This window comes from Arthrobacter sp. 01T419 (assembly GCF_056398865.1).
On the sequence record NZ_JBFTQF010000020.1, the window covers coordinates 1 to 57,671 of the forward strand.

General features: G+C 63.2%; 49 protein-coding genes and 3 pseudogenes (1 of these 52 running past the window's edge). 23 read left to right on the plus strand and 29 right to left on the minus strand.

The window, feature by feature from the left end; translation table 11 throughout:
- Window positions 1-339: 339 nt before the first annotated feature.
- The 4 genes from AC1DLO_RS20700 to AC1DLO_RS20715 form a co-directional block, all read right to left on the minus strand.
- Window positions 340-1,293 carry a carbohydrate kinase family protein gene (locus AC1DLO_RS20700; protein WP_476891567.1) on the minus strand — a complete coding sequence of 318 codons (954 nt, stop codon included), beginning with the start codon at window positions 1,291-1,293 and terminating at the stop codon, window positions 340-342.
- A gap of 119 nt (window positions 1,294-1,412) precedes the next feature.
- A complete protein-coding gene (locus AC1DLO_RS20705) occupies window positions 1,413-2,207 on the minus strand; it encodes an ATP-binding cassette domain-containing protein (protein WP_184741156.1) in 795 nt (264 codons plus the stop codon).
- On the minus strand, window positions 2,204-3,250 hold the full coding sequence (locus AC1DLO_RS20710; RefSeq protein ID WP_476891568.1) for an ABC transporter permease: 1,047 nt from the start codon (window positions 3,248-3,250) through the stop codon (window positions 2,204-2,206). Before AC1DLO_RS20710 ends, AC1DLO_RS20705 begins: the two co-directional genes overlap by 4 nt.
- A gap of 95 nt (window positions 3,251-3,345) precedes the next feature.
- On the minus strand, window positions 3,346-4,461 hold the full coding sequence (locus AC1DLO_RS20715) for a substrate-binding domain-containing protein (protein WP_476891569.1): 1,116 nt from the start codon (window positions 4,459-4,461) through the stop codon (window positions 3,346-3,348).
- A 166-nt stretch (window positions 4,462-4,627) separates the two neighbouring features.
- Between AC1DLO_RS20715 and AC1DLO_RS20720 the strand changes: the two genes are divergently transcribed.
- A complete protein-coding gene (locus AC1DLO_RS20720) occupies window positions 4,628-5,626 on the plus strand; it encodes a LacI family DNA-binding transcriptional regulator (RefSeq protein ID WP_476891570.1) in 999 nt (332 codons plus the stop codon).
- 47 nt (window positions 5,627-5,673) lie between these two features.
- Window positions 5,674-5,967, plus strand: coding sequence for a putative quinol monooxygenase (locus AC1DLO_RS20725; RefSeq protein ID WP_476891571.1), 294 nt, complete (start codon window positions 5,674-5,676; stop codon window positions 5,965-5,967).
- Window positions 5,968-6,211: 244 nt separating this feature from the next.
- Here AC1DLO_RS20725 and AC1DLO_RS20730 read toward each other — a convergent pair whose 3' ends face one another.
- Window positions 6,212-8,731: a GH32 C-terminal domain-containing protein gene (locus AC1DLO_RS20730; protein WP_476914589.1), complete on the minus strand. Its 2,520-nt coding sequence runs from the start codon at window positions 8,729-8,731 to the stop codon at window positions 6,212-6,214.
- Between the two features lie 549 nt (window positions 8,732-9,280).
- Between AC1DLO_RS20730 and AC1DLO_RS20735 the strand changes: the two are divergent.
- The 9 genes and pseudogenes from AC1DLO_RS20735 to AC1DLO_RS20775 form a co-directional block, all read left to right on the plus strand.
- Window positions 9,281-9,403, plus strand: a pseudogene (locus tag AC1DLO_RS20735) (ATP-binding protein); the annotation flags it as partial.
- Between the two features lie 250 nt (window positions 9,404-9,653).
- On the plus strand, window positions 9,654-10,667 hold the full coding sequence (locus tag AC1DLO_RS20740) for a LacI family DNA-binding transcriptional regulator (protein ID WP_476914590.1): 1,014 nt from the start codon (window positions 9,654-9,656) through the stop codon (window positions 10,665-10,667).
- Window positions 10,668-10,746: 79 nt separating this feature from the next.
- A complete protein-coding gene (locus tag AC1DLO_RS20745) occupies window positions 10,747-12,423 on the plus strand; it encodes an ABC transporter substrate-binding protein (protein WP_476891574.1) in 1,677 nt (558 codons plus the stop codon).
- A gap of 127 nt (window positions 12,424-12,550) precedes the next feature.
- The gene (locus AC1DLO_RS20750; protein ID WP_476914591.1) at window positions 12,551-13,528 is read left to right on the plus strand and encodes an ABC transporter permease; all 978 of its coding nucleotides are present in this window, start codon (window positions 12,551-12,553) and stop codon (window positions 13,526-13,528) included.
- A 10-nt stretch (window positions 13,529-13,538) separates the two neighbouring features.
- Window positions 13,539-14,474, plus strand: a complete 936-nt coding sequence (locus AC1DLO_RS20755; protein ID WP_476891575.1) for an ABC transporter permease — start codon at window positions 13,539-13,541, stop codon at window positions 14,472-14,474.
- A complete protein-coding gene (locus AC1DLO_RS20760) occupies window positions 14,471-15,436 on the plus strand; it encodes an ABC transporter ATP-binding protein (RefSeq protein ID WP_476891576.1) in 966 nt (321 codons plus the stop codon). The genes AC1DLO_RS20755 and AC1DLO_RS20760 overlap by 4 nt, the downstream gene beginning before the upstream one ends.
- On the plus strand, window positions 15,433-16,503 hold the full coding sequence (locus AC1DLO_RS20765) for an ATP-binding cassette domain-containing protein (RefSeq protein ID WP_476891577.1): 1,071 nt from the start codon (window positions 15,433-15,435) through the stop codon (window positions 16,501-16,503). Before AC1DLO_RS20760 ends, AC1DLO_RS20765 begins: the two co-directional genes overlap by 4 nt.
- Window positions 16,500-18,056: a glycoside hydrolase family 32 protein gene (locus AC1DLO_RS20770; protein ID WP_476891578.1), complete on the plus strand. Its 1,557-nt coding sequence runs from the start codon at window positions 16,500-16,502 to the stop codon at window positions 18,054-18,056. Before AC1DLO_RS20765 ends, AC1DLO_RS20770 begins: the two co-directional genes overlap by 4 nt.
- A 235-nt stretch (window positions 18,057-18,291) precedes the next feature.
- Window positions 18,292-18,633: pseudogene (locus AC1DLO_RS20775) on the plus strand (glycoside hydrolase family 32 protein); the annotation flags it as partial.
- Between the two features lie 806 nt (window positions 18,634-19,439).
- Here AC1DLO_RS20775 and AC1DLO_RS20780 read toward each other — a convergent pair.
- The 6 genes from AC1DLO_RS20780 to AC1DLO_RS20805 all read right to left on the minus strand — a co-directional run bounded on the left by AC1DLO_RS20780 (window position 19,440) and on the right by AC1DLO_RS20805 (window position 26,194).
- Window positions 19,440-19,724, minus strand: coding sequence for a hypothetical protein (locus AC1DLO_RS20780; RefSeq protein WP_476891579.1), 285 nt, complete (start codon window positions 19,722-19,724; stop codon window positions 19,440-19,442).
- Between the two features lie 76 nt (window positions 19,725-19,800).
- Window positions 19,801-21,105: an MFS transporter gene (locus AC1DLO_RS20785; protein WP_476914592.1), complete on the minus strand. Its 1,305-nt coding sequence runs from the start codon at window positions 21,103-21,105 to the stop codon at window positions 19,801-19,803.
- A 209-nt stretch (window positions 21,106-21,314) separates the two neighbouring features.
- Complete coding sequence (locus AC1DLO_RS20790; protein ID WP_476914593.1) at window positions 21,315-21,710, minus strand: Zn-ribbon domain-containing OB-fold protein; 396 nt, start codon at window positions 21,708-21,710, stop codon at window positions 21,315-21,317.
- A 9-nt stretch (window positions 21,711-21,719) separates the two neighbouring features.
- Window positions 21,720-22,889, minus strand: coding sequence for a thiolase family protein (locus AC1DLO_RS20795; RefSeq protein ID WP_476891582.1), 1,170 nt, complete (start codon window positions 22,887-22,889; stop codon window positions 21,720-21,722).
- 19 nt (window positions 22,890-22,908) lie between these two features.
- The gene (locus AC1DLO_RS20800; RefSeq protein WP_476891583.1) at window positions 22,909-23,736 is read right to left on the minus strand and encodes a crotonase/enoyl-CoA hydratase family protein; all 828 of its coding nucleotides are present in this window, start codon (window positions 23,734-23,736) and stop codon (window positions 22,909-22,911) included.
- A gap of 37 nt (window positions 23,737-23,773) precedes the next feature.
- Window positions 23,774-26,194 (minus strand): CaiB/BaiF CoA-transferase family protein, encoded by a 2,421-nt coding sequence (locus tag AC1DLO_RS20805; protein WP_476914594.1) that lies wholly within the window; start codon window positions 26,192-26,194, stop codon window positions 23,774-23,776.
- Window positions 26,195-26,445: 251 nt separating this feature from the next.
- On the opposite strand from AC1DLO_RS20805, the gene AC1DLO_RS20810 reads away from it, so the two are divergent.
- Complete coding sequence (locus AC1DLO_RS20810) at window positions 26,446-27,357, plus strand: LysR family transcriptional regulator (RefSeq protein WP_476891585.1); 912 nt, start codon at window positions 26,446-26,448, stop codon at window positions 27,355-27,357.
- A gap of 552 nt (window positions 27,358-27,909) precedes the next feature.
- On the opposite strand, the gene AC1DLO_RS20815 is transcribed toward AC1DLO_RS20810, so the two are convergent.
- The 3 genes from AC1DLO_RS20815 to AC1DLO_RS20825 are packed head-to-tail and all read right to left on the minus strand — an operon-like array spanning window position 27,910 to window position 29,080.
- The gene (locus AC1DLO_RS20815) at window positions 27,910-28,374 is read right to left on the minus strand and encodes a hypothetical protein (protein ID WP_476891586.1); all 465 of its coding nucleotides are present in this window, start codon (window positions 28,372-28,374) and stop codon (window positions 27,910-27,912) included.
- Window positions 28,375-28,587 (minus strand): hypothetical protein, encoded by a 213-nt coding sequence (locus AC1DLO_RS20820; RefSeq protein ID WP_476891587.1) that lies wholly within the window; start codon window positions 28,585-28,587, stop codon window positions 28,375-28,377.
- Entirely contained in the window at window positions 28,571-29,080 is a 510-nt protein-coding gene (locus AC1DLO_RS20825) for a hypothetical protein (RefSeq protein ID WP_476891588.1), read from the minus strand. Before AC1DLO_RS20825 ends, AC1DLO_RS20820 begins: the two co-directional genes overlap by 17 nt.
- Window positions 29,081-29,533: 453 nt before the next feature.
- Between AC1DLO_RS20825 and AC1DLO_RS20830 the strand changes: the two genes are divergently transcribed.
- Both AC1DLO_RS20830 and AC1DLO_RS20835 read left to right on the plus strand, forming a co-directional pair.
- Window positions 29,534-29,827, plus strand: a complete 294-nt coding sequence (locus AC1DLO_RS20830; RefSeq protein WP_476891589.1) for a GH32 C-terminal domain-containing protein — start codon at window positions 29,534-29,536, stop codon at window positions 29,825-29,827.
- A gap of 451 nt (window positions 29,828-30,278) precedes the next feature.
- Window positions 30,279-31,307, plus strand: a complete 1,029-nt coding sequence (locus AC1DLO_RS20835; protein ID WP_476891590.1) for an NADPH:quinone reductase — start codon at window positions 30,279-30,281, stop codon at window positions 31,305-31,307.
- A 204-nt stretch (window positions 31,308-31,511) separates the two neighbouring features.
- Here the strand turns inward: AC1DLO_RS20835 and AC1DLO_RS20840 are convergent, their stop codons facing one another.
- The 7 genes from AC1DLO_RS20840 to AC1DLO_RS20870 all read right to left on the minus strand — a co-directional run bounded on the left by AC1DLO_RS20840 (window position 31,512) and on the right by AC1DLO_RS20870 (window position 37,944).
- Window positions 31,512-32,324, minus strand: a complete 813-nt coding sequence (locus AC1DLO_RS20840; RefSeq protein WP_476891591.1) for a DeoR/GlpR family DNA-binding transcription regulator — start codon at window positions 32,322-32,324, stop codon at window positions 31,512-31,514.
- Window positions 32,325-32,566: 242 nt separating this feature from the next.
- Window positions 32,567-33,316 (minus strand): SDR family NAD(P)-dependent oxidoreductase, encoded by a 750-nt coding sequence (locus AC1DLO_RS20845; protein WP_476891592.1) that lies wholly within the window; start codon window positions 33,314-33,316, stop codon window positions 32,567-32,569.
- A gap of 198 nt (window positions 33,317-33,514) precedes the next feature.
- Window positions 33,515-34,513, minus strand: coding sequence for a Gfo/Idh/MocA family protein (locus AC1DLO_RS20850; protein ID WP_476891593.1), 999 nt, complete (start codon window positions 34,511-34,513; stop codon window positions 33,515-33,517).
- Entirely contained in the window at window positions 34,510-35,412 is a 903-nt protein-coding gene (locus AC1DLO_RS20855) for a sugar phosphate isomerase/epimerase family protein (protein WP_476891594.1), read from the minus strand. The genes AC1DLO_RS20850 and AC1DLO_RS20855 overlap by 4 nt, the downstream gene beginning before the upstream one ends.
- A complete protein-coding gene (locus AC1DLO_RS20860) occupies window positions 35,413-35,982 on the minus strand; it encodes a VOC family protein (protein ID WP_476891595.1) in 570 nt (189 codons plus the stop codon).
- Window positions 35,979-36,974 (minus strand): LacI family DNA-binding transcriptional regulator, encoded by a 996-nt coding sequence (locus AC1DLO_RS20865; RefSeq protein ID WP_476891596.1) that lies wholly within the window; start codon window positions 36,972-36,974, stop codon window positions 35,979-35,981. The genes AC1DLO_RS20860 and AC1DLO_RS20865 overlap by 4 nt, the downstream gene beginning before the upstream one ends.
- A complete protein-coding gene (locus tag AC1DLO_RS20870; RefSeq protein WP_476891597.1) occupies window positions 36,961-37,944 on the minus strand; it encodes a Gfo/Idh/MocA family protein in 984 nt (327 codons plus the stop codon). Before AC1DLO_RS20870 ends, AC1DLO_RS20865 begins: the two co-directional genes overlap by 14 nt.
- Window positions 37,945-38,094: 150 nt before the next feature.
- On the opposite strand from AC1DLO_RS20870, the gene AC1DLO_RS20875 reads away from it, so the two are divergent.
- From AC1DLO_RS20875 to AC1DLO_RS20900, 6 genes and pseudogenes are all read left to right on the plus strand, one after another.
- Window positions 38,095-38,742, plus strand: a complete 648-nt coding sequence (locus AC1DLO_RS20875; RefSeq protein ID WP_476891598.1) for a bifunctional 4-hydroxy-2-oxoglutarate aldolase/2-dehydro-3-deoxy-phosphogluconate aldolase — start codon at window positions 38,095-38,097, stop codon at window positions 38,740-38,742.
- Complete coding sequence (locus tag AC1DLO_RS20880) at window positions 38,739-39,287, plus strand: P-loop nucleotide/nucleoside kinase family protein (RefSeq protein ID WP_476891599.1); 549 nt, start codon at window positions 38,739-38,741, stop codon at window positions 39,285-39,287. The genes AC1DLO_RS20875 and AC1DLO_RS20880 overlap by 4 nt, the downstream gene beginning before the upstream one ends.
- A gap of 379 nt (window positions 39,288-39,666) precedes the next feature.
- Window positions 39,667-41,085 carry an MFS transporter gene (locus AC1DLO_RS20885; protein ID WP_476891600.1) on the plus strand — a complete coding sequence of 473 codons (1,419 nt, stop codon included), beginning with the start codon at window positions 39,667-39,669 and terminating at the stop codon, window positions 41,083-41,085.
- 182 nt (window positions 41,086-41,267) lie between these two features.
- Window positions 41,268-42,083 carry a sugar phosphate isomerase/epimerase family protein gene (locus AC1DLO_RS20890; RefSeq protein WP_476891601.1) on the plus strand — a complete coding sequence of 272 codons (816 nt, stop codon included), beginning with the start codon at window positions 41,268-41,270 and terminating at the stop codon, window positions 42,081-42,083.
- A 102-nt stretch (window positions 42,084-42,185) separates the two neighbouring features.
- A complete protein-coding gene (locus AC1DLO_RS20895; RefSeq protein ID WP_476891602.1) occupies window positions 42,186-42,977 on the plus strand; it encodes an SDR family NAD(P)-dependent oxidoreductase in 792 nt (263 codons plus the stop codon).
- Window positions 42,978-43,433: 456 nt separating this feature from the next.
- Window positions 43,434-43,613: pseudogene (locus tag AC1DLO_RS20900) on the plus strand (ABC transporter permease); the annotation flags it as partial.
- A gap of 480 nt (window positions 43,614-44,093) precedes the next feature.
- On the opposite strand, the gene AC1DLO_RS20905 reads toward AC1DLO_RS20900, so the two are convergent.
- On the minus strand, window positions 44,094-44,576 hold the full coding sequence (locus tag AC1DLO_RS20905; RefSeq protein ID WP_476891603.1) for a winged helix-turn-helix transcriptional regulator: 483 nt from the start codon (window positions 44,574-44,576) through the stop codon (window positions 44,094-44,096).
- A 127-nt stretch (window positions 44,577-44,703) separates the two neighbouring features.
- Here AC1DLO_RS20905 and AC1DLO_RS20910 point away from each other — a divergent pair, with 127 nt between their 5' ends.
- The 3 genes from AC1DLO_RS20910 to AC1DLO_RS20920 are packed head-to-tail and all read left to right on the plus strand — an operon-like array spanning window position 44,704 to window position 47,021.
- Window positions 44,704-45,420 (plus strand): SDR family oxidoreductase, encoded by a 717-nt coding sequence (locus tag AC1DLO_RS20910; RefSeq protein ID WP_476891604.1) that lies wholly within the window; start codon window positions 44,704-44,706, stop codon window positions 45,418-45,420.
- A gap of 48 nt (window positions 45,421-45,468) precedes the next feature.
- On the plus strand, window positions 45,469-45,993 hold the full coding sequence (locus AC1DLO_RS20915) for a PaaI family thioesterase (RefSeq protein WP_476891605.1): 525 nt from the start codon (window positions 45,469-45,471) through the stop codon (window positions 45,991-45,993).
- Window positions 45,990-47,021, plus strand: a complete 1,032-nt coding sequence (locus AC1DLO_RS20920) for an SLAC1 family transporter (protein ID WP_476891606.1) — start codon at window positions 45,990-45,992, stop codon at window positions 47,019-47,021. The genes AC1DLO_RS20915 and AC1DLO_RS20920 overlap by 4 nt, the downstream gene beginning before the upstream one ends.
- Window positions 47,022-47,727: 706 nt before the next feature.
- Here the strand turns inward: AC1DLO_RS20920 and AC1DLO_RS20925 are convergent.
- The 7 genes from AC1DLO_RS20925 to AC1DLO_RS20955 all read right to left on the minus strand — a co-directional run.
- Window positions 47,728-50,214: a glycoside hydrolase family 3 protein gene (locus tag AC1DLO_RS20925; protein ID WP_476891607.1), complete on the minus strand. Its 2,487-nt coding sequence runs from the start codon at window positions 50,212-50,214 to the stop codon at window positions 47,728-47,730.
- 60 nt (window positions 50,215-50,274) lie between these two features.
- Window positions 50,275-51,933 carry a sulfatase family protein gene (locus AC1DLO_RS20930; protein WP_476891608.1) on the minus strand — a complete coding sequence of 553 codons (1,659 nt, stop codon included), beginning with the start codon at window positions 51,931-51,933 and terminating at the stop codon, window positions 50,275-50,277.
- Window positions 51,930-53,306 (minus strand): sulfatase family protein, encoded by a 1,377-nt coding sequence (locus tag AC1DLO_RS20935; RefSeq protein WP_476891609.1) that lies wholly within the window; start codon window positions 53,304-53,306, stop codon window positions 51,930-51,932. The genes AC1DLO_RS20930 and AC1DLO_RS20935 overlap by 4 nt, the downstream gene beginning before the upstream one ends.
- 9 nt (window positions 53,307-53,315) lie before the next feature.
- Entirely contained in the window at window positions 53,316-54,152 is an 837-nt protein-coding gene (locus AC1DLO_RS20940; RefSeq protein WP_476891610.1) for an ATP-binding cassette domain-containing protein, read from the minus strand.
- Complete coding sequence (locus AC1DLO_RS20945) at window positions 54,149-55,987, minus strand: dipeptide/oligopeptide/nickel ABC transporter permease/ATP-binding protein (protein WP_476914595.1); 1,839 nt, start codon at window positions 55,985-55,987, stop codon at window positions 54,149-54,151. The genes AC1DLO_RS20940 and AC1DLO_RS20945 overlap by 4 nt, the downstream gene beginning before the upstream one ends.
- Window positions 55,984-56,925 (minus strand): ABC transporter permease, encoded by a 942-nt coding sequence (locus AC1DLO_RS20950; protein ID WP_476891612.1) that lies wholly within the window; start codon window positions 56,923-56,925, stop codon window positions 55,984-55,986. Before AC1DLO_RS20950 ends, AC1DLO_RS20945 begins: the two co-directional genes overlap by 4 nt.
- Before the next feature lie 68 nt (window positions 56,926-56,993).
- Window positions 56,994-57,671, minus strand: partial view of an ABC transporter substrate-binding protein gene (locus AC1DLO_RS20955; protein ID WP_476891613.1) — the 3' portion only. It continues 846 nt past the right edge of the window; 678 of the gene's 1,524 nt are visible here — the last part of the coding sequence; the start codon falls outside the window, past its right edge; it ends in the stop codon at window positions 56,994-56,996.

Genomic DNA, 57,671 nt, shown 5'->3' on the forward strand with positions numbered 1-57,671 from the left:
CTTGACTTGATCCGACCGGCGGCGGTCGGGCACGCTGGATGATGAGGTGGAAGCCTGCGCTGAACGCGTTCGCGATCACCTTCGCCGGCCGGTTCGAAAGAACCACTCACTAATGAAACCGGCCGGATCCACACACCGTTTATCGGACAGTCCCTCGTCCGAACCAGCGGCCCCGGTCGCCTCAATATTGGAACATCGAGCCGGTGGACTGCGTACGTCTCGTCGTCCCGTGGATCGGCCTCAGATCGGGGTCTTGGAGCCTTCCAGCAGGAAGAGGTGGTCTGCAACTCTTCCTAAGTTCGCCCAGCGGGAGTGGTTTGGCGGAGACGGCTACCCGGACTAGATGGTGGCATAGGGTCGTTGAGGCTCGGCCAGCCGTGTAAGAAGCTCTTTGGAGGTCGGCGGGTTGGCTCCGGGCCGACTGACCGTGATTGCGGCGGCCATTGACGCAGTTTGTCCGATGTTTTGGAGTGCGGCCGGTCCGAATGCTTCGTCGCCCCGGGTCAGCAGTCCGAAGATGAGTGCGGCCATATAGGAGTCGCCTGCCCCGATGGTGTCGGCAACTTCGGTTTTCACGGACGGAATGCTGAACCGGGCGCCGGGTGTGGCGAGCAGGGCACCGTCTGCGCCCTTGGTGATGACGGCCAGGCGCGCGCCATGTTGCAGCAAGTGGGCGGCCACGTCGTCCGGGGACCATCCGGGGTACAGCCAGTGTGCATCTTCGTCGCTGAGTTTGACGACGTCCGTGAGCGGAAGCAGGTCCTCGAAGATCGTCGTCGCCTCGGTGTGGCTGCCAAGGAGAGCAGGGCGGACATTGGGGTCGTAAGTGACCAGGCAGGACTGGTGGCACTGCTCGAGAAGAGTGCGGACGGTGCCGGCTCCCGGGGCCAGGAACGTTGCGATCGAGCCCGTGTGCAGAATTTTCGGGATCATGGCCGGCGCCGCAGGTGCCAGCTGCCAGGCGATGTCGAACTCGTAGCTGGCTGAGCCGTCGGCAGCCAATGTCGCGGTGGCGGTTGCCGTCCGTTCAAGAGAAGTGGATCCGGGAAGAAGCTCGACGCCTGCGCTGTGGAGGTGGTTGGTGATGGCGGTGCCGTGTTCGTCGTCGCCGATTGCCGTGAGCAGCCCGGTCCGGACGCCGAGCCGGCCGAGGCCATAGGCGACGTTGGCCGGGGACCCGCCCGGATAGCTGATGGATCCTTCGGGGCCGTTGACGATGTCGATCAGGGCTTCGCCGATGACGACAACGTCTATCAGCTCGTGGTTGGAGCCGTCCGGTTGGGGCTTGTGCATCGGGTTTCTTTCTTCGGGTTGAGTGGTGGGAGCCCGGTATGGATCCGTCCGCGGACCTGTTAGCAGGTCCGCGGACGGAGAAGGGGGCTCCGGCGGAGCGGGAGGTGCCGGTGCGCCTGTCAGGCCTTTGCGGCTCCTGTCATGATGGCAACGGCGTCGGTCATGCTGTGGGACTGCGGGGTGATGGTGGCCGCGCACTTGCCCAGCCGCTGGATGTGGATCCGGTCGGCCACATCGAACACGTGCGGCATGTTGTGGCTGATCAGGATGACCGGCAGGCCGCGGTCGCGCAGGTCGCGGACCAGCTGGAGGACCTGGTTCGATTCGCGCACGCCCAGGGCCGCCGTCGGCTCGTCCAGAACGACGACCTTGGACCCGAAAGCCGCCGCGCGGGCCACGGCGACGGCCTGGCGCTGGCCGCCGGAAAGGTTCTCGACCGGAACTGTGACGTCCTGCAGGGTGGAGATGCCCAGGCGGGTCAGCTCTTCCTTTGCCTTCCGGCGCATGCCTTTGGTGTCGAGCATCCGGAACAGGCTCCCCAGGGGGCCCGGGAGTCGTTCTTCACGGCCGAGGAACAGGTTGGAGGCGACATCGAGGGCCGGGGAGACGGCCAGGTTCTGGTAGACCGTTTCGATGCCGTGGACCCGCGCGTCCTGCGGGCGTTTGAAGTGCACCTGCTGCCCCGATACGTAGAGCTCTCCGGTGTCGGGGATTTCGGCGCCGGTGAGGCACTTGATGAGCGTGGACTTGCCGGCGCCGTTGTCGCCGATGACGGCCAAGACTTCGCCCGGGTACAGGTCCAGGCTCACGCCGTCGAGCCCGACGACGCGGCCGAAGGTCTTGACGAGGTTCCTGGCCTTGAGGATGGGTTCGCGGGTGGCGGTGTGGGAGGCTGCAAATTCTGTCATGGTCATGACTTGACCTTTCGGATCCACTGGTCGATAGACACGGCAACGATGATCAGGATGCCGACGGCGAGAGTCTGGTACAGGACGTCCAGGCCTGCGAGTGAGAGGCCGTTGCGGAAGATGCCAACGATCAATGCGCCAAGCAGGGAACCCCAGATGGAGCCGCGGCCGCCGAAGAGGCTGGTTCCGCCGATCACGACGGCGGTGATGGAGTCCAGGTTCAGGTCGACCCCAGCGTTCGGGCTGGCGGCGTTCGTCCGGCCGATCTGGATCCAGGCACCGACTGCCAGCACCGCCCCGGCGGCAAGGTAGACGCTCATCAGCACGCGGCTCACAGGAATGCCGGCCAACCGCGCGGCTTCCTTGTCATCGCCCACGGCGTAGACGTGCCGTCCCCAGGCGGTCTTGCCCAGGATGAAAGCGACCACGATGTAGAGCAGGAGCATCATGACGACGCCGGTGGAGATGCGTACAGGTCCGATCGGGAACGTGCTTCCCAGCCAGGTGAGCACCGGCGGCATCGCGGATCCGCGGACCGTGCTGCCGCCGGAGTAGAGCAGCGTCAATGCGACGAAAATGTTCAGCGTTCCGAGGGTGACGATGAACGGCGGGAGCCGGAATCTGGTCACCAGAAAGCCGTTGAGTGCCCCGGCAGCCAGACCGACGGCGAGACCTGCAATGAGGGCGAGCGGCCCGGGGATGCCGTTGCTGACGGCGAGCTGGGCGATCACCATCGAGGACAGGATCATGACCGCCCCGACCGAGAGGTCGATGCCGGCGGTCAGGATGATCAGGGTCTGGGCGATCGCCAGGGTGCCCACCACCGCGACCTGCTGCGTGATGAGAGACAGGTTCTCCACCCGCAGGAAGCGCTCATTGAGGATCCCGAAGACCACCACCGCGATCAGCAGGACAATGGCGGGGCTGAGGGCCGGGTAGCGGTGGAGAATGTTGCGGATTCTGCTGAGAGGGGTCTGGCGGTCGAGGAATTCCTCGGCCAGGTCAGCATGCCCGGCGCTCGGCGGGCCGGCGGTCTGTTGCTGGGTCACTTGAATAGCTCCTGAACTTCAATGTTCTAACTGTTGTCGTGCTGGGTATGCTGCGGGGAGACGCCTTTAGCGCGGCCCCCCGCAGAGGGGAGGCGTTACTTGCCCCAGCAGATCTGGGAAGCAGCCGTCGTGTCGATGCTCTGCAGTCCGGAGACTGCCTTGTCCGTGACGAGTGCAGAGCCGGTGTTGAAGAAGTCCAGGCCCGCGGAGACCGTGGGCTTCTTGCCTGAGGTGGCCAGGTCCTGGATGGCCTGGACGCCCAGCTGGGCCATCTTCACCGGGTACTGCTGGGCAGTGGCGCCGATGATGCCGGACTTGACGTTATTCACGCCGGTGCAGCCGCCGTCGATGGAGACGACCAGTACGCCCTTGTCCTTGCCCGCGGCCTTCAGGGCCTCATAAGCGCCTGCCGCGGCAGGTTCGTTGATCGTGTAGACGACGTTGATGTTCGGGTTCTTCGACAGCAGGGTTTCCATCGCCGTGCGGCCGCCGTCTTCGGCGCCCTGGGACGCCTGGTTGCCGACGATCTCGTAGTCCCCGCCCTTGCCGCCGGTGTACTTGCCGGTCTTGGCCTCGTCACCGTTCTTCGCCTTGTCGGCGGTGTCGATGCCCAGGCCGGTCAGGAACCCCTGGTCGCGGTTGTAGTCAACCGAGACGACCTTGTCGCTGAACAGGTCCACCAACGCAATGGTGGCCTTCTTGCCGTCCAGCTGCGCCGCGGTCCACTGGCCGATCTGCTTGCCCGCGGCGAAGTTGTCCGTCGCGAAGGTGATGTCCACGGCACTGGCCGGGTCCGGCGGGGTGTCAAGGGCGATCACGTACAGCCCCGCGTCGCGGGCCTTCTTGATCGCGTCGACGACGGCCGGCCCGTTCGGGGTGATGAGGATGCCTTTGTCGCCCTTGGAGATGGCGTTCTCGATGGCCTGGATCTGGGTGTCCTCGTCGCCGTCGGACTTGCCTGCAGCGAGCTTCAGGTCAATATTGCCGCCTTCGGCTGCTTTCTTCGCGCCGTCTTCCATCGCTACGAAGTACGGGTTGGAGGTGGTCTTCACGATCAGCGAAACGCCGATCTTTCCGGCGGCACCTCCGCTGGAGGAAGAGCTGGAGGAACTGCCTCCGCAGGCGGTCAAGCTAAGTGCGCCGAGGGTCAGGACTGCGCCGGCGGCAAGAAGGCGGGTCGCGGCCGGCCTCGGGGCTTTGGAACTCAACATTGAAACTCCTGTGTTTGTGGCGCCTTTCCGGTGCCAGACAACGATGTCATGTATCATGTAACCAAGCTCACACTGTGGAGTCAAGCGTTAATCGAAGATGAGGAGCAGTTCGTTGACAACGGTGTCTAATCGTTACCAATCCGACTCCGGGCGGAGACCCCCGACGATGAAAAACGTCGCGGATCTCGCCGGAGTCGGCATCAAGACGGTCTCGCGAGTCGTGAACAACGAATCCGGCGTTTCGGAGGAAACACGCCAGCGAGTCCTCAGGGCCACGGAACAGCTCCAGTATCACCTCGATATGACCGCGGGCAGCTTGAAACGGTCCGGTCGCAAGACCCAGTCCATCGGGTTGTTGCTTCCCAGTGTGTCCAATCCCTTCAGCGGAGAGATTCACCGGGCGCTGGAAGACGCGTTGACCGAGCGCGGGATTGCGGTTTTCGCCTCGAGTCTGGATGACGACCCGCAACGGGAGAAGAAGCTGATTTCCGCTTTCCTGGGGCGCCGGGTCGACGGACTTGTCCTGACCCCGATCGCCAGGAGCCAGGCATACGTCATCCCGGAGCACTCGCGGTCCCTGCCCATGGTGTTCATCGACCGCGAGCCGGTGGGCATCGAAGCCGACGCGGTGGTCACGGACAATGAGGTGGGCGCCTCAAAGGCGGCCGCGCACCTCATCCGCCACGGCCACACCAGACTCGCCTACCTCGGAGACCGGACGGACATCCAGACGGCAACGAAACGCCGCACGGGGTTCCTGGAGGAAATCGGCAGGGCCGGCATTGCGACCTCGACCATCCCGGTCCGCAACGGACTCCACGACGAAGAGACCGCCTTCCGGGCGGCGATCGAGTTGCTCACCTCGGAGAACCCTCCCACCGCGATCTTCTCCAGCCAGAACCTGATCACCTTCGGTGCCATGCGCGCGCTGAGATCCCTCGGGTTGCACCACAGGGTTGCCTTGATCGGATTTGACGACTTCACCCTGGCCGACATGATGGAACCGGGGATCACCGTGATCGCCCAGCACCCCGAGCGCATCGGCAAACTCGCCGCCGAACGGATCCTCGCCAGAATCGACGGAGACGACGGCGCCCCGAAAACCTACATCGTCCCGTCAGAACTGATCCCCAGGGGATCCGGCGAGATCCCGCCACTGAACTAACAACCAACTCTGCAAGACATCCGAACCCACCAAGCAAAGGACCGGACATGACCAAAACACTGTACGCGGAATTCACCGTCAGGGAAGGCAGCGAAGCGAGGGTGGCCGAAATGATGGCAGAGCTCACCGGCCACGTCCGCCAGGAACCAGGGAACGTCATGTTCCTGCCCTACACCCGCGAAACCAACCCGCGGGAATACTTCGTGTTCGAGGTCTACCGCGATGAAGCGGCATTCGAGGAACACATCGGGGCGGAATACGGCCGGAAATTCAACGCCGAACTCGCCGGGCACATCGAAGGCGACGGCTCCGTCCTGACCTGGCTCCATCCACTGGACTAGGTCCCGGCCAAGGCCGGAGGCCACGCACCGGCCGAAACGAACAGTGCCTGGCTCCTAGCGGTCGTTGCACCACCCGGATTTCCTCGGGGCGGCAACGGCCGTTGAGCATTTAACATCGAGACCAATTGCCGGTTGCGGGCCTCCAGGGAGCTGTCGGCGATGAGCGACCCCGGGATGGGTGCTGCGCCCGCAGCGGGTACGTTGCGGGCGCAGCGGTCTGGTAGGTCTGTGCCGGGATTCGCTGTTATTGCTGGGGGCTAGCTGATGGCAAGGCTGACTTCATCTGCTTGACGTCCAGGGAGGTGAGGGTAGCGTTTCCTCCGTTGGAGAAAGCTTCGATTCCTTGGCTGGACGGGTCGGGGAAGATCTGGTCTGTCAGGACGATCTTTCCGTCGTCGGCGAAGACTTCGACCGAGGACCAGTCGACCAGGATGTGAAGTTTGACCGCTCCTCCAGTTGTGGTTAGCGGCGCGGTCTGGACTCCGGGGAAGCTGGAGCTGAATCCTACGGCGCCGGACTTGGTCCGGTCGATGTAGACCTGTCCGGACTTATTGTCATAACCGATGAGAGTTTCCTGGCCGGACCCGGTGCGGACCTTCAGTCCATAGGAGCTGGCGGTACCGGCAGCGAAGGACGCGGTGATGTCGACCGCTTTCCCTGTGGCCGGCAGGACGGTGCTTCCGGCGGGCACGGACATTTTCTCCTCGTGGACGGACGGCCCTGTGGTGAGTTCGTTGAGCTGATTGACTGGTGTCTGCGCCAGACGGGTTACCCCGTCAACGTTTCGAAGTGACAGCTCCCGGGGGACCGTCATCGCGCTGCGCCAGGGTGAGGTGGGGATGGATCCTCCGTAGTCCCAGTTGTTCATCCAGCCGATCATGATCCGTTTGCCGCCGGGGGCGTCGTTGAAAGTGACTCCGGCGTAGTTGTCCTTGCCGTAATCGACCCAGTGTGCGCGCTGGATTGCCGGTTGTGCAGCGGTGTCGGAGAGAGTGAACTGGTCGGCGAGGATATGCCCCCAGCCCCCTGTGTTGTTGTCGCTGATTTCGATGTGCCCGGTTTTTCCTTGAAGGTCGCTGAGGTCCCAGCTGTTCCAGTCCAGGCTTTCGCTGTCCTGTCCAGTGGAGCTTCGCACGACTTTTCCGTCCACCACGAGGTTGACGGAGGTCTGCGTGTCCCAGGGCTTGGCGGCGGCGTCGGCGAAGACGATGTCGCCCACCATGAGGTGGCCCCATCCGCCCGTGGACCCGTCGTTCTGGTCCACGACCTGGATCTGTGCCTGCTGGCCCTGGTACTTGCTCACGTCCCAGTTCGTCCACGTCAGGTCAGGGCTGTTGGGGCCGGTGGTGGTCGCGACGACCTGTCCGCCGATGATCAGGTTGACCGCGGTCGGGTTCGCCTGGCCCCAGGGGTGGTTCCCGCCGGCGACCTGGAGATCGATGTACGGGCTGTTGACCGTGAACGTCGGCGAGGTGATGGTGCCCGTGCCGGGATCTCCAGCGGGCGCATAGGTGTCCAGCACCTTCGGGCCGAGCTGGTTGGGCAGGCTCTCTGTCGACGGGCCGGAGTTGACGAAGGATCCGGTGGCGGTCCACCCGGCACCGTAGGTGGTCCCTGAGAAGTCGTTGAAGACCTGACCGGTCGGCAGGGTGCCGAACGGTACCGTGTTGGGTACGTAGGGGTGGTTGCCGCCGCCGAGGAGGAAGTTCAGGCGGGGCTTGCTGATCGTGAATGTCTGCGAGCTCAGCGTCCCGGTCGACCCGTCGCCGCCGTTGAAGCTGTTGACCAGGTAGTTGCCCTGGAATCCGGAGACGGTCTGCTGGCTGGGCAGCGTGCCGGCGGCGGGCGCGGTGCCGAACGCGGTGCTGGTGGCTGTCCAGCTCCCGAAGCTGCCGGTCTCGAAGCTGTCCAGCGGGGTTCCCGCCGGGGCGACGTAGGGTTTGTCATCGGAGGTGAACGTCGTACCGTCGAAACTTCCCGTGAAATACTGCACGCCCGAACCCCCGGCGATCCCGCCGGGGTTGAGGTTGACCGTCAATACCCACTTCTGTTTCCCGGGATTGGCCGGGTCCGGCAACGGGAACAAGTCCGGGCACTCCCAGACGCCGCCGGTGGCGCCGGCAGATCCGAAATCACTCAGATGCTTCCACGTTTTCAGGTCAGGAGAACTGTAGAAAGTCACCTTGTGCTGGTCAGACAGCACGGCTGACATCAGCCACTCATGCCCGGCCTCGTACCAGAATACTTTCGGGTCCCTGAAATTGTTCGAGCCGATATCCAGGACAGGGTTCCCGGCGTACTTGGTGAAGGTCCGTCCTTTGTCCGTGCTGTAGGCGAGAGCCTGGGACTGCTTGCCTGTGGCTTTATCGGCCGCCGTGTAGATGGCCACCATGGCAGGGTTGCCCGGTTGTCCGAAGCCTGTGGTGTTGTTCTTGTCGATGACCGCGCTGCCGGAGAAGATCATGTCTTTCCCATCCTGCGGAATGGCCAGCGGTAGCTGGGTCCAGTGCACCAGGTCGGTGCTGACGGCGTGCCCCCAAGACATGTTGCCCCAGGTATCCCCGGAAGGGTTGTACTGGAAGAACATGTGGTATTCGCCCTGGTAATAGAGCAGACCGTTCGGATCGTTCATCCAGTTCGTTGCCGGGCTGAAGTGGAACTGGGGCCGGTATGTCTCGGAATAGAGCGGGGAAGTCCCGGCCGCCCCGGAGGTGTCCGCGGCCAGAGCCGGGGCGGACAGTGGAAGGGCGCTGCCAGCAGTCATTACGACTGCGAGGATCAGGGCGTTGAGACGCTTTTTTGAGTTTGGTCCGGGTGTCAGCCCGGGAGCGGAATGTGTGCGGCGCACGTATTCACCTTTCGTGTCGACAGTGACAGGCAGGTAGTGCCGGTTGTCGCCCGGGCTGGTTCTGGTAGGGACTTGGTTGAATCAAATCCTGCGCGCGTTTTGCGCCAGAGTCGCCGGAACGTAGACAACGTTGTCGAAAGGGGAATCTACGACCTGTCCACCGGACAAGTCAACGGTTTCAAAGATAACCTCGGGGCCGGATATGCGATGCAGACACATCAACCCGGGGCCCTTACCGCAGGGTGGATGGATCAATCCCAGCACACTGATCGCAGCAATCGCGGCAATTTCCCTAGCCCAATCCAACCAGTCATCTCCCGGTCGGATGCTCTGACCTCGGATCTGCCGGTCGGTCGGCGTGTGCCCCTACCGGGCCTACTAGGGAGCGGGGAGAACCTAACTAATTCGCCGGGCGGTGAGGAGTCGACTAGGAGGAGCCAACGGTGTCGACCTCGGAGATTGGCCTTCACCGACCCGCACCTCTGCGCGGCCATGATGGACCGGCTCACCTTCAACGGAACCGTCATCGAAACCGGGACCGACTCCTACCGCCTCGCCCACACACTGGCCCAACAAGCGGCCAGCTAAGCCCCCACGAGGAAGTTCAAGGTGTGCTCGTGCGGGGTGGCATGCCGGTGGAAGCCGTTGACAGCACCGAGGTAACGCGTGTAACCTCGCTCACAATGTTGTAGGTAACTCGCGTTACTTACCGGCAGACGCGACACCTCAGTCCGAACCCTGGCACAACACCCGGGACCAACGAAGACCACCGGAGCATTCAATGGCGAAAACCACGACCCCCCAGAAAGCCGCGGCTGTGCGGCAGCGGGSTGTCACCATGAGTGATGTCGCCCGGCGCGCCGGTGTCTCCCGTACAGCGGTCTCGTTCGTGCTGAGCAACCGCGAAAACGCCAGCATTTCTGAGGAAACGCGCACGCGCATCAACGACGCCGTGCAGGCTTTGGGTTACCGCCCGAACGCCGGAGCACGCGCACTGGCTTCCCAGCGCAGTGATTGGTACGGAATCGTCACCGAGATCGTGACGGCCCCGTTTGCGGTGGACATCATCAAGGGCGCCCAGGACCAGGCCTGGCTTGACCACCGGTTCCTGCTCATCGCGCCTTCCGACCAGGCCGATGCCGTAGGACCCAACCAAGGCCTCGAAGATGCAGCAACGGAAAAGCTGCTGGAACAACGAGTGGAAGGACTTTTGTACGCGGCAACATACCACCGCGGCGTGCATGTTCCGGAAAGCGCCCACGAGGTTCCCACTGTCCTGATCAATTGTTTCGACGCGGACGGGAAGCTGCCCTCGATCGTCCCGGACGAGCGCGCCGGCGGCAGGGTTGCCGTCGATCGTTTGCTCCGGGCCGGGCACAGCAGGATCGGAGTCATCAACCTGGACCCGGACATCCCCGCTGCCGTCGGGCGTTTGGAGGGTGCACGCGAAGCACTCGCGGGCGCCGGGCTGGAACTGGACCAGGAACTCGTCGTCTCAGGGCATGCGACGGCGGATGGGGGCTACGATGCGGCCTGCGAAATTCTGGACCGTTATCCAAAAGATCAAAGGCCAACCGCCCTGTTCTGCCTCAATGACCGCATGGCGATGGGCGCTTATGACGCCATCAAGGAACGGGGACTGACCATCCCCGGTGACATCGCCGTGATCGGATTCGACAACCAGGAACTGATTGCGGCCTACCTCAGGCCCAAGCTGACCACGGTTGCGTTGCCCTTCGAAAAAATGGGCGCACTGGGAGTCCAGACGCTCGCAGCTCTCACAGCAGGACAGCCGATCACTGCCGACCAGCAACTGGTCGACTGTCCGCTGCTAGAACGCTCTTCGGTCTGACCGCGAAATCAAGTTTCGAAGAGCAAACCCTTACCCACCCCTTCACCTTGCTGATGAAGATAGGAAAGAGATACCCATCATGACACAACCCCGATACTTGAGGTCTGCCCGCATTGCGGCGGCCGGACTGGCTGTGGGTGCAATGCTGCTGACCGGCTGCGCTGCCACCGTCAACAAGTCCGCAGGCACCGACGCCGTAGCCAACGCGAACGCCTTCCTGACCATCCCGCGTGAGGACATGAGCACCTTCGACCGTAACTTCAACCCCTTCGCCCCCACTGTGAACCCCATGGTCCAGCAGGCCATCTACGAACCCCTGCTGGTCTTCAACCCGGCCAAAGGCAACACCGCCCCCTGGCTGGGCGCCTCCTGGAACGCTGCCAAGGACGGCAAGTCCGTCACCTTCACCCTGCGTGACGGCGTGAAGTGGTCCGACGGGCAGCCTTTCATCGCCGATGACGTGGCCTACACGTTCCAGCTGCAGAAGAAGCTCAAGGGCGGCTTCGAGTACCTGGATTCCGTCACTCCAGTGGGCACCGACAAGGTGACATTCACCTTCAACAAGCCCTGGTCCCCCGCGCTCTATGAGATCGGGCAGCTCCCCATCCTCCCCAAGCACATCTGGTCATCCATCGCCGATCCGGCGAAGGACACCAACGCCAACCCCGTGGGAACCGGCCCCTACACCCAGGTGGACAGCTTCCAGTCCCAGTCCTTCGTGCTGAAGAAGAACCCGAACTACTGGCAGCCTGACAAGCAGAAGATCGCCGGCATCAAGATGCTGGCGATGTCCGGAAACGATGCCGCCAACCTGGCCAGCGTCAACGGCGATGTGGACTGGTCCACCCAGTTCATCCCAAACATCGAGAAGACCTTCATCGCAAAGGACAAGGACCACCGCCACTTCTGGTTCCCGCCGACGGGCGCCATGATCAACTGGCAGTTGAACACCAGCAAGGCGCCGTTCAATGACGCGACAGTGCGCAAGGCCCTGAGCATGGCGGTTGACCGTGACCAGGTCACCAAGATCGGCATGAGCGGGTACGCCACTCCGGCCGACTGCACAGGCCTCTCCGGCAACTACGCGAGCTGGAAAAACGCCGATGTGGCGAACAACTGCACTTGGACCAAGCTGAACGTCGACGAAGCGAACAAGATGCTCGACGCCGCCGGTTACCCCAAGGGCGCGGACGGCAAGCGCACCCTCAAGGACGGCAAGCCTTTCGAGTTCAAGATCTCCGTGGGCGCCAGCTCCTCCGACTGGCTCTCCGTGGCCAACGTGATCTCCCAGAACCTCCAGGCCATCGGCGTGACTGCCAAGGTGGACTCCCCTGACTGGGCCTCCGTCGTCTCCGGCTACGAGCAGGGAACGTTCGACACCGGCATCGTCTGGAGCGCGAACGACCCCAGCCCGTTCAAGTACTTCAGCTCCACCATGGGCACCTCCACCGTCAAGCCGGTGGGCGCCAAGGCCACCGAGAACTACCACCGTTTCGGCGATACAAAGGCCGATGATCTCCTGCAGCAGTTCGCTGCTGCTGGCGACGAAGCCGCACAGAAGCAGATCGCGAACCAGCTTCAGGCAGAATACAACGCGGTGGCCCCGACGGTTCCGCTGTTCTCCGGCCCCGAATGGGGCGACTACACGGACGTTCACTTCACGGGATGGCCCACTCAGGACAACCCCTACGCAACGCTCTCTGACCGCTCCCCCACTACGGTCCTGGTCCTGACCACTCTGGAACCGCGCAAGTAGCCGGCGCCAGTTCTCGGCCGGTGGCTGCCGTTGCCATATTCCAGTTCCCACCGGCCGAGAACCTTTTCATCTTTCCCGCCCGGGACCACTGTCGTCCCGGACCCCGCCTTTCCCGAACGGAGCAACCGTGCGCTTCATCCTGCGCCGCCTGGGTTTCTACCTGATCGCCTTCTGGGCCTCCATCACCCTGAACTTCCTGCTCCCGCGTTTCATGCCGGGAGACCCCGTCTCACGCATGTTCGCCCGTACCCAGGGCAAGATGCAGCCCGAACAGATCGAAGCCCTGCGCAAGATGCTCGGCGTGGATACACGGCCGCTCTGGGAACAGTACGTCGACTACATGCACAACATCCTGACCGGCCAGATGGGTGTCTCCATCTCGCGTTTTCCCACCCCGGTCACCGAGGTCATCGCCAGCCAGATCGGCTGGACGCTCTTGCTGGGCGGAACCGCCCTGGTGTTCGCCGCCATCATCGGCAATCTCCTCGGCATCCTGGCCGCCTGGYGACGCGGCGGCGCGATCGACTCCGCCCTGCCGCCGCTCCTGATCTTCATTGGATCCTTCCCGTACTTCTGGCTGGCCATGGGAGCCCTGTACCTGTTCGGCGTCGTGCTGGGCTGGTTCCCGATCCGCCACGCGTTCACGGATGGACTGGAGCCCGCCTTCACCTGGGAGTTCATCGGCGACGTCGGCGCGCACCTTGTGCTCCCGGCGCTGACGATCGTCCTGGTGTCCATCGGCGGCTGGATGCTGGGCATGCGGAACACCATGATCGCCACGAACGCCGAGGACTACATCACTATGGCCGAGGCCAAGGGTCTCCGGCCGGGCCGCATCATGCTCCGCTACGCGGCAAGGAACGCCATGCTCCCGTCGGTCACGAGCTTCGGCATGAGCCTGGGCTTCGTGGTGGGTGGTGCAATGCTCACCGAGGTGGTGTTCGCGTATCCCGGCGTCGGCTACCAACTCCTCAACGCCGTCCAAGGCCTCGACTACCCGCTTATGCAGGGCCTGTTCCTGACCATCACCGCCGCCGTGCTGCTGGCCAACTTCCTGGTGGACATCCTCTACGTCCGCCTCGACCCGCGTGTGCGCAGCAACTGAGGGACCCATCATGACAACCGCAATTCTCAAGCAGCCCACTGAGCCCACTGAGCCCACAGCTGCCCGCAAGCCCAACCGCAGTTTCGTCCACGGACTTATCACCAACAAGAAGGCCCTGGTGGGCATGATCGTGATGCTCGTGTTCATCGCGCTTGCGTTGCTGGCCCCCGTGCTGTTCCCCGGAGACCCTTCGGGGATCACCGCGATGGCCTCGCTGGAACCGTCTCCCGAGCACTGGCTCGGCACCACGGCCAAAGGTCAGGACGTGCTTGCCCTGACTGTCCATGGCTCCCGCAGTTCCCTGTTCGTGGGGTTGACTGTGGGCTTCGCATCCACCTTCATCGGCATTTTGGTGGGCCTGGCCTCGGCGTACTTCGGCAAGTTCATTGACGAAGCACTGTCCCTCGTGACCAACGTCTTCCTGCTCCTGCCCGGACTCCCGCTCCTTGTCATCCTGGCAGCTTTCCTGCCGCCGGGTTTGGGAACCGTGATCCTGGTGCTCGTGGTCACCGGCTGGGCTGGGTCGGCACGTGTATTGCGCTCCCAGGCGTTGTCCATCCGCTCAAAGGACTTTGTGGCCGCGGCCGTGGTGTCCGGCGAACGGGCGGGCCGCATCATGTTCCGGGAAATCCTCCCGAACATGGCATCGATCGTCATGGGAACCCTGCTCGGCTGCGTGATTTACGGTATCGGTGCCCAGGCAGGCCTGGAGTTCCTTGGCCTGGGCGACGTGAACACCGTTTCCTGGGGCAACAACCTCTTCTGGGCCGGCAACGAGGGCGCCCTACTGACCGGCAGCTGGTGGGTCTTTGTTCCCTCGGGTGTCTGCATCGCGCTGGTCGCGTTCGCACTGGCCCTCATCAACTATGCCGTGGACGAGGTCACTAATCCGCGGCTGCGGAAGATCAAAACCCCAAAGAATACCGAAAGGAGCGCCGCCAAGTGACAGTCTCCCAAGTTTCCTTCGGCTCCCATGAGCCCGTCCTGGACGTCAAGAACCTCACCGTCAAGTACATCGGCGACACCCGCTCCACCACCGCCGTCGACCGTGTTTCCTTCAGCATCGGCACCGGTGAAGTGTTCGGGCTGGCGGGCGAGTCCGGCTGTGGGAAGTCCACCATCGCCAACTCGATCATGCGCCTCCTGAAGGATCCCGCGAAGATCGCCGGCGGCAGCATCTCCTTCGGCGGCAAGGATGTCCTGGCCATGAGCCCGGACGAGCTGCGGCGCTTCCGCTGGCAGGACGTCGCTATGGTGTTCCAGTCGGCCATGAACTCGCTCAACCCGGTCCTGACCATCGGCGAGCAGATCGTGGATATTTTCACCACTCATGCGGGCTACTCGCGCAAGGAATCCCTCCGACGCGCGGGCCAGCTGCTGGAACTTGTCAGGATCGACCCCGCACGCCTCAAGTCCTACCCGCACCAGCTCTCGGGAGGCATGCGGCAGCGCGCCGTGATCGCCATGGCCGTAGCGCTCAAGCCGTCCCTCTTGATCCTCGACGAACCCACCACCGCGCTGGACGTCGTGGTGCAGCAGGAAATCATGGCCCAAATCAAGGAACTCCAACGCGAACTGGGATTCTCCGTCCTCTTCATCACCCACGACATGTCCCTCATGGTGGAGCTCTCGCACCGCATGGCCGTGATGTACGGAGGCCGGATCGTGGAGACCGCGAAAGCGCAGGACGTCTACGCCAACCCCCGCCACCCCTACACTCAGGCCCTCATGGGTGCGTTCCCGCCGCTCACCGGTCCGCGGGTTCCGCTGACCGGACTGCCCGACGGCGTGAAGTTCCGGAACATCCCGGACCTCAGCCAAGCAGCACCCGGCCATTTCGTGGCACCGGTCAGTGCCGACGCTTCAGCGGCTGATGACACCGCCATCATGGAAGGAGCCGCACGATGAGCCACGCTATGCTTTCATCCCGGCGCCCCTCCGCCGACACAGAAGCTACGGCCCTCGAGGTCCGCGGACTAGGAAAGTCTTTCCCTCTAGGTGGTTTGTTCTCCCGGGAGTCCGTCCGGGCCCTTCACGGCGTAGACCTGACCATTGGCCGCGGAGAAATCGTGGCCCTCGTGGGAGAGTCCGGGTCGGGTAAGAGCACCCTGGCCCGGTGCGTTGCCCGGCTGGAACGACCGAGCTCCGGCGAGATCCTGATCGACGGCGTCGACGTCCTCGAGCGCGACCGCTTCCACGCATCGCGCGCCTTCCGCTCCCAACTGCAGATGGTCTTCCAGGATCCCTTCGGCTCGCTGAATCCTGCCCACAGAGTGGAGCATTTCCTCCGGAGGTCGCTAGCGATCCACCGGAAGGGCGGCAGCTCCGAGACAGAGACACAGCAGCGACTCGAGGAGCTTATGACCACTGTAGGCCTGCAGGCCGACATGCTGAACTCCTACCCGCACGAGCTCTCCGGCGGGCAGCGCCAGCGAGTCGCGATCGCCCGGGCCCTCGCCGTGGAACCACAGGTCATCCTCGCTGACGAACCCACCTCCATGCTGGATGTTTCGGTCCGGATCGGCGTGCTGAACCTGATGCGCAAACTCCGCGATGAGCAGGGAATCTCCATGCTCTACATCACACACGACCTCGCTTCGGCACGATACCTCGCGGACCGGACGGCCGTCATGTTCGCCGGTGAGCTCGTTGAAGAGGGCGAGTCCTTGGACCTCCTGGCCAACCCGGCCCACCCGTATACGCAACTGCTGGTCTCGGCCGTCCCGGATCCGGCTAGGGCGGGCTCCTACGATCCCGTCCGCCGGGCCGAGCTGCGGCAGGCTGTGATGGCTTCGACCACCTGCGCTTTCGACGGCGACCCAAACCAGGCCTGCTCGGCCGAGGAACCCGTTCGCCACGGTGTGGGCGACCCTGAAAACCTCCACTGGGTGCGCTGCCACCTCTACCGCCCTCAGGCTGGAGCCGGCGGCCACGCCCTGGCAACTGAACCTACCGACAACAAGGCCTCCGCATGACAGAATCGACGCACCCGCTCGCCACCGTCCCCCAGGACGAACTGATTGCCCGCGCCGATGCGGACCCCCTTCGGCCGCGCTTCCATTTCGTGTCCCCGGCCGGTTGGCTGAACGACCCCAACGGCGTGAGCCAATGGAACGGCACCTATCACCTCTTCTACCAGTACAACCCCGAAGGCGCCTTCCACCACCGCATCCAGTGGGGCCACGCCACCAGCACCGACCTCGTCCACTGGACCGACCAGCCGGTGGCACTGGAACCGTCCGCAGGTCCGGACGCCGACGGCTGCTGGTCGGGGGTGTTGGTGAACGACGGTGGCACGCCCACCTTGGTGTACTCGGGCCGGCTGGGCGAGAAGGAGTTGCCCTGCGTTGCCGTGGGCTCCGCAGACCTGCTGAGGTGGAGCAAAATTCCTCAGAACCCGGTCATCGCAGCCCCGCCGGCCGGCGTGGAGATCACGGCGTATCGCGATCACTGCGTGTGGCGCGAGGGTTCCATCTGGCGGCAGTTGGTGGGATCGGGCATTCGTGGGCGCGGCGGCACGGCGTTCCTGTACGAGTCCCGCGATCTTCGCTCCTGGGAATACGTCGGGCCGCTGTTCATCGGTGACGCCTCCCAGGGCGATCCTGCCGATACCGACTGGACCGGGACCATGTGGGAATGCGTTGACCTGTTCCGGGCAGGCGGGGGCTCGTTGGGTACGGTTCGTACTTCTGCTGACGCGCCCGACGTGCTGGTCTTTTCCGCATGGGACGACGGCGACACCAGACACCCGCTGTACTGGACCGGTCGCTATTCGGAAAACTCCTTCGAGCCTGCCGGGCTGCATCGGCTCGACTACGGAGGACGGTTCTTCTACGCGCCGCAGTCCTTCCAGGATCAGTCCGGCCGACGCATCATGTTTGGCTGGCTTCAGGAAGGCCGCAGCAATGCCGCGATGGTGGAGGCCGGATGGTCGGGCGTCATGAGTTTGCCGCGCGTCACCACCCTGGCCGATGACGGGACCCTCCGTTTCGCACCCGTGCCCGAAATCGAGAAGCTGCGCCGGGACCACGTCGGCCTGCCGGAACAGGAATTGGTGCCCGGGGCACCTGTGCCTGCCGGGGTGTCCGGCAACCAGCTGGACCTCGAACTGGATGTGCAGCTCGAGCCTGGTGCTGTGCTGCGGCTGGGCTTGCTTGGATCGGCTGACAATGGTGTCTCCGGCAGTTCCAGGGAGAAAACAGTGATCGAGCTGTGCCGGACCACTGAAGGCGGCAGCCAAGGCACACTCCGCATCGACCGCACTCAGAGCAGCCTCGATCCAACCGTTGATGTCGACGACAAGTCCGGACCACTCCCGATGCCCGGCGGCCGGGTGCACCTGCGCGTTCTGGTGGACCGGTCCGCCGTCGAAATTTTCGCCAACGGCAAGCCGCTCACCGCCCGCGTTTACCCGACCCTGGCCGGTGAGCACGTGAGCATCGCCGCCGAGGGCACCGTGAGGCTGCTCTCCTTCGATGCCTGGACCATGGCTGAGATCTTTGGAGGAGCTCGGAACCTCTTCCCCTAACTCAGTCCGCCCTCTCCCGCCTTTGGAGTCATCTCCAAATCGCTCTCTCACCTCAGACATCCAGCTCATGGCCGGGGGATCCCGCCGCGAAGCGGACGTACGACCGATGCAAGAGCAACTGCTAACCCCAGCATCCGTCCAGCCGCCGAACAGCGCCCCCGCACCGCTCGCCGGCTGGATGGCTGCCCCACCCTTCCTCAGGAAAACGAAATGAAACGAGACTTTGATTCATGCCGTTAACCTCAATCCCGGCGGGCCAAACGGAGGATCTGCGGGACAGTACTTCGTTGGCGAATTCGACGGCGTGACGTTCAGGTCCGAAACCACGGTCACTGAAGGCGACCAGGATCCGGCGCGCCTGACCGAGTATCACTGGCTCGACTGGGGCCGGGACTACTACGCTGCCGTTTCCTTCAGCAACGTTCCGGACGGCCGCCGGCTCAGGATGGCCTGGATGAACAACTGGCAGTACGGCAACGACATTCCAACCTCCCCGTGGCGAAGCCCCATGTCGCTTGTACGCGAGGTCTCGCTGGTCACTTCTGAAGGGGCGCCGCACCTCACCCAGCAGGCCGTGATTGACCCCGCAGCGCTTACCACTGTCCGAAGCGAACTCGGCCTCCGCCATCGGCACCCTCACCAGAGTCCGTTGTGGGTGGTGYAGGCGACTTCGAACTCTTCCTTGTCCGAAGTCGCCTGCACCACCTCGCAGTTCCGAGCTATACGTCCAAAGTCGAATCCGGATGGCCTGCCGATCCCGGAGCATCTGATTGGATGACACCGTTAGAGTCGAGAAGAGAATCCGGGCCGAGCGGTGCGGCGAGACCATGTTGATTAGATACGACGGTACGGCGGATGCCGTCTACATCTGCCTCGGTGCCGACATCCTCGGCCGGCAACGCGGTCAACACGTATCCGTGAGATCCCATCGAAGTTCTAAGGGCCAAGAACAAGCTGCCACCTGAGGTACTGGGGACACACCGTTCCCAACGTCGTCGACGAGCAGAGCGCGTCTTGGAAGGTCACCGCGGCGCCAGGGGCACCCTTGCGGTGAGAACCAGACCGCACGGATCACGGCGTGCCTCGTCCTTAGCGAGCAACCATGAAGGACCGGAAGGTGCTTGGCTGTTTGTCGTTCTGATGCTCCGTCGTCGCTGGGCGGGTCCTCCACGCAACCAGGGCGCCACGCGCCGGTCCCGATCCAAAACTTCGTTCGGCGCGCCCCCCTTTTGGCATTGCGAGGTACCGCAGCCAACTGAATTCCGGAGTGTCCGGTCCAACAGGCTTGCGTGCTCCCCGACGACCCCGAGCGGACTACGGATCGCGTTTCGCGCAGAAGGCATCAACGCTCTTGGCGCGCCTTAGATCACTAACTACGAGGGCTTAAGGGTTCAACAGGGCGATGCGGAGTTCTTCGCATTCATGGAACAGCCTGCGCCCGAGACTTTTGTGTTGAATGAGCCACACCGCTGATCCGTCGTGCATCGTCGCGTCCACGGTACCTGCGGTCAATAATTCGGCGTCCCTGAAGACCTGGACAGCCTGACCTGGGTGAAGGGTAGACCAGTCCGTGACAAAGCCCGTTTCCGCCGTAACGTCCTTGCGATTGGCCCTCATGTTCAAATAGCGGACGAGGGATGAAATTGTGCTGGAGTCTGGTGGATTCATGGGGTCCCTCGGAGCAAGGCAGGGGCGACCCGGAGTGCCGGCCCGCCCCTGCTCCGTTGATTGTTTCCTTATCGAGTCAGGCGATGTCCGCGAGGGCGCGGCCGCGGGTGCGGACACCCATGCGGATGATAGCGGCCGCTGTGAGGAGGCAAACAATGATGGCGACTCCGGCCGGTACGGCGCCGAATCCGATGAGGATCGGCAGGATCACGAACGGTGCGACGGCGCCGCCCACATGTCCCAGGCCGTCGCAAATGGACGCGGCCGTTCCCCTCGCCTTCGTCGGGAAGATCTCGGCGGTGTAGGTGTAACCCGGGGTTGCCATGAACGAGATGCCAAAACCGGACATGACCGCGCCAATTGTTGCTGCTGCTTCTCCCCAACCGGACACAATCAGTGCCATGGATGCCGCGAACATGACGGTGCCCGCGATGATGAGGGTCCGGCGTTCGATCCGCTCAATAACCAATACCACTATGAATCCGGCGACTAGAGGGGCGATCCTGGTGAGGACCGTGATCAGGAGCGCATTCGACGTCGTAATCCCGATTCCTTCGAGCAGGAGCGGGAGGTAACTGGAGTAGCCATACAACGCAATGTAAAAAACGAACCAATAACCCAGTACCACCAGAAGGCGTCCCCCATATGGCTTGCGGAGCAGTGCCCGGAGAGGGTTTTCTCCCTCAACTGCCGACGGCTCTACGGCTTCTTCAAGGTACGGGTTGTCGTTCTGCGTCGTGACCAGTCCGGCGTTAACCTCCATTCGTCGCACGATCGCGGAGGCCTTTTCGAACTCTCCGTGCTCGGCCAGCCATCGAGGCGACTCGGTGATTGACCGGCTGTTGATGAAAGGCAGTATCAAGAGGGCAAGTCCTCCGAAGGCGAGGATCACGCGCCACCCGAAAGCGGGCAGGGCCGAGAGCACGGGGAGCGAAGCGAGTCCGACGAAAAGCAGCAAGACGCCGCCCCAAAGGTAGACGCTGGCTAGGAATTTCCCGCGCCGGTTCCGCGGCGCCATTTCGCCGATGTACGCAGAACACAACGCCAGCACCGCGCCCATTCCGCAGCCGGCAATGAACCGGAACAGGGTTAGGGAGAATTCGTCCCAGACGAATCCGGTCATCAGTCCGCCGATGCCGAGTGCCAGGAAGGTCAGGAACAGGCCGCGCTGGCGGCCGTGCCTATCCGCGACGTATCCGAATATGTAGGCACCGATGCAGTAGCCCAGGAGGTTCCAAGTGACCGGCCACGCGAGGTTTGCTGCCTGGAGCCCCAGGCTTGCCCGCATGCCGGGAATGGCGAGGGCAAACACTGAGATCTCGTAGTTGGCGAAGAAGAACGCCAGGAAGAGCGCGATCCACGCTCCCTTGTTGAGTCCCACCCTCGGCATTCGGTCGATTGCCTCCTCGAGAGTGAGCCGGGGTGGCGATACTTCAGTAGCTAGCGACTCATTTCGAGACATCTTTGTCCCTTTCAGTTGCGGTTGTTGAAGACTGGCTGTTGTTGACGAGTTCTCGCGGTTGTGGAAAAGGTGTGCGGACACTCCGGCACCGCCGGTAAGCCGGGCTGCCGGACGGGCCACGTTGGGGGCTATTTGAGGACGAAGACCGGGATGCTGGCGTGTTCGGCCCCAGGCCCGGTCTTGACGAAGTCTGTGTAGACCTCGCGTCCGGTGAGGCTGCTGCCCGGTTCGGCGCCGAGCAGTTCGCTGCGCCACCAGGGCCCTTCCCTCAGTTGGACGATCCCGACTACGGTTTCCGTCGGGGTGCCGTCCACGTTCTTGCTGTGTGCCACGGACCAGGAAATGACCGTCCCGGAACCATCGGCGTCGACGTATTCGAGGTTGTCGGGATCCAAGGAAACGTCCATCCGCGGGTCGTGGTACTCGCCGGTTGTGGGGTTGCGGACAAGGAGGAAGGCGCCTCGTTCTGCGGCATCAAGGAACGGCGTGGTAGCTGGGTCGCGGACGATGGGGAAAATGGCCATGGAGATCTCCTAGACGGTTCCGAGGACGAGGGTGGAGTGGTAATCGAGCACGCCGCCGTTGCCGGAAACGAGCACCCGATCATGGCTGGCGACCTGGCGCTCCCCGGCTTGTCCGCGCGCCTGGATGACTGCTTCGGACAGGGGGGTCATGCCCCACATGTAGTACGAGGACAGCTGCCCTCCGCCAGTGTTGACCTTGACGGAGCCATCGGGGCCGAGGACGCCAGGCTGGGAGACGAAGTCGCCGCCCTCGCCTTTCGCGCAGAAGCCGTAATCCTCCAGCGTGATCAGCGTGGTGAACGAGTAGCAGTCGTAGAGCTCGACGACGTCGATCTCCTTGAGTGATAGACCCGCCATCCTTAGTGCTGCCGGTCCGGATTGTGCAGCACCGGATATGAGCCCAAAGTCGTCGTTGCGCTGTCCGGTCCGGCCAGGATGGGCCTGGGCCCAGCCCAGCACTGCCACCGGAGGCTGGGCCATTTCAGACGCGCGTTCCCGGCTCGTGACGATGAGGGCGATACCGCCGTTGGAGACAAGGCAGCAGTCCAGGAGGTGGAACGGATCCGAAATCATGCGGGAAGCCTGATGGTCTTCCAGGGTGATCGTGTTACGCAGTTGGGCCAAGGGGTTCATGGCCGCCCAGTCGCGCTGCGCGACCGCGATGGCGCCGAGTTGCTCGCTGGTGGTCCCGTAGGTGTCCATGTGCCTGCGCGCGGCCAAGGCATACATGTTGTTCGCCGTCAAGATGCCGCTGGTTCCCGTGATGGCGTTCCAACCAGACGGCATGCCTGCAGCCTTGGCGCCATAGGCCGATCCGCCGCCAACGTTTTCGCGGAGTGGGGCGTCGGCCCACACGATCGCGATGGTCTCAGCCATCCCTGACTGCACCGCCATGGAGGCGTACTGAACCATTTGCCCGGCCGTGGAGCCGTAGCCCTGCATGTACGTGAACAGGTTCAAATCGGTCAGGCCGAGCGTCCCCTGCAACTCGAGTCCGACCGGACCGCTGAGCCCGTCCGACACGATCAGGCCATCAATGTCGGGCAGCCCGATTCCCGCATCGGAGGCCGCCAGCTTGACGGCCGTCGCTGCAAACTGCGTCGCCGTGCGTCCATAGACCTTGCCGAGTTCCGTCATGCCGAGCCCGGCAATAACCGGCTGGCGAGTCGTGCTTTCCATATCCGTTCCCTTTCCTGTCCTACTTGCCCTGCCAGATGGGTTGGCGCTTTTCCGCGAAGGCGCGCATGCCCTCCATGGAGTCCGCACTCCGCATCAGGGTGACGCCTTCGGTATTCGTACGCTCCCAGTGCTCGTCGTCGGCAGCCACCCCGCCGTCGGTGATGCCATTGGCGATCCTCTTGCTGGCCTGGACGGCCAGCGGTGCGTTGGCGCAGATGACCTCCGCGAGGTCTAGGGCACTGTCCAGGAGTGACTCCGCGGGGACGACCCGGTTGACGAGTCCCAGTTCCAGGGCGCGGGTCGCGGAGATCGGCTGACCTGTGAGGATGACCTCCATCGCAACCTTTTTTGGGATTTGCTGGCCAAGGCGGAATGTCCCGCCAGCACCGGCGTAGATGCCCCTTTTGACCTCAGGGAGGCCGAAGGTGGCGTGGTCGGCGGCCACAGCAAGATCACTAGCGAGGACAATTTCCGTTCCTCCACCCAAGGCAAAGCCGTTGACGGCGGCAATGGTTGGCTTGCTGATGTGGTGATGGACGTAGCCGGCGAATCCCCAGCTACGCACGCGTTCGTCGGCGGAGGCCAGTTGGCCACTCGCTGCTGCCTTGAGGTCCGCACCTGCACAGAAGGACTTTTCCCCTTCGCCCGTGATGATCACAACCCGGATTCCCTCGTCGGTCTCGGCGAGCTCTAGGGCTTCACCTACGCCCTCCGTGACGTCGAGGTTGATTGCATTGCGGGCCTCGGGGCGGTTCAAAGTGACGATGAGGATGTGCCCGCGCCGTTCAACCTTCACTGAACCGTTGGCGGACGGCAAGAGTCGGGCTGTCTGTGTTTCGGTTGTCATGATTATCCGTTCTGTTCCTGTTCCGGTACCTGACGGACTACCGTGAGCCCGTAAATTCTTGAAGGATGTTCTCGTCGAGCAGCCCCTGGATCTCGGCGTTCGTGAGCCCCAAGTGCCTCCGGGCGATGGGACGGGTGTGCTCTCCCTGATACGGCGCCGGCCCCAGTTGGGGGGCGGGCACCGAGCCGAAACGGGCTTCGGCCAGGAGCGTGGGCAGAGGCGCACGGAAGGCCTCATGCTCCAAGGTTCCAAGTACACCGCGCTCGTTCAGGTGCTGATCTTGTTCTAGATCGCAGATCCGTGCCATGTGGCCTGCGGGGACTCCGGCCTGCTGAAGCTCGAGAGCGATGCATTCGGCGTCGCGCACGGACGTCCACGCCGACAGCGCAGATTCCAGCTCCGCCTTTCTGCCTAGCCGTCCCGTCGCCGTGGCCAGTCCGGGGTCCGTGAGCCAGTCGGGGCGGCCAACGGCCTTCGCCATCCCGGCGAAGTGCTTGTCCTCGACGACGTCGATCACCACCCAGTTGTCGTCTCCCGCTGCCCTGAACACGCCACGGGGTGCGTCTCCTCCCCGGTCGTTGCCCTCCGGGCGGATGGAATCGGGCTTGACGGATTCCAAGGCTAACTGGTCGGCCATTCCGCCGAAAATGATGTCAACCTGCGCGCTCCCGACTCTCCCGCCACGCCCGGTGCGCTGGCGACGGAGGAGCAGTGCGGCGACGCCAACTGCGTTGAGTCTGGCACCCACATGGTCCGGGTAGATCGTGATCGCGTCGCTGAAGCTGCCAGGTATATCCGGGTACTGCCAGAGCATGCTGAGGCCTGCGCTTGCGCGGACCAGCGGCCCGTACCCCATCCGGTCCCGCCAAGGCCCGTGGTTTCCGAAGGCGCTGCTCTCGGACAGGATGATCCCCGGATTCAGCGCAGTAAGAGCGTCATAGCCCAGCCCCAGCTTGTCCAGCGTTCCGGGCTTGAAGTTGGTGAGAACAACGTCGGCGTCCTTGGCTAGCCTGCGGAAGAGGTCGCGTCCTTTTTCGGATTTCAGGTTCAGTCCGAGGCTCTGCTTGTTTCGATGGCCCCAGGCGAAGCCCTCCGTCATGGCTGAACCGTCCAGGGACTGGCGGCTTCCATCGGGGAACTCCCGGCTTTCTATCTTGATGACCTCGGCGCCGTAGTCCGCAAAGAGCCGGCCAAGTTCGCCGCCCACCACGATGACCCCGAGGTCGAGCACTTTCAGGCCGTCAAACGGAAGTTCGGCACCCAGGCCCCGGTGGGCTGGCCGGACCGAATCCGGGTTCAATCCGGCGAAGACGGCGGCGTTGTCCTGGCCTGGATGCGGCGCAGGACGCCGGATGCCGAGCCTTTCGTCATCGATCTCCAGCATGCCCGTCGGCATGGTGACGGTGAGTCCCTTGGCAATTTCGACATCGGCAAAAGCCCCGGCTTCCCGGAAGGCGTGCTGGTTCAGGACCTCGGCTGCCGACGCCAGTGCCGCGGTCGGTACGCCGAACGACTGCCCCTGGGCAACAGCTTCCTCCTTCCCAAGCCCAGCGAACAGCTTGCCGATCAGCGGATAGAGCCTCTCGGCCGCTGCGAAGCGCTCCCGCGTGGAGTTGTATTTGGGATCTGCGAACTCTTCAGGCTCTCCGAGCCAGGCGAACATTCCCTGCCATTGCCGGGCACTGAGCACACAGATGCGGACGTGGCCGTCCAAGGCGGGAAAAATCGGGTACAGGTGCCGGGCATCAGGACGCCCTGGCGGCAGGTCCCGCAAGGCCTGACCGGATCGGGCACTGCCGCCGATGCCCATCCCCGGGTCAAGGACCTGGATGAGCCCGTCTGAGATGGAGAAGTCCACAGCGTCTCCGGCACCTGTACGGAGCATGTTGATGTAGGCGAGGATTGCCGCCCAAGCCGCCTGGATTGCGGCCGCTTCGAAGGCGAGAAACTGAGGCGGGAGCAACGGTTCTGGCACTTCGGGGAGGCCTGAACGGGACAGCACACTGCTGAGGGCGAAATGCACGTCGCTGGTGGCGATCCAGTCCTTCCGAGGACCGAWGCGACCGAAGTCGGAGATTGATACGGTTACCAGCCGCGGATTGATGCGTCGAAGTTCATCCGGAGAAAACCCTTGCTTTGCCAGGGATTCCGGCGCCGTGTTGTGCAGGTAGATGTCGGCCGATCTAAGCAGGTCCGTGAATCGGTCGCGATCCACCGCTGAGGACAGGTCAATGGTGACTCCGCGTTTGTTCACATTGCGTGCGGCGAACGCGAGGCCGATTCCCTGGAATTCCGGACCCTCCCGCCTGGAACGGGCGCCCTCTGGCGGTTCAAGGCGGATGACGTCGGCGCCGAGATCGGCCAGCAGCCTCCCGGTGGACTCGCATCCACCATCCACGTCGTCGATCACGCGGACCCCGGCCAGGGGCCCCTCTGTCTGGTTTGGTCTGTCGGTCATGGCCACACTTCCTTGTATGAGCGCTCGGATCCACATCGGGTGCATCCGAAGAACGCCACTGGTGCCCGAAAGGCCCGGGAGTTCGTAGCCGAAATGCTTCCACCGTCCTGCTCGCCTGAAAATCGCCAATATCAGCGCGGGCTGGGCGCCTCAGACGCGTTCAGGACGTTGCGTTTGGCGCATCGTGTAAATAGCCGAACTGGCTCGCTCGAAGCAATGAGAACCAGGTCACCAACGGCTAGAGTGGGGCTGTGGAACTCGGCTATTTGAGGGCTTTCGTTGCGGCCTCGCGGCACCGGAACGTGGGCCGTGCCGCGGAGTCCCTGATGCTGACGGCATCGCCGGTCAGCCGGGCCATCCACGGACTTGAGCGGGATTTGGGCGTGGCGCTCTTTGAGCGTCGCTACCACGAACTAAGGCTGACACCCGAAGGCGAGACGACGCTGACGCGGGCCGTGGAGATCCTGGCACAGGTGGACGCAATGGAACGCGAGAGCGCGGGGGGCACCACGGCAGAGCCCCTGCGCATCGGTGCCACGCCATGGTCGCCATCGCGCTATGCGCAGCGCGTGGCGGAAGTCCTGTCCGAATTGGGCGAACCTGAAAGCGTCGTCGAGCTGGAAATGTCCTCGGAACTGCTGCACTCGTTGCGGCATGGCGACCTGGACCTTGCACTGGTCCATCTGCCTGTCACGTATCCCGATATCGATTGCAGAGCCTTGGGCCGTTACACGTTCAGCGTCCTCCGGGACCCCGGCAGCGAGCCGTTCGGCAAGGACGAGCTGCGGATGGAGGACCTGGCTGGCCGCACTGTCTTGTCACTGCCGTCAAACCTGCAACCGGCCCCGATGCTTGCATTGAGGGATCGGCTGCTGGAGGCAGGCGTGGTGGCCGTGAATGAGATGGACCTGCGCGACGTACTGACTATGGCGGCCCGGCTGCGGAAGACGGGCGAAGTCATGCTGGGCAGCCGGACGCAGGACTCGCCGTTGTTCCGGCTCACGGACACTAGCGGCTTGGTGGCGACGCCGATCGCGGATGGGGAGATCGATTTCACGGTGGGGATTGCATGGCGTGCCCGCGACAGCAACAACCTGAAACGGATCCTGGCTGTGGTGAACAGGCTGCGAGGCGAGGAGGATCCACTCGACGAAATCGCATAGCATCCCCGGGTTCTCTCCAGCTCCTACTACCTTTGCGGCCTAGTCCATAGTAATCATGGTGAACAGGAGGCCAAACACCGCGGATACCGTATCCGACACCGAACGCCCCAGGACACCAGAAGCATCCTTCGGGAAGACTAGACGTCGTCGGAATACCAACCGCAAGCCCGAATCTACCTTCGTCGCCGGCAATCCACCCGGACGTGTCAAACGACAGGTCATATCGCTATCCGGCGTATGCGCAATGAAGAGGTATCAGGAGATCGAAAAATCATCGGGCCTTCACTCTCCCGGAACGCGCCCCGTCATATCGTCCGGGCGGGATGCATCGATGAACCCGTAACACGGCAGAAAAGCCACGAAGCCCACTGAAGGGACTCGAACCGCATTCCAACCCTTGAAAACACAGGGAACTCCCGAAAACATGGCCAATCCGAGCCAGTCCAGCCGATGTACGGCCCAGACCGAAGGCAAAAGTGTTGACAGTGTCAACACACCGGGAATGCCGACTTTATGGACTAGGGAGATCCGAATTTCTGCCGGCCGCGCGGCTTATTTCCTGGCCGGACTGGCGGTCATGTATTCGCGCAGTCCAGGGATGGCGAAGTCCACGATCCCGTAACCGGCCGGTTCGATCAGACCGGCATCCATCAACCGCGTCCGGTAGTTACCGACGGCGTTCGGCCGCATCCCGGTACGCCTGCCGATGTCCGCGGTCGACGACGGCCCGGGATCTTCGGCCATGGCCTGCAGGAAATCACGGTCCCGCCCGGACGTCGTGGACAGCGCCGCTTCAATGACCACCCGCTCGTTCCGACGCCGGCCCGCCGTCACCGCCCGGCTGACGGCGGCGGCGTCCAGACCGCCCGGGGCCTTTTCGGCTTCCTGCCAAAGGTAATAGCCGATCAACTGGATCAGAAACGGATAACCGCCCGGGCCCTCCGCCGCGACCCTGGCCAGCTCACCGTCCAGGGCCACGCCCGCCGCGGCGAAGGTTTCCGCGAACGAACGCTCCACCTACGCGATCGAGGCCGCATTCAGATCGATCCGGTCAGCGCGCCGCAGGAACGTGGCCACTCCCTCGTTCAGCAAATCGGAAACAGCCGCAGGTAAACCCGCGAAAATTAGCCCAATCGGCAGGCCCTCGCGAATGAAGTGCTGGACATCCGCGGCAAGCTGGGACAACTCCACCCGGTCCGCCGCATGAATCTCATCAACCGTGATGACCAACCCTGTCCCCCCGCTCCGCCAGCAAACGCAAAAGCACCGCTCCGCGCGCCCGCCAATCGACCTGCTCCTCCGGGGCAAGCTGCGTCGTGACCGAGAACCCGGCCACCGACACCCCCGTCACCCGCCGGCCCGTCGGCCCATCCCCCAGTTCGTTCGTCAGCCTGCGCATCGCCTCCCCGATACGGCCCAGGAATCCGCCGGCCGCGGTCTCGGACACCACCGCCCAGCCACCGGCCACGGCCAGGTCCTCAGCGGCACCGAGCATGACGGTCTTGCCGATCCCCCTCGCCCCGGTAAAGATAGTCAGAAGCCCCGGCGCCCCCGACCCGATCCGCAGACCATAAGTGAACTCATCCAGCACTCCGCCGCGCCCGACAAGATTCGGCGCCCCCGACCCGATCCGCAGACCATAAGCGAACTCGTCCAGCACTCCGCCGCGCCCGACAAGATCCGGCGGCGTCGCCCCAGCCGTCGGCCGAAGAGGGTTCTCCACACCTGCCCCTGTGAATGTCGATGAATCTTATGAATCCTGTGAATCTCACCCCACCAACCAGCCAACCGTTTGCGGAACACTGAACGTAGACCGGTCGAGCTGACCGGTTGACCGGGGTCGGACTCGGCTAATACGCATCCATCACAGATCTGACGATGCCCAGCCCGCTTAAGGGTGCCCTGTAAAAGCCCCACCGGAACGGTCCGCGGGGCCGCAGGGATCTGGGACACGGCTTACTTTGACAGCATTGACTTCAATACCTCCGGGGTGGACGGATCGGCCAACATCCAGCGTGCCCTGCCGACCGCGGCGCCTGGGAGGCCCGCTGACTGACGGGGCGACATTTCGGTTTGACGACAACGGCAGGCCTGGGAGATCAATACCGGGAGCGCGCCCCATGGACGGAAGCCGTGCCTCGGGACGCGCTCCTGCCGCGCCTTCGTCAGGGGGTCGGTGTCCATCACGAGCCGGCTCACCCTGGATCGCCGCAACTCCGGAAACACCTCCTTCCACGACAAGTTCGCGTCGGCCGAATCGGCACCCGTGAAGCTCGACGGCGGCGTGCTAAGGCTAAGGCTAAGGCTAAGGCTAATCGTCGACCAGTGCTCCGTGGAGGTCTTCGCCCAAGACGGCAGGGTCGTCCTGACGGATCTCGTGTTCCCGCTGTCCGGGAACCTGCGCACCGACGTGAGCGTAGAAGGCGGCACGGCCGTTGTGCGGAAACTAGCCGTCACAGCCTTGTCCTAATGACAGCACGACACTGCAGTACCCACGTCCTGCCGGAACCCACCGGCACGACCCACGGTTGGTCTATCGACCGTCATGGAGTTTGTTGGAGGGCTTGGGCGGAGCTGCTTATCCGGCTCACGTGACATCCTGCTTTCCCCAAAGCAATGAAGAGGCCGAACGCTGCAGAGGAAGCTGCCAACATCGAAGCGGGCACACCGATTGAATTGCCCCGAGGATTCGTGCCTGTCGACCAGGCAACAGTACGTGCACTGCGTGCCGACGATGTCGTGCAGGCAGTCCGGATTGAAGGATGAGCACTAGCTGGTCAACAGGTTCCCGCCCGATTCCTCCTCAACAGAGTGACAGACGGCGGGAGGATCAGGGGCCCATCCACACAGGACGTTGGCCGCCGTCCTTCGGTAGGTTGGTTCGGTAAGGCCGGCACGGGTTAGACGGAATTGGAGAAGACGTGAAAGCGATTGTGTACGAAGAGACAGGTTCGTCCTCGGTGCTGAAGCTTCAGGACAAGCCGCTGGCTGATCCCGGCCCGGGTGAGGTCCGGGTCCGCGTGGTAGTCTCCGGGGTGAACCCCACCGACTGGAAGTCCCGGGCAGGCGGCGGAGGAAGCACCCCGCTGGAAGCACCGAAGGTTCCTAACCAGGACGGCGCCGGCGTGATCGACGAAGTGGGCTCCGGAGTGAGAGGACATAGCATCGGAGACCGCGTCTGGCTCTGGAACGTCGCCTGGGGCAGCAATGAGGGCACGGCACAGGAGTATGCGGTTGTACCGGCGGCCAAAGCAGTGGCGCTTCCGGGTACTGAATCCTTCGACACAGGCGCGTCCATCGGCATCCCCGCCCTGACAGCGCACCGGGCGCTGACCTCGAACGAGGACGGCCCTGCCAGGCTCTCCCCCGGAGCCCTGGCAGGACGAACGGTACTGGTCACCGGCGGCGCCGGCGCAGTGGGACACGCTGCCATTCAGCTCGCAGACTGGGCCGGAGCAACCGTCATCACCACCGTCAGCGGAGACCGGAAAGCCGAACTCGCACGCCTCGCCGGAGCCCATACAGTCATCAACTACCGCACCGACGACGTAGTGACTGCTGTGCGCAAGGCAGCCCCCGGCGGAGTCGACACCATCGTTGACGTAAACGCTCCAGCCAACATCGACTCAGACGTGCAGGTGCTCAAGCCAAACGGAACCATAGCCATCTACGCGGCGAATCCCGGGGAATCAGTGACGGTTCCCATCCGTGAAAGCATGACGAAGAACGTCCGATACCAGTCCATCCTCACCTACACCGTCACGGACGAGCAGAAACAGCACGCCGTGGCCGCGGTCTCCGAGGCGCTGAAGGCCGGGGCGTTGCGCGTTGGCGAAGAACATGGCCTGCCGCTAACGCGCTTCCCGCTCGAAGATACCGCCGCGGCACATGACGCCGTGGAGCAGGGCACCATCGGGAAGGTGCTCATCGACGTCACACCGTCATCCTGACCCATGGCCTCCCGACCCACCGGCCGGGGACAACAAGGGTCCGACCAGAATGAGCGGCAGTTCAACCGAAGCCGGCGTTACACACCACTGACCGTGCGGCCTGCCAAGGCCAAACCGTCTGCACCAGTTGACGGAATCACCCCTATCGGCGTTTGAAAATGGACCGGAGGAGCACCGGCCCCTGCCTTTGCTTGTTGCCGCAAGCTAAGGTGGAGCAGCTTTCCCGAGACTAGCCACGCGGACGCTAACGCCAAGTTCCCGGATGTTGTCTTGCTTGTCCGGAGGCAGTTGATCGTCAGTAACGACAGCATCCAGCCTTTCCAAAGGTGCAACGTTGAAACGGGATACTGTGCCGAACTTGATGCTGTCCGCCAGGAGGAAGCACGATGACGACGCTTTCAGTGCTGCCCGTTTTACCTCGACCTGGTCCATGGACGGCGCAGTGACACCCCTGGACATGTTCCAAGCGCCGGTACTGAGAAAGAGCAGGTCAATATTGATGGACTTGACTGCATCCGCCGCAATGGGACCGCAGCTGGAGGCGCTGGAGGCGTCCACAGCTCCGCCGGTGTGGATGGTTTCGATGTGCGGATACGCAAACAGGCTGGTCACCACATAGAAGTCGTTGGTCACCACGGTGAGGTACTGGCGGCCGGCTAGGTAGGGCACCACCGACTGGCAAGCGGTGCCGGCGTCGAGGTACACCACCATCCCGTCCTCCACCGACTGGGCGGCAAGTTCGGCAATGAAATGTTTGCGCGGAGGCTCGGGGCGCGCCCGGAATTCCGGTTCCAGCTTCGGCTCCTGGCTGTTCCAATCCGCGAGCCGCACACCACCGTGGACCAAGGTCACGTGGCCGTGGTCCTCCAGGGCAGTGATGTCCCGGCGAACCGTCATGTGGGATACCTTCATGTAGTCCGTGAGGCCGCGGATACTCAGGACGCCCTCCCTCCGCAGGAGGCGGAGGATTTCCCGGTGCCTCTGCTCGGGAATCATGGGTCGCGTTGCAGGACTCACAACGTCTCCTTCGAAGGTGTCGGCAACAGGACGCGAGGCCTATTTCTGCACAACGGCCGCAATCCGGGACTCATACTGGCTACGAGGGCAGACCCGGAAAGGGACGATACGCCGCAGGAGGCATTTGCTGGAATGTCTGACCTGTGCGGCACGGGGTTCACCGGCGACGCTCTCCAACTTTGGCTCTTCCGTAGCTTTCGATTGGATTCGTCTTTGTCTGTGCGCGTTCTGCAGCTCCTGGATCAGGTCCCCATGCCAAGGTGAGCTCCGCCTGCGACATCGAGAGTTACGCCAGTAATGTATCGGTTGTCCGGATCCGCCAGAAAAAGGATGGCGCGGGCGACTTCATTTGGCTCGGCGAATCGGCGCATCGGCAGTTGGGCGGCCCGCTTGGCCCGGTTGGCGGCGGCGTCCGGACCGGAGTCCTTTGCGAATTGCGCCCACATGGGAGTGTTCACCGGGCCTGGTGCGATGGCGTTGACGGAGATGCCGTTGGGACCGAGCAACTCAGCGAATGACCACATGATGTGAAGCACGGCAAGCTTGCTGGCGTTATAGGGCAGGTAGTTGCGGCGCGCTTCTTTTGCTGCCACGGACGAGAGGATCACGATCGCGCCTGCAGTACCGGACCCAAGCATCGACTGCGCCGTCTCTCGTACCATCGAGAACGTTCCGGAGGAGTTGATCCGCATGATGGATTCAAACTCTTCCGTCGTTGTCTCCATTATTTCCGGGGTGGTGCCTAGTACTCCCGCTGCATGAATGAGCACATCGATGCGCCCGTACTTCGCCGTGATGTCGCGGACGACGCCGGAGCATTGCTCTTCGGAGGTGACGTCGAGCGGGAAGAAGTCCGCCAGTGCCTGGTCAGCCTTGGGGGCGCGGTCGGCGCCTATGATGCGGGCGCCCGCGGCTGTGAGTGCGTCGACAACTGCGTCACCGATCCCGCCGCTTGATCCGGTTACCAGGACAACGTGGTCTTTGAGGCTCATTTGGTCCTGCCGTTCATGGCGCGGCTGACCCGCTTCTCCCCTGCGGTCAGTGTGACAGCTACTCGATTCATCTTCATTGATCCTTACGTAAGGTGTGTTTTCTGACGTGTCCGGTGGTTTCGGTCTTGACTGCTTCGTGGGCCACTACTTTGCGGCAAAGCCAACCACGTGGATGCTCAACCTGTTGCCTTTTGCTGCTCAGCGGCCTTGGCCGCTCGTGGCGTGGCTTGCCCATTGGCGGCCGTCTTGTTCTTCTGTGGGCAGCCCGGAGGCTGCGAGAATCCGGTCGAGCAGCCGCTGGGTGTGGACGGCCTCGCGACCCGAGGTGAGGGGCTGCGCCCTGTCGGCGACGCGGTCCAGGAAATGGTGGACGGCGGCGGAGAATCCGAGTGTGTCGGTCGCTGTGGCCCAACCGTAGGCCTCGGCGCTAAGCTCGCGTGATGTGGTGACGCCGCTGACAGTGGTCGATACTGTTTCGGGTGCACGTACCTCCACGGTCTTTCCGTCGCCGTAGGCGTCCAGTTTTTCGTTCCAGGCACCTGCGGTTCGAGCTGCCATCAGCACTCCGGTGTTGCCGGTACTGAAGCGGATGATGGCTGCGACGCCGTCTTCTTCCCAAGGGTCATCGCCGGCTGAATGCGCGGCCACGTCCACGGGTTCGCCGCCGCAGTACCAGCGGAGCAGATCAACCATGTGAATGGCGTTCTCGAACGTCGCGCGGTATTCCGATCCGGGGCGGTTCTTTTGGGCGACGCAGAAGGTAGCGCCCTTCTCACCAAATGCCTCGCGCCCTGCCACGTACACAGGTGCGTAGCGGCGGTTGAAGTCGACCATCAGGATGCGGCCGCGCTCGTCGGCGAGGTCCGCCAAGCGTCCTGCCTCCTCGGTGGCCGGAGCCAGGGGCTTTTCGCAAAACACGTCGACGTCATTGTCCAGGCACAGCTGGACGGCGTGCGCGTGCTCGGACCGCGGAGTGAGGACGAAGACGGCATCCAGGTCCTGGGAGGCCAGCATGTCCTCCACTGACCGGTACGCGGCACCGAAACCCCAGCGCCGGACCAGGTTTCCCGGATCCTCCCGCCGTGACACCAAGGCCGCCAAGTCAACATCGTCGCGCTGTACGAGTGTGGGCAATTGGGCAATGGAGGCGATATTTCCCGCGCCGATGACGCCGACGCGCAGACGCTGGGCGTTCATCGTGCCTCCTGCACTTCAGCCAGATCAGAAAGCATTCCGCGCAGGGCGGCCGCTGATTCCCGAAACCCGTCCTCCGGGCTCGGGAGATCTTGCGGGTGCCAGCGGTACTCATACTCGATGCTCAGCAGATCATCGTAGCCGTGGCGCAGCAGCGCAGCGAGAATCTCGGGCCAGGGAAGGACACCGCTCCCGATAACTCTTGATCGGACGGAACGCTCGGACGCGTTGACGCGGGCCGTTTCCGTTGCGCGGAAGGCCGCCGAGGGATCGGTGAACACGAGATCCTTGACGTGTACGTGACCGATCAGTTCGCCTTGAACAGCAAAAGCCTGTTCGAACGTCTCGTCGTGGGTGAAGGTCAGGTTGGCCTGGTCGTAGAGAACACGAACAGCGGGGTGCGCAACCTCCCGAACGAGCGCCGCGGTTTCGGCCGCAGTCTGGGTCATGGTGCCGAAATGGTTCTCCACGCACAGACGCACCCCGGCCTGCTCAGCCTCAGGCGCCAGGGTCTGCAGGGCCTCCCGCAGTCTCGCCCATCGCCCGGCGTGATCGGCGTCCCCCGGATGCCAGGATCCCGCGTACACGCGCACCCGGTCGGCCCCGAGCAGATGCGCGGTCTCAATCGCGCCGCGGAATTCGTCTACTCCGCCGCGCCATTCACTCTCCTCCAGAGCGTTGATGGCCGTGGTGTAGGGCGTAAGTCCAATGATGGGCAGGCCCTCATCTTCCGCCGCCCTCAATGCCTCCATGGCGGCGCGCCGGTCCCCCTGAGGGAGACCCGAAGAGTAGCCATCCTGGTAAATGACTTCTGCGGCATCGAGCCCTGCGGCTCGAAAAAGCCTGATTGCCTGGGGGACCGTATGGTTCGGAGTGCCTAGTGTGTGGCCTGCCAGTCGCATTTAAGCGTCCTTCCTGAAAGTGTCTTGAGTTGATGCCCAGTCCGCGGGACCGACCAGCCGTGGTGGGGCTGCGACGCGGGATCGGTCGACGATCTCCATCAGCAGCCCCCAGGGGGTGATGAAGTAAGTCCAGCGGTTGCCCGCCACGCGAGGACTGTCGCCGGCGACTTCCTTGCGCTCCCCGAGCACGCGTACTCCCGGGGTTTCCTGAAGCACGGCGACCGCTTCGTCTACGTCGTCCACAACGAAGCACAGGTGGTGGCCGCCTGCGTCGCAATGCCGTGGCGGGGTTTCCCGCCGTTCTGCGCTGCTCCATTCGAAAAGCTCGATGTTCAGGTTCGGGGGCAGTCGCAGCATGGCGAGGGTGAGCCGGGCATCAGCAGGGACATCGAAGTTCGTGGGCATGAACTCGGGGTCGGGTCCGCGGTCGGAGCGATACAACTCCTCGGCGCCGAGTACCTCGACGAAGAACCTGATTGCGTCCTCGAGGTTCGGAACCGTCAGGCCGACGTGGTCGGTGTGCCGCAGCCCGGGCAGCCGTCGCAGCGTCCTGGCGTTGGCCCCGGTCATTTGCGTGGCCCTGAGGTGGAGGCGCGCACCAGAAGTTCAGGTTCCAGAACGACGTGGTCTACCGATCCGTTCAGGTTCTGCTTCTCTGCCAGCTCAATAGCGATGTTTCCCATGTCAGCAATCGGCTGCCGCACTGTGGTCAAAGGCGGGTTGAACCGGGCGGCCAATGCCAAGCCGTCAAAGCCCATGACCGATACGTCCTCCGGCACGCGGATACCGCTTTGGCCAAGGGCCGAGATCACCGCGAAGGCGACCATGTCATTGGCGGCGATAATCGCCGTCGGGGGATTCTCCATCTCGAGAAAGTGCTTTGCCGCGCGCGCCCCTGCGTCCGGATCGGAGCCGCTGTCGAGTACAAGCGGCGTGCTGCTGCCTTCCGCTGACAGCTCCAGATACGCGTCCATCCGGTCCTGCGCAGTGTGGGTCCCGGAGATACCGGAAACGTAGCCGATCGAGGTGTGCCCGAGGGAACGCAGGTGCTCAAGGGCCAGGACTATTCCGCGGCGGCTGTCGACGGTGACGGTTGGAACCGAGGAGTCGCCGTCCACGCGGTCGATCACTACCACCCGGTGGCCAAAATCGAAGCGCTTGAGGGCGTCGGTATCGACTTTCGTCGAGGGCGCGACGATTCCGAAGGGCGCGTACATGGCCTGCATCGCGGTGAAGTACCCCTCGGTCTTGGCAGGGTCTCCGTTCGTGACACACAGCAACAGCTGGTAACCGCGCTCATCAGCGGCCTGCGTCATGGTCTTGGCAAGTTCCGCAAAGAACGGGTTGGTGATGTCAGGCACGATCAGAGGGACGAAGGTGCTGGTCTTTCGACGCAACGCCTGGGCGAGCGGGCTCATCGTGTAGCCGAGCCCCTCGGCGATGCGGAGAATGTGCTCCCGGGTTTCGCTTTTTACCGCTTCCGGCCGGGAGAATGCCCGGGAAACCGTAGAGCGGTGGACACCGGCCGCCTTCGCGACAACGTCAATACTAAGGTCTGCCATCTTCTCTTCCTCCGTGGTCGTCATATGCCTGCCAAATCGGGCGCATCGCATCTTCAAGCTGGGCCAGTGTTGGCAGCCCTCGGAATCCGTCTTCCAGTGTCTTCGCGACACGGCGTACGAACAGATCATAGAGAGGGTCACTGTCAACGTCGATCACGGCGGACTCCGTCGCCCCGTCCAGCGTGGTGAACGTGGCAGAACCGTCTGAGTCGACAGATGCGAATCCGGCCTCGCCCGCCGACGTGAAGCTGCAGTAGCGCTTCAAGCGCGAACCCGGGAATGCGTAACCCACCTCGATGATGGCTTCACGCCCGCTCGGAGTGGTAATGATGAGGCTGGCATGGTCCTCAACACCCGCACCGTGCAGAACGGAAGAGAGCCGGGAACCTACGTTCTCCGCTGACTCGTTACTGCTCTGCAGGAAAAGATCGACAAAATGCGGTGCCAGATTCGCCAAGCAACCACCACCTGCGGCAGCGGGGTCCAGCATCCAAGGATTGCCGTTATCCAGGTAGCGCGAGGGCGGCCCGGCGACAAAGGAGATTCTCTGGTATGTCGGACGACCGGCCTTGGCCAGCCAACGGTCGGTGGGGCCGCCCCGCTGAACCAACGGGACTGTCGCGGGTACACCGGCAGCTTCCGCGGCCTTCCGCACCCCGGAAAGTTCCGCAAGGGAGGTGCCGAGAGGCTTCTCTACCACGAACGGAATGCCGCGCTCGATCAGCGCAAGACATTTTTCCGCCATGCCACTGTGCGGGCCGAAGACATAGGCAAGCCCGAGATCCGGCAGATCCACCAAGTTCCGCCAGTCAGCCTCCACGGGCGCGTTCCACGCTTCCGCAAGACCCCGGACGAGCGATACGTCCTCGTCACTGATGCCGACGACCTGGTGTTCTTCGCCGATCGCCCGCGCGCAGAGCGGGATGTGCCAGTGTGAAGCACCAAGGATGATCGTGCGTGGTCCACTCATCTGCCAGCCCCTTTGCTAAGTATGAGATCGATTGCTGAGATCGGTTGCAATAACACTATGGATGGTGGGAGAGTTTGTCAACGACACTTCAAAAGTGGCCCAGGGATGCTCCGGAATAAGGACCTGCCTTGGTCAAAAGAAAGGCCAGCAATGTACAAGAAATTTCGCACCCTCAAGACAATCGACCGGTCCGGCGCCGTCCTCATCGTGCGCCTTGGGAACGAAGACCTAGCAGAACGCGTCGCCGAAGCGGCGATCGCCGGAGGTTTTCGCGCCCTTGAAATCACGCTCTCGATCCCGGGTGCAGTGAACGTGATCAGACGGCTCTCTGCCAAGCACGGGCCCAGTGGAGTAGCGGTCGGAGCGGGAACAGTTCTGGACGAGCACTCAGCCTATGAGTGCATCCGCGCCGGCGCTGACTTCCTGGTCAGCCCCCAGCTCAACCCGGCAATGATCCGTACGGCCAACCGGTACCAGGTACCGACAATCAGCGGCGCTTACACGCCGACGGAACTAGTCGAGTCTGCCGAAGCCGGCGCTGACATCCTCAAGCTCTTCCCCACGGAAGCCGGCGGCATCCCCTACGTGAAATCGGTCCTCGCCCCGCTGGCGCACATGCCGGTCATGCCGGCAGGCGGCGTCACCCCCGGGAACGTCGCAGAATGGTTCGCCGCCGGCGTCGCCTGCGTTGGCGTCGGCAGTGCCGTGACCAAAGCATGGCAGCCCGACGGCGACTTCTCCCGTGTCACTGAGGCCGCCAGCGAGTTCCTGTCGGCAGTGGCAGAGGCCCGCCGATGACGGTCCCCAAAGTCTTCATTGTCATCGGCCCTGCAGGGTCCGGAAAGACGACCATTGCCCAGCAAACAGCAAAAGAGCATGGAGCTGCATATCTGGACAAGGACCGGATCTGTGGCCGCCTTGTCGAGTTTGCTTTGAAGGCAGCCGGACACGACCCCAGTGATCGGGAATCCAATGGGTTTTACCGGGAGAATGTTCTGCCCTTGGAGTACGAGACGCTCATGGATATAGCCGGAGCGAATCTGCGACTGGGACGATCGGTCGTACTCGACGCACCGTTCGGTGCGTACTTCGCCGTACCGGACTACCTGACGCGCGCCGCGGAAGAATTCCACTGGCCTACCTCGGAGACCACGGTGGTACGGGTGCAGGTCCCCCAGGATACTCTCCGGGGGCGACTCATTCAGCGGGGTCTGGAGAGGGATCGCTGGAAGCTTGCGCATTGGGACGAGTACTGGGCATCGTACGGCAGCTTGGACTGCACCTGGTCCGGAGTCCGTTTCCTTGATCTCAACAATGGGAAGTCCCTGCCGGTTCAGGGATGACTCTTTACGGCCGGCTCGTGTGGATCGGTTTCCACTTGTCCTTTGGCTACCTGCTGGCAAAAGGTTTGGACCTCCATTCGCTGAATCGAAAATGACCGTTGACAGAGCTGACTAGCCTACGTATCGTTGCTTGCAACCGATCTCAGCAACCGATCTCATTCATGAATCTGTTGCAATCGATCTCAAGGGAGAGAGGCTGGATCAGCTTCTCTCCCACTGCAAGTCAGGCAGCGCCTATGCGTTGCGCCGGCACTTGGCCTTGGCAGTCGGCTGTCCCGTCGAGCCGAGTTACAGCCGGGCAAAACCCGCACACCGTTTCATGTGTCCGGGAATATTCCAATACCCCCTCCGCAGCAAACGTGAAAATATGGAGAGTTCAATGAAGACCTCAAAAGAAGCCGTCGGCAGTCCAGACCCTTCGGAGCTAGCCGACGTGTCTGAGCATCCTCGCCGCACCGTCAATATGGTGGCAGGCACGATCGGCCACTTCGTGGAGTGGTACGACTGGTACGTCTACGGGCTGCTGGCAGCGGTGTTCTCATCACAGATATTTCCAAGCGATTCCCCGTTCGCCTCCCTTATCGCAGCCCTGCTCACCTACGCGCTCGGGTTTGTCGTACGCCCGCTCAGCGGAATCATCATCTCTCCACTGGCCGACCGATTCGGCCGAAGGCGCATCCTGACTCTATCCATCTCCGGGATGGCGCTCGGTGCTCTGATCATCGGCCTCACACCTTCATTTGCGACCATCGGCTATGCAGCGCCCGTTCTCTTTCTGGTTGCGCGCATCCTCCAGGGAATCTCGGCCGGGAGTGAAGGGCAGAGCGCCATCGCATTCATGGTGGAACACGCTCCCGCGAACCGGAGGGGCCTGTTCGGTTCGTTCACCAACATGGCAAGCGGCCTGGCGACCCTCGCAGCGACCGGCGCCGCGGCAATGGTGACATCATCCTTTACTCCAGCGGACCTCGCCGCCTGGGGTTGGCGCATCCCGTTCGTCCTGGGGGGCATCCTCGGCGTCGTCGGCATTGTCTTGAGGGCCCGGGCAGAAGAGACCCCCGAGTTTGAGGCAACTGCCCTCGTCGATCAAAAGTCCGCCGCGGCCCGCCTGATGGACCTGCTTCGCGAACACCCGAAGGCGCTGCTGCAGGCAGCAGCGCTGTCCGCCCCTGCAGTGGCCTACTACACCTGGGCCACTTTCCTTCCCACCTACGCCAAACTGACCACCGGCCGGGACCTGGCCTCCACCCTGGCCGGAAACGTTATCGGGCTAGCCCTGCTCGTTGTCATCGTGCCGATCTGCGGCGCGCTCTCTGATCGACTCGGCCGACGCAAAATCTTCCCGATCATCGGTGCCATCGGCATGATCGTTCTCTTCTACCCCATGCTCCTGCTGCTGAACCAGCCGGGCTTCGGCGTCTACGTTCTGGTATCGGCGTCCGGGTGGGTGGTTCTCGGTATCTGGCAAGCCGTCTACCCGACCATCCAGGCAGAACTGTTCCCCGCCTCAGTCCGTGTATCCGGCATCGGCTTCGCACACCAAATCGTGATCGCCGTCTTCGGTGGTACCGCGCCGTTGATCGCCGCCGCGTTCGTCGGCGCCGGACATCCCATGTATGTCGCGATCTACATGACAGTTGTTGTTGCCCTCTGCCTCATCGTCTACTTCACCTTGCCCGAGACCGGCAGCCGGGCAGGACGTGCCACCGTAGCTCCCGCCGACCCCGAAGTACTCGAAGGCGAGCACCTGCTCTTGAGCATTTCGTCGGCCAGCGACGAGGCGAAACGTTCCCAGTAGGCACGCTTGTCCCTGGGAAGCCGTGGCGGCTCGAATAGACAAGAAGGGGCGCGTCTGCCCCTGGTCTCTTCGGGCCGTCTGGCTCTCCAACGGTGCGATCCTTTACCCAGGATCGAAATTCACATTGCGTTATGAATGAAACAAGCTTTCTCCACACGCACAGTATTGCGAGGATGTTCTGTATGATTATTAATACATTTTCCTATCTTTGGTCAGCTACGGCAATTGATGCGATTGCGGAACTCGCCGACAATGGATATGAGACTTTTGAAGTTCCGATTAGCTCTCCGCATTGCTGGCCGGATGAAACATCCAGCTCGGAGCGCTCGGCAATTTATGCAAGACTCAATGAATACGGCGCCAAAATCAGGTCGCTGAATGCCGGTGGATATGACATCAATTTGGCTAGCCCCGGCGCTAATATGCGTCGCAAAAGTATTGAGCACATCAAGTCGGTGATTGACCTAGCTGTAGCTTGGGATGTCCCCGAGGTTGTAATATCCCCCGGCACAAGACGTCCCATGATTTCACCATCGCTCGAAAAGACCTATGGGTGGATGTACGAGAGCCTGGCGATTCTGATTCCGGTGGCCAAACAGGCTGGCATACGACTACTTATGGAAAACACTCCATATTGCTTCACTCCTACCATCCAGGACCTGGCAGGTATCGTACGTACCGTCAACGATGACTCACTCAAGATCGTGTACGATGTCGCCAATGCTGCCTACATAGGGGAGAATCCCGTAGCAAGTTTGCTTGAGAATCACGAATCAATTGGACTTGTGCATATTTCTGATACGGGCAGGGAAACCTGGGGTCATGATCCAATCGGCACTGGAGTGATCGACTGGGACGGGTTAGGAAAGGCCGTCAAAACAACCTGCGGAGTCAATAACGTTGTTCTCGAGATCATTCGCGAAGAGAACCCCGTACAGGAATTTAAGAAGGCAATGCAGGATCTCAAAAATCAAGGCTGGGAACTCATTGCGAATTGAATTGCAAAGCGAGCTGAGAGGTTTGTAGTCTATGATTTTCTATCATATTTTGGTAGTCAAAAATGATTCCCAAGTGAATCCCTGTCAAACGGAGTGTGTGCGATGAGAGTTTTGGTCAGTGGCGGAAGTAGCGGCATAGGCGCAGCTACATGCCTGAGACTCGCAGAGGCGGCTCTCGCTCGGGGCGTACACCCGATGATTGCGGTGTGTGGACACGAATCGAACGCTAGCCAAGAACAAGTTGTTCGTTCAATCCAGTCAATGGGAGGTACCGCCATCGCATTGGCGGGCGACCTCGGTGATCCCGAAGTGCCAAGTCAGCTTGTAGGAGCTGCGGTAGCCAAATTCGGTGGGCTAGACGCGTTGGTGGCAAATGCCGGAATCGCTAGCCCTGGTCCAATATGCGAGCTATCCATTGAGGACTGGGACGGCATGTTCTCCGTTAACCTCCGCGGCGCGTGGCTTCTTGCCAAAGCAAGCTACGCACATTTGAGGCATAGCCGCGGTTCCGCTTGTTTTACCTCTTCAATGTCTGGCCAGCTACCACATGCCGGATCAGGTGCTTACAGCCCCAGCAAGGCTGCATTGACAATGCTAGCCCAAACACTCGCACTGGAATGGGCACCTGACGGAATTCGTGTAAATGTGGTATCCCCGGGTATGACTCATACACGGATGACTGAAAAAATGTATGTCGATCCCCAAATTAAGAAAGCGAGGGAAGATATTATTCCGTTGTCAAGAATTGGAGACCCCATCGACATTGCGAACGTAATCGAATTTCTTGTAGGCCCACTATCGGGCTATGTCACCGGGCAAGACATCTGTGTCGATGGTGGCTTCTCTAAGTCCATTCTTAGCCATATTCCAGGTCGACCTAGCTCTAAATCTTGAAGCCCGACCTGTATTGGTACCCGGGAAGTGACGTAGCCGTCGCCCGGGAACAGCGGCAGCCCCGCCTCCGCAGCGCTCACCACGCACGACGCCATACCCAGGCATAGCCCTGCCCCCGCCGTTGCCACGGAGCGCGGGCCTGGCCTAATCCCTTCGTCTTGTATCCCTAGGGTTCCAGGAGAGCTATTAGGTCATAGCTGAGCGGACGCCTCGCCGGTGGGTGGCTAGCGGAGATTGCGCGAACAATTGATCCGTCACCGTCAAAGACGAGCGTTCGGCTTTGCCCCTCGATCCGGACCCAAAAGTATGTTGCGTCTTCGCCAACGTCGTCGAGGGGTGCCCTGCTCTTGCGCGACCCGTGCCGTTTGAGGTGCCTCGATCACCCGGGTTTAGGTGGGCCCAGTTTTGATAGCGGAGGGGGCGGGCTTTGGTCCCAGGCGTCAGGACGTTCGGCATCTCTTGAACACGATCGAAGGAGTGCGGGCCGTCGACAGCGTCCTGTCTGACGGTGCCCGCACCCACGGCCTCTCAGACTGGGGCGTCCGGCAATGCCTTTCAATTGGCCTGATTTTGATGGTCATTTCCGAAATGTTCGCTTCGTCTTCCGGATTCGGATTCGCGATCGTTCAGTTCCAGCCCCGCCCTCGAGAAGGCGCCCGAGAGAGAGCATTCGTCGCACTGATCCTGGACGCACCTGAAGACTTTGTATCGAATGTCTTCGTTGTTACCTTCTTCAGGGAGGCTATAGGGCATGGGGCACCTCGCTGCTGGACGGCGGGTGGGAGGTCAGGCGTGTCATTACGGACCCGGCAGCGCGTGGCCTCGCGCGGCGACTCGACTAGTGGCGGAACTGGAAAGGATCGCAGCTGCGGCTGGCGCCAGTCATTCTTCAAACCAGCGGCAACAATCCGGAAGCAGAAGCCCTGTACGCGCAGATCGGTTAGAGATACGCAGCGGGCCATTCACCCTACGACACCGCGATACCGTCGTCGATCTGCTTCGGGAAGATACCTGAGGCTTGATTCCAAGGAATCAAACCGGCGAAAGCCGGGCGCAACGGTGGCCGGGGGACGACGGCGGGATGTACCGCCGTCGTCCCCTGTCGGGTTTCAGAGGTTATTGGCCGGACGTCGGGTCCGTACCGGCCGTTGACACAAGCGGTCCCAGCATCAAGCTTCCTGGCTTGAATTCCTCACCGCATTCCGCACACGACACCAACGGCTTCAGGTCGGCCCCGCAACTGTGCTTGTAGGAGGCGCGGGGTGTCTCGTCGCGCATCCATGTGCTGCTCCACGCCGCGAGTGAAATGAGGATGGGCGCGACTTCGGCTCCGGAAGTTGTGAGGTGGTACTCGTAGCGCGGAGGGCGCTCAGAGTACTGGACGCGCTCGATCACGCCATGGCTTTCGAGTGTGCGCAGCCGGCCGGTCAGGATGTCGCGGGACGCGCCCGTATTACGGGCGATCTGGTCGAACCGGTGAACGCCCAGCGACATCTCGCGAAGCGCCAGCAGCGCCCACCGCTCCCCCAACACGTCAAGGCCTGCAGCGATGAAACACGCCCTCGGCGCGCCTGCTGCCGCATCGGTCGGCGGATTCATCGTTCACCTGCTTTCGGTACTTTCTCCAAGTATACAGTGAGTTGGAAAATCCAACCGACTCGGATAGCCTGAGACTCTGAGGCCGCAACAACCGCGTCGCCGCCCTATCCGACATCAGGAGAAAACTATGCCACTGCTATCTGGCTCCGTCGTCCTAGTCACCGGCGCGAACGGAGGACTGGGCCGCGAGCTCGTGGAACAGGCTCTCACCCGTGGCGCTGCGAAGGTGTATGCGACAGCCCGACGTACGCGAGAGTGGAACGATCCCCGGGTCGTCCCTCTCACACTCGATGTCACCGACGCTGACTCGATCCGGGCCGCCGTCGCCCAGGCCCAGGACGTCACGGTCCTAATCAACAACGCCGGTACGAGCATCGAATCCGACACTCTGTTGGCACTGTCCGACGAGGAGATCCGCGACGTCATGGAGACCAACTTCTTCGGACCCGTCGCCCTGACTAGGGCATTCGCACCGGTACTCGCCACCAGCTCGACGTCAGCGGTCCTCAACATCCACTCGGTGCTCAGCTGGATCGCACTCACCGGCGCCTACAGCGCATCAAAGGCCGCGTTGTGGTCAGCGACCAACTCCTTCCGCGTGGAACTGGCACCTCAAGGCACCCAGGTCACCGGTGTTCACGTCGGCTACATGGACACAGCCATGGCTAAGGGCGTCGATGCCCCGAAGACCTCCCCCGAGGAAGTCGCACGGAAGTCCTTCGACGGGCTCGAGCAAGGTGATTACGAGGTCATCGTGGACGAGATCAGCGCCGGCGTGAAGCTCGGCCTGTCCGGCCCGATCTCCGATCTGTACCCGGCTTTGCCGGCCAATGCCCCCGCATGACCGCGGGAAACCCTGAAGACCTGCGGAGAACTCAAGGAGGAAACCCCGGTGTCAACCAACGCCTCAGCGCAACGCTCGGAAACCTTCACCTGGATTGATCCGGCAATCGCGCTCGAGCAGCTGCCACGGCTGTCTGGTCTGGACTACTTTTCCGGCCTCCGCGAAGGCAGCATCGCGCCGCCACCGATCGCTTCCCTTATGAAATTCGATCTCGTCGACGCGAGGCACGGACACGTCGAGTTCCAGTGCCAGCCTGGCGAAGCGCACTACAACCCCCTCGGGATGGTGCACGGCGGCCTGGCCTGCACGCTCCTCGACACGGTGCTGGGCTGCGCAGCACACACCACCTTGGAAGCCGGGATCGGATACATCTCCATCGACCTGGCGGTCAAGTATCTGCGGCCCCTCACACTCCAGAAGGGCGCACTTCGCGCAGAGGGATCAGTCGTGAAAACAGGCTCGCGCGTGATATTCACCGAAGGCCGCCTCAGCACCGCCGACGGAGAACTCCTCGCCACCGCGACGAGCACGCTGCTCATCTTCACGCACCAACCGGGCGGACTGACGAGATGACTGATACTGGCACCGCAGCTGCGCTGACGCCGGCCCCTCAGGTCCGCGCCTTGCCCCCGGCCACCCTGTCGGGAATGCCGGCGTTGAGCCGCTTCGGCATTCCCTTGGGGCTTGCCGGTCTTGGCGGCGGCTGGTCCGCCGCGAGGAGTTCTCTCGGATCCCCGATGTGGCCGGAGGAAATCTTTTACGGGGCAGCCAGCGCTCTATGGCTGATTCTGACCGCCGTCTACGTTTTTCGGGGCCTTCGCCGAAAAGGAACATTCCGGGCCGACCTGAGACACGAAGTGGCGGGGCCCTTTGCGTCCTTCATCCCCCTAGTGGGGATCCTGCTTTCGTCGCACTACAGCCAGTATCTGCCGCCATGGGGCGCCTGGCTGTGTATGGCTTTCATTGCAGGCCTAGCCGTCGTCGCTGCCCAGCTCCTCGCGCACTGGGTCACCGGCGGGGTATCCATGCAATCCATCCATCCCGGCTACCTGCTGCCCGTCTCGGCCGGGGCCTTCGTTGCCAGCATCGGGTTCTCAAGCATCCACGCCCTTAATGCGGCCGTGGCCGCGTTTGGCGCTGGCGTGTTCTTCTGGCTGGTCATGGGAACGGTCGTCACCGTGCGCCTGATGAGCGGCGGCGAGGTGCCACCAGCTGCCAAGATCGGACTGTCCGCATACCTCGCTGCGCCGGCAACGGCCAACATCGCCTGGATGGTGTCACATCCAGGCCCTGTGGGGGCAGTCCAGCTCGGCCTAACAGGCGTGCTGCTGTTCATGGTGCTGATGCAGGTCATGCTCGTCCCCGAGTACCGAAAGCTTCCCTTCACACAAATGTTTTGGGTGTTCACCTTTCCCGTGGGTGCCACCGCGAACTATGCCATCCGCTGGCTGGCGACAACCGATCTCCCCGGCCGGGAGATCTACGCCTGGACGATTCTGGGCCTCGCGACAGCCTTTACCCTGGTCATTGCCGCTCGCACCGCCCCAACAGCCATCGCCCCAAAACAGCGGGACGAGCCGGGCACGGAAAACAGAAGCTGAAACTGCTGCCTGCAACCAGCTTTTGAAACAGGGAAGGGGCGATGTGGCAACACGTCGGGCACGGCAACCCGCTTCAGAGCGTTTGTGGGTGTCCAGCGCCGCCCATTCCCGCAGGGGCTCTYCACACCACAATCTGTGCGCAATCAGAGCCCAAAAACCCCTGACCCGCGGAAACACTGTGCCCGAGGTGAGACTCGAACCGCATTCCGGGCCTTGGAAAGGCACGTGTGACTTCGACGCCGAAGTCGCACAGAAGGGGCTCGTCGGGCCTGTTCGGGTGGTGGTAGCGAAGATGTTGTGGCCATCCCTCCACAGATCCGGCTGACTGCGAATGAAGTCCCAGACCTTGCCCACCGCCGGCCCCATGTCGAGCCGACTTCATCCGGCGTCGCCTCGCGCCGGACGGCTGCCCGCCTGCGGGGGCGAACAGTCTGTACGCTAACGGGGACCGTCATGCCGCGATCCTACATCGCACCTCGCCGACGGACTTTGTTTCAGGCCGGCAGGGCGACCCCCAGTGATCGACGCTGCAGGCGCCGGCGGCGGCGACTATGCCGCCGCATGGATCTCGGGATCACCGAAGGTGTCCGCGCGCTCGAGAACACGCACAGTACGTAATGCCCCGGAACCGCCCACGCGGCAGAAACTACCCACCGACTTTAAACCCGCCTCCGACGGGCGCCAATACCCGTGGCAGGTGACCTGCCTAGGCACTCAGCTCCAAGCCCACTGACAGCGGAAGCTCAGTGACTGATGTGCCGATGCGCAGGCGGTAGTCCCCGGGTTCGTAGGCCCAGCCGTTGTCCCAATATGCCAGGAGCCGGGTAGGCACGTTGATGACCGCCGTGAGGGTCTCGCCGGGTTCAGCCCACACGGGGGCGAAGGCAACGAGCCAGCGCACGGGACGGTCCACGGCCGAGCCGTGCCGTTCGGCGTAGACCTGGATGACTTGTTTGCCGGGGCGGGTGCCGGTGTTGGTCAGAGTCACATCGAGGGGCACGACGGCGCCGGGCACCGCAATCGCAGGAGCGTCAACGGAGTCAAGGGTCCATTCGGTGTAGCCGAGTCCGTACCCGAATTCGTAGGCGGGGGTAGCGCCGGCTTTGAGCCAGGCGCGGTAGCCGATGTGGATGCCTTCGTTGTAACGGAGTTTGCCGGCCGCGTCGGGGGTGGTGTTGAGGACGGGGACGCTGCCTTGGGTGGCGGGCCAGGTAGTGGGGAGCCGGCCGCCTGGTTCGGATTGTCCGGTGAGGATGTCCGCGAGGGCGTTGCCGAATTCCTGCCCTCCGAAGTAGCCGATCAGGGTGGCCGCGACCTCGCGGCGCCAGGGCATGAGGACGGGGGAACCGGAGTTGACGATCACGACGGTGCGCGGGTTGGCGGCAGCGACGGCGTGGACCAGGCGGTCCTGCATGCCTGGCAGTTCCAGGCCGGTGCGGTCGTAGCCTTCGGATTCCACCCGGGAGTTGGTGCCGACGACGACGACGGCGACGTCGGCTTCACGTGCGGCCTTGGCGGCTTCGATGATGAGCGCTTCGGGGTCGGGGTTGTCAGCCTCCGTGCCGATTGTGACGCTGAGCGCGTTGGACAGCTCGGTGGCTCGGTTGGCGAGGTCCAGCTCGATCCGGACGTCGACGGGTGTGCCGGCGGTGACGTGGACGGGGATGGTTTCCGAGGGCGGGGCGAGGAACGCGGCCCCCAGGTCGGTGCCAACGGGGACGATCGTGGCTTCGTGCCGGAGTTGCCCGTCCAGGAAGATCCGGCCGTGACCGACGGTGGCGAAGCCCAGGCGGATAGTGCCGGTCTCCTCCGGGGTGTAGAGGGTCTGGAACTGCACCATGGAGGACTCCGCGATCGGAGCGTCCCCGCCGAACCAAACCAACGCGGTGGAACGGCGGTTCTCCGCGAAGAGCTCGGTGTTGGTGGAAGCAAAGAAGCGCACCCGCAGCCCCGGGCCGCCGGTCACCGGGTTGGTCAACTGCTCCAAAGGCAGTTCGGCGATGCCTTCCTGCACCACCGCGCCGACACTGTAGGAGACGTTTTCCTCGCCGAAGGCTGCACGGATCCCCTCCAAAGGTGTGACGATTTTCTCGGGCAGCACGGTGGCAGATCCGCCGCCCTGGGTGCGGGCCTGCAAGGCGTTGTGCCCGCTCACCGCGATCTTGCCGGCAGAGGCAGGCTCCAGCGGCAGCACGCCGTCGTTCTTCACCATCACGGTGCCGGCCGCGGACGCTTCCCTCGCGAACGCGAGCGGGTCCTCCCGGTCCGCCGGTTCGGCCTGCACAGGCTCGAACCCTTCCAGCGCTCCGACCCGAGCGGCCAGCTGCAGGATCCGCAGCACCTTCCGGTCGATGCTCGCCTCCGGGACCTTCCCGCACTTGACCGCCAGTACGAGCTCTGCGCCCCACGGCCCGTCAGGGCCGGGCATGACCAGGTCCTGGGAAGCGCTGGCGGAGTTGACACTGCGCACTGCGGTCCAGTCGCTGATCACGACCCCGTCGAAACCCCATTCGCTGTTCAGCGGTGTTTCCAGCAACTCGTTTTCCGTGGCCGTGGCCCCGTTGATCGAGTTGTACGCGCTCATCACCAGCCAAGCCTTCGAGTCCACGATGGCTTTCTCGAACGCCAACAGGTACAGCTCGCGCAATGGGCGCTCGTCGACGAGAACGTCCACCGTGAACCGGTCCGTCTCGGAGTCGTTGGCCACGTAGTGCTTCGGGGTGGCGCCGACGCCGTTGCGCTGGACCCCGGCCACATACGCGGCCGCGAGTTCACCGGTCAGGACCGGATCCTCGCTGAACGCCTCGAAATGCCGGCCACCCAACGGGGAACGGTGCAGGTTGATCGTCGGACCCAGAACGACGTCGACACCCTTGCGGCGGGCCTCGACCGCTGATGCAGCACCCAGCCGGTCGGCCATGGCCGGGTCCCAGCTGGAGCTGATCGCCGTCGCTGACGGGAAATTCATCGACGGTTCACGCTCATCCCAGACCTCCCCGCGCACCCCCGTCGGACCGTCCGAAAACAACATCCGCCGCAGCCCGATCTTCTCCACCGGCCACGTCGTCCAAAAATCCCGGCCCGTCAACAACCGCACCTTCTCCTCAAGGCTCAGCCGGGCCAGAAGGGATTCTAGGCGCTGGTCAATGACAAGCTGATTGGCCGAACGGTGATCCGGAGGGAGCGTTTCCATAAATGTTCCTATCTTGAAAGTGCCTTGTTGGTGGCCACTTGGGCCTGAGAGTTGTTCCTGCTACTTTGCGTGTTCCGCCCCGGCGGGCACCGGTGCAAGGGTTTCTTTGCTGGGCTGGAACCCGATCCGCCACGCACGGAACCACAGTCGCTCGCCGTCGTCGTTCAGGACTGGTCCGGAGTACAGATGCCAGCGCCGTCCGTCCATTTCAGGGCTTCCCGCAGCTCGTTCCATGGGGTTTCGGTCCTGGACGGGGACGGGAGGGTCTGCGGTCCACGCGATGGACGCCCCGTCGGTGAGGCACTGAGCCTCCACCCCGTCTGGCGTCTGGACAATGAGGGGTGCGGCTGTCGTCCGGGGCAGACCGGCGGGGCGCCAACGGTCGATGAGCTCCGCTTCGCTCATCAGGCCCAAGTCCCCGAAGCGGCCCTGCCACCGCGCCAGCGCATCTCGGAACCGGTCAAGGTCCGCGGCATAGGCTGCGTCGGCGACGAGGTTCTGGGTTTCGTGGGGATCCGCGACGAGGTCGTAGAGTTCTTCGGCGGGCTTGGACGAGGCCACGAGCGTGCGCTGAAGATCGGTGAACAGGTTACGGGGTTCACCGCAAGCGAGCTGTTTTGCCTCTTCCGACGCGATGCGGCGCAGTTCGGACCACGTCGGTAGCCGGTCCGGGTAGTCGGTATGGAGCATGGGCGGGCGATCCGGGTGGAAGTTGCGGATGTATCGGAGGCGCTGGTCCCGGACTGTGCGGGAGGTGTCCTCGGCTTCATCCATCCGGTCCCGTCCGCCGTAGACATACTCGTTCGGCTGCTCTGCGAAGGATCCGTCCGGGCCGAACAAGGGGACGCCGTGCATATATTCGGGAACAGGCAGTCCGCAGGCCCGCAGCATCGTCGGGGCCAGATCCATGGTGTGGACCAGATCTCCGCGTACGGTGCCGGCAGGAATCACGCCGGGCCAGCGCAGGATTAGTGGCTCGCGGAGACCGGCTTCCGTGGTCCAACGTTTGGCCCGGGGCATGCCCTTCCCGTGATCGGACCAGAACACCACAATCGTGTTTTCCGCCAGTCCGTCTTCCTCCAGCTGGTCCAGGATGGTCCCCACCCAGTGGTCCATCTCGGTGATGAGGTCCGAGTACCGTGCCCACGCCCGCCGGAACACGGCCGTGTCCGGATAGTACGGCGGCAAGGGCGCCGACGCCGGATCATGCCTGTCCGCGGCCCGTACGTTCACCGTGACAGCCTGAAATGCTTCGTCGTCCAGATAGATCTCGGATTCGTGGGTGGCCATGCCGTGGAATGCCGCGAAGAACGGGGTGTCGGGGTTCGGCCGGTTCCGCCAATGCGCAGCAGGTGAGCAATCGTCAAAAACGGTGGGCGGAATGTCGACCTGGAAGTCAGTGAACCAGTTGTTCGTGCAGTAATAGCCGGCCCGCCGGAAATATTCAGGCAGCAGCCTCACCTCTGGCGGGGGCACGGCCTTGGTGCGCATGTGCATCGTCCCGATCGCCGTTGGGAAGCAGCCGGTCATGATCGCCGACCGTGCCGGCGCGCACACCGGAGCGGAGGCGAACGCGCGGTCAAACCTGGCCCCTTCAGCAGCGAGCCGGTCAAGACGGGGCGTCACCGCGTACTCTGCCCCGGCCCAGACACCCGAGTAACAGCCCAGGTCGGGGTTGATGTCATGAGTGGAGATCCACACGATATTGGTGCGGTTCATTTGCCGGAGCTGCCCAGTAATTCGCTGGCTGCCTCGGCTTCGGCCGTGAAAGTAGCCCCCAACGGATCCACGGTTTCAGTCATCCATGTCGACAGGGCCTCGCGCTTTGCGGCAAGCACGGGGGCCAACGAAGGCTGAGCCGCGAGATTATGCAGGCAATCGGGGTCGGATGCGAGATCGTAGAGTTCCTCGCGCGCCCGGGAGACGTAGAAGTCTGCGCGGTGGCGGATATCGAGGTCGTCTTCGGCTGCGGCAAGCATTGCCTTCCAGGACAGGCCGAACATGTTTTCAGCCCTGTACTGCGTCTGGCCGTCCGCCCAGGCGTTCCAGATGTAGCCGTAGCTGGCGTCCTGTACGCAGCGCATTTCGTAGCGCTGTTTCGCCGCGGTTTCGTGGAATACCGTGAATACTTGTTCGCGCCCCTCCTCCCGCTGCTGGAGGAGCAGCGGGAGGAGGGAACTGCCGTCGAGCCCGGCCGGCGTTGGGACACCGGCCGCGTCGCAGAACGTGGGGAACAGGTCGAGCATGTTCACGAAGTCGTCCGCGTTGCCGGTGCCTGGAGTGGTTACCCCCGGCCAGCGGACAACTAACGGAGTCAAGGTGCTGCGCAAATAGCAGTTGGCCTTCGCGAAGGGAAACGCCATGCCGTTGTCGGAGAGGAAGATGACCAGGGTCTCATCTGCTGCTCCGGAGCGTTCCAGGGCATCGAGGACTGCCCCGACGACGTCGTCGCAGCGGCGGGCCGAACTGAGGTATTGGGCGTACTCGGTGCGGACGTCGGGCAGGTCGGGAAGGAATCCGGGGACTTGGACCTGGGCTGCTTCGAATACCTTGGAGGGCTCCGGGTAGAGCTCGCGTTCTTCCGAAGTCCATTCTTGCCGCTCATTTTCGCTGCCGTGGAAAGGCCTGTGCGGATCGTGAGCGTTGGCCATGAGGAACCATGGCCGTCCTTCACGTGTTGCCTCCGTGATGAACTCTTCGGCCCTGCTTCCATACGCCGCGGGGTTGCGGCCCAGGCCGAGTTCGCGCATATTCACTGCCGTGTCCCAGGCGAAGCGTTCCACCGGTTGGAGGTGGTCGATCTTGCCCAGGATGCCCACACGATAGCCCGCCCCTTTGAGCAGGTCGTTGATGACTCCGATGCCGTCGTTGATCGGTTCAAACCCCTCGGCGCCATTGCGGTGCGGCCAAAGTCCAGTCATTAGCGCGGACCGGCTGGGCTGGCAGACCGCCGCAGGGACATGGCCCCGTCGGAATACCATCCCATCCCCGGCAAGGCGGTCCAGGTTGGGCGTGGCTCCGGCCGGACCTCCGAATGATCCGGGGGTGTTGCCGTCCATGTCGTCGGCGGTGATCAGGAGGATATTTGTCACGGGTGCTCCCTACGTATTCTGTTCGGCGAGGAGCCGGTGTCGTTCTTCGCGTCGTTGCGCCTGGGCTTCAGGGTCGGCAACCGGTGCGGCGAAGAAGAGTCGCTGGGTGTAGGGGTGCCGGGGTGCGCTGGTGACCTGGTCGCCGTCGCCGAATTCGACGATGTCACCCCGGTACATGACGGCCACCCGGTGGCTGATGTGCCGGACGACTTCGAGGTCGTGTGAAACGAACAGGTACGCCACATGTGTCTGTTCCTGGATGTCCTTGAAGAGTTCCAGGACGCGTGCCTGGGTGGATAGGTCCAGAGCGGACACGGGTTCGTCGCAGACGATGAGTTGTGGTTTCAGGGCAAGGGCCCGGGCGATCGCGATGCGTTGTCTTTGGCCTCCGGAGAATTCGCGCGGCAGTCGGTTCCCCGAGTCGGCCGGGAGCCTGACCATCTCGAACAGCGCTTTGATGCGCTTGGATGATTCGGCGCGCGGGACCTTCCGGACGGTGAGCGGTTCGGCAAGGATCTGCTCGACTGTCCGGGATGGGTTCAGTGAGGTGTAGGGGTCTTGGAAGACGACCTGGATGTCGGTAGCGAGTTCCCTGCGTTCGGAGCGTCCGGCGTGGGCGATGTCCTGTCCGCGGAAGAGCACCTTGCCTTCGGTCACGGGTGCAAGACCCAGGACTGCGCGGCCCAGTGTGGTCTTTCCTGATCCGGACTCCCCCACCAGGCCGACGCATTCTCCGGCGCGCACGTCGAGTGAGACGTTGCTGAGGGCCCGGAATGGCTTGGCCCGAAAACCCTTTGCCGGGTATTCGACCGTGACGTTTTGGATGTCCAACAATGGCTGGTTCATCGCAAGGCTCCCTTCCGGGACGGGCTGGCACTGGGTCCAGCATCGAAGGTGGCGAGTGGTCCGCGGGGGCTGGTTTCACCGAGGATGGCTCCGAGGAGCTCTCGTGTGTAGGGGTGGCGCGGGTCCGCGAAAATGGACCGCGTGGGGCCGGTCTCCACGATCCTGCCCAGCCGCATCACCGAAACGCGGTCGCAGAGGTCTGCGACGACGCCGAAGTTGTGGGTGACGAGGATGACGGCCATGCGGAATTCCGATTGCAGGTCGCGCAGCAGGTCCAGGACCTCGGCCTGGACGGTGACGTCGAGTGCCGTGGTGGGCTCGTCCGCGATGAGCAGGTCGGGGTTGCAGGAGATCGCCCCGGCGATGAGGACGCGTTGGGCCATTCCGCCGGAGACCTGGTGCGGGTACGCGGCAAACGTCCGCTCGGGGTTGGGGATTCCCACCCGGGCCAGGAGCGCCAGCGCGCGTGCTGTTGCGTCCTTCTTGGACATCCGGAGGCAGATTCGCATCGGCTCCACCAATTGGCTGCCGATCGTGAACGACGGGTCCAGGTTGGACATGGGTTCCTGGGGGATATAGGCGATGCGGGAGCCCCGGATCTTCTCCATGTCTTTCTCATTCAGGGCGGCCAGGTCGTCGTCCCCGTGGAAGAAGATCGAGCCTCCCGTGATCCTGCCGCCTTCGGGCAGCAGCCGCAGGGCTGACCACGCCGTCTGGGTCTTGCCCGAACCGGATTCGCCCACGAGCCCATGGACTTCGCCGCGGGCAACCGTCAGCGAGACGTCGTGGACAACACGCTTCGTGCCGCCGTCGCCCGTCTCATACCCGACCGAGAGGTTCTCGATCCGGAGGACCGCCTCGCCGTCCGGGCCGCCGTCGTCGTGCCGCATGACTTCTTCGCCGGCGACGGCGGGTTGTTCCGCGGGCTGCTTGCGACGGCGCCGGCGCGGCGCGTTTGAGCGTTCGAGTTCGTCTCGCAGGCTGTTGGCGAGCAGGGTCAGCGAGATCAGGGTGAGGCCGATGGCGAGGGCCGGCCAGATGATCAGCAACGGGGCCGCGTAGAGGTTGGTGAACCCGTCGCTGAGCATCTGGCCCCAGGTGGGGAYGTTGATGTCGCCCAGGCCCAGGAACTCAAGTCCGGACTGGACGGCAAGGGCAACGCCGCCGACGATCGCGGACTGGACCACGATGGGTGCGCGGACAACGGTGAGGATGTGGATGCCGATGATCCGAGTGTCACTGAGGCCGGAGACCCGCGCAGCATCGACGTAGAGCTCGTTCCGGACGGCGGAAACAGACGCGTAGACAAGCCGGAAGAAGGCCGGAGACAGCATCACGCCGAAGATCAGCATCGATGCCCAGAGGGACGGTCCGACGACGGCGCGCGCGGCCAGCAGGACAATGATCGCCGGGAGTGCCATCAGCATGGAGATGACCCAGGTCGACACGGTATCGATCCATTTGCCGTAGTACCCAGCCAACAGGCCGCCGGTCACGCCGATCACCATGGAGGTGACGAGGGCTAGCAACGCGCCGGCAAGGCTGAACTGCGCCCCGAAGAGGAGCCTTGAGAGCACGTCGCGGCCTGCGCCGTCAGTGCCGAGAAGGTGACTGCTGTCCGGGGACGACAGGACCGCTGATATGTCTGCCGTATTGGGGTTGTGTGGCGCCAACAACGCAGCAGCAGCGGCGCTGATGATGACCACAGCAAGGAAGATCAGGGAGGCCAGGGCCAGTGGGTTGCGCAGAACGCGGCGCAGAAGGGATGCCTGGGCCGCGGCCTCGGCCGCTACGTTGGCGAGCTGGGGATCTGGGGCGTGGACGGGTGTACTCATGACAGACGCACTTTCGGGTTGAGCCAGCCCTGGGCCAGGTCTACAAGGAGGTTGAAGATGATGACGAGGATGCCGGTAGCGACGAGCAGCCCCATGACGAGGGGAATGTCTCCCTGGGTCGTGGCCTGTACGGCCACTTGGCCGAGTCCGGGGATGGCGAAGACCTGCTCGACGATCACCGCCCCGCCGAGAAGCCCCACGAAATAGACGGCGAGGACCGCGAGGGCCGGACCGGCGGCGTTGCGCAGGACATGTTTGAGGACCACGCGGCCTGCCGGAATTCCGCGGCTGCGCAGGGTCCGTACGTAGTCGTTGCGCAGGGCATCGATCACGGAGCCGCGAACCTGCTGAGTGACGCTGGCGATGCCGCCGAGGGCGAGGGCGATCACCGGAAGTGTGACCGTTTTCGCCCACCCTGTGGGGGAGGTCAGGAACGACACGTAGCCGGTGGGGTCGAACCAGCCCAGGGTGAGGGCGAACACGAGCACCAGTCCCACCGCGAACAGGAAGCCGGGGATCGCGTGGCCCGCAATGGCCAGGAGCTGGGCGAACCGGTCAACCCATCCGCGTTTGGTGGCGGCGAGCACGCCCAGTACCACCGAGATGACGGCGATGAGGATGATGGCGCCTGTCACCAGCGACAGCGTCACCGACAGGCGCGAGCTGATGGCGTCAAGGACCGGCTGACCGCTGAACCAGGAAGTGCCGAGATCACCCCGGACGGCGTGGGAGATCCAGTCGCCGTACTGGACCAGAACCGGGCGGTCCAGGCCCAGTTCCTGGGCCTTGAGGGCGACGGTTTGCTGATCGGCGTTCTCGCCGAGGATCTTCCTGGCAATGTCGCCACCGCCAAGGTAGAGGAGCGTGAATCCAAACGTGGTGATGGCGGCCAGCAGGGCTACGCCCGTCAGCAGCCTTCGCCCGATAAAGGTAAGCATTTTAGTGATCTCTCGATTCGTGGGGATGGCCGGGCGGGGACCCTCGTCGACGGGTCCCCGCCGGGGCCTCAGGCCTTGGGCGTGATGTTCCAGAGGTTGGGCCAGACATTGCCCTGGTTGAGTACGACGCTCGTGCCGGCATTGGTGACGAAATAGTTGGTCGGCGCATACCACGGGGCGAACCATGCCTGGTCAACGACGTATTCGTTCAACTTCTTGAGTGCCGCAGCGCTGTCGGCCTCGCTCCCCGTGCGGATCGTGGCTAGGAGTGCGTCTACGTTGGGGTCCTGGTACTTGAAGGTGTTCCAGGTGGCGTTGGGCGCGATCAAGTTGCTGATCAGCTGCCAGTCGTTCGCGTCGCGTTGCAGCGTGAAATAGGAGAGTCCGTACTTCTGTGCCTGGAGATCCGCGATGATATTGGTGCCCGTGTCAACGTACTTGACCTTGATGCCGACGTCCCCCAGTTGCTGCTGCAGCAGGGGCCCCAAGGACTTCGGGAATGCCGGCGATGTCGGCAGCGTCAGTTCCAGGCCGCTTGTGTAGCCGGCATCGGCCAGGAGCTTGCGGGCCTTGTCCGGGTCAAACTTGTATGTCGAGTTCAGCGTGTCTTCATAAGCGGGAGATTCCGGCCGGAAGACCTGGCCTGTGGCCTCGCCTCGTCCCAGGCCGACCACCTTCAGCATGGCGGCCGCATCCACGGCATAATTGATGGCCTGCCGGACCTTCACGTTGCCCAGCGCCGGGTT

Coding starts and splice junctions, on each gene's coding strand:
- AC1DLO_RS20700 (WP_476891567.1), bottom strand. CDS start 1,293: ATGCACAAGCCCCAACCGGACGGCTCCAACCACGAGCTGATAGACGTT.
- AC1DLO_RS20705 (WP_184741156.1), bottom strand. CDS start 2,207: ATGACCATGACAGAATTTGCAGCCTCCCACACCGCCACCCGCGAACCC.
- AC1DLO_RS20715 (WP_476891569.1), bottom strand. CDS start 4,461: ATGTTGAGTTCCAAAGCCCCGAGGCCGGCCGCGACCCGCCTTCTTGCC.
- AC1DLO_RS20720 (WP_476891570.1), top strand. CDS start 4,628: ATGAAAAACGTCGCGGATCTCGCCGGAGTCGGCATCAAGACGGTCTCG.
- AC1DLO_RS20725 (WP_476891571.1), top strand. CDS start 5,674: ATGACCAAAACACTGTACGCGGAATTCACCGTCAGGGAAGGCAGCGAA.
- AC1DLO_RS20730 (WP_476914589.1), bottom strand. CDS start 8,731: ATGACTGCTGGCAGCGCCCTTCCACTGTCCGCCCCGGCTCTGGCCGCG.
- AC1DLO_RS20740 (WP_476914590.1), top strand. CDS start 9,654: ATGAGTGATGTCGCCCGGCGCGCCGGTGTCTCCCGTACAGCGGTCTCG.
- AC1DLO_RS20745 (WP_476891574.1), top strand. CDS start 10,747: ATGACACAACCCCGATACTTGAGGTCTGCCCGCATTGCGGCGGCCGGA.
- AC1DLO_RS20755 (WP_476891575.1), top strand. CDS start 13,539: ATGACAACCGCAATTCTCAAGCAGCCCACTGAGCCCACTGAGCCCACA.
- AC1DLO_RS20765 (WP_476891577.1), top strand. CDS start 15,433: ATGAGCCACGCTATGCTTTCATCCCGGCGCCCCTCCGCCGACACAGAA.
- AC1DLO_RS20770 (WP_476891578.1), top strand. CDS start 16,500: ATGACAGAATCGACGCACCCGCTCGCCACCGTCCCCCAGGACGAACTG.
- AC1DLO_RS20780 (WP_476891579.1), bottom strand. CDS start 19,724: ATGAATCCACCAGACTCCAGCACAATTTCATCCCTCGTCCGCTATTTG.
- AC1DLO_RS20790 (WP_476914593.1), bottom strand. CDS start 21,710: ATGGCCATTTTCCCCATCGTCCGCGACCCAGCTACCACGCCGTTCCTT.
- AC1DLO_RS20795 (WP_476891582.1), bottom strand. CDS start 22,889: ATGGAAAGCACGACTCGCCAGCCGGTTATTGCCGGGCTCGGCATGACG.
- AC1DLO_RS20800 (WP_476891583.1), bottom strand. CDS start 23,736: ATGACAACCGAAACACAGACAGCCCGACTCTTGCCGTCCGCCAACGGT.
- AC1DLO_RS20845 (WP_476891592.1), bottom strand. CDS start 33,316: ATGAGCCTCAAAGACCACGTTGTCCTGGTAACCGGATCAAGCGGCGGG.
- AC1DLO_RS20850 (WP_476891593.1), bottom strand. CDS start 34,513: ATGAACGCCCAGCGTCTGCGCGTCGGCGTCATCGGCGCGGGAAATATC.
- AC1DLO_RS20855 (WP_476891594.1), bottom strand. CDS start 35,412: ATGCGACTGGCAGGCCACACACTAGGCACTCCGAACCATACGGTCCCC.
- AC1DLO_RS20860 (WP_476891595.1), bottom strand. CDS start 35,982: ATGACCGGGGCCAACGCCAGGACGCTGCGACGGCTGCCCGGGCTGCGG.
- AC1DLO_RS20865 (WP_476891596.1), bottom strand. CDS start 36,974: ATGGCAGACCTTAGTATTGACGTTGTCGCGAAGGCGGCCGGTGTCCAC.
- AC1DLO_RS20870 (WP_476891597.1), bottom strand. CDS start 37,944: ATGAGTGGACCACGCACGATCATCCTTGGTGCTTCACACTGGCACATC.
- AC1DLO_RS20875 (WP_476891598.1), top strand. CDS start 38,095: ATGTACAAGAAATTTCGCACCCTCAAGACAATCGACCGGTCCGGCGCC.
- AC1DLO_RS20880 (WP_476891599.1), top strand. CDS start 38,739: ATGACGGTCCCCAAAGTCTTCATTGTCATCGGCCCTGCAGGGTCCGGA.
- AC1DLO_RS20885 (WP_476891600.1), top strand. CDS start 39,667: ATGAAGACCTCAAAAGAAGCCGTCGGCAGTCCAGACCCTTCGGAGCTA.
- AC1DLO_RS20890 (WP_476891601.1), top strand. CDS start 41,268: ATGATTATTAATACATTTTCCTATCTTTGGTCAGCTACGGCAATTGAT.
- AC1DLO_RS20895 (WP_476891602.1), top strand. CDS start 42,186: ATGAGAGTTTTGGTCAGTGGCGGAAGTAGCGGCATAGGCGCAGCTACA.
- AC1DLO_RS20905 (WP_476891603.1), bottom strand. CDS start 44,576: ATGAATCCGCCGACCGATGCGGCAGCAGGCGCGCCGAGGGCGTGTTTC.
- AC1DLO_RS20910 (WP_476891604.1), top strand. CDS start 44,704: ATGCCACTGCTATCTGGCTCCGTCGTCCTAGTCACCGGCGCGAACGGA.
- AC1DLO_RS20920 (WP_476891606.1), top strand. CDS start 45,990: ATGACTGATACTGGCACCGCAGCTGCGCTGACGCCGGCCCCTCAGGTC.
- AC1DLO_RS20925 (WP_476891607.1), bottom strand. CDS start 50,214: ATGGAAACGCTCCCTCCGGATCACCGTTCGGCCAATCAGCTTGTCATT.
- AC1DLO_RS20930 (WP_476891608.1), bottom strand. CDS start 51,933: ATGAACCGCACCAATATCGTGTGGATCTCCACTCATGACATCAACCCC.
- AC1DLO_RS20940 (WP_476891610.1), bottom strand. CDS start 54,152: ATGAACCAGCCATTGTTGGACATCCAAAACGTCACGGTCGAATACCCG.
- AC1DLO_RS20950 (WP_476891612.1), bottom strand. CDS start 56,925: ATGCTTACCTTTATCGGGCGAAGGCTGCTGACGGGCGTAGCCCTGCTG.